The 55,408-nt window shown below is 64.4% G+C and carries 55 protein-coding genes and 1 tRNA gene (1 of these 56 cut by a window edge); 23 read left to right on the forward strand and 33 right to left on the reverse strand.

Features of this window, described 5'->3' with window-relative positions; genetic code table 11:
* Nucleotides 1-106: 106 nt before the first annotated feature.
* Both AC6I6L_RS15215 and AC6I6L_RS15220 read right to left on the reverse strand, forming a co-directional pair.
* Nucleotides 107-180, reverse strand: a tRNA-Thr gene (locus AC6I6L_RS15215).
* Between the two features lie 70 nt (nucleotides 181-250).
* A complete protein-coding gene (locus AC6I6L_RS15220) occupies nucleotides 251-1,240 on the reverse strand; it encodes a class I SAM-dependent methyltransferase (protein WP_497918615.1) in 990 nt (329 codons plus the stop codon).
* A gap of 102 nt (nucleotides 1,241-1,342) precedes the next feature.
* On the opposite strand from AC6I6L_RS15220, the gene AC6I6L_RS15225 reads away from it, so the two are divergent.
* Both AC6I6L_RS15225 and dph5 read left to right on the forward strand, forming a co-directional pair.
* Nucleotides 1,343-1,909, forward strand: a complete 567-nt coding sequence (locus tag AC6I6L_RS15225; protein WP_497918616.1) for a Rieske (2Fe-2S) protein — start codon at nucleotides 1,343-1,345, stop codon at nucleotides 1,907-1,909.
* A gap of 54 nt (nucleotides 1,910-1,963) precedes the next feature.
* Nucleotides 1,964-2,752, forward strand: coding sequence for a diphthine synthase (gene dph5, locus AC6I6L_RS15230; RefSeq protein ID WP_497918617.1), 789 nt, complete (start codon nucleotides 1,964-1,966; stop codon nucleotides 2,750-2,752).
* A gap of 147 nt (nucleotides 2,753-2,899) precedes the next feature.
* On the opposite strand, the gene ptsP is transcribed toward dph5, so the two are convergent.
* The 3 genes from ptsP to AC6I6L_RS15245 all read right to left on the reverse strand — a co-directional run bounded on the left by ptsP (nucleotide 2,900) and on the right by AC6I6L_RS15245 (nucleotide 6,202).
* Complete coding sequence (ptsP, locus tag AC6I6L_RS15235) at nucleotides 2,900-4,633, reverse strand: phosphoenolpyruvate--protein phosphotransferase (RefSeq protein ID WP_497918618.1); 1,734 nt, start codon at nucleotides 4,631-4,633, stop codon at nucleotides 2,900-2,902.
* A gap of 2 nt (nucleotides 4,634-4,635) precedes the next feature.
* A complete protein-coding gene (gene ptsH1, locus AC6I6L_RS15240; protein WP_497918619.1) occupies nucleotides 4,636-4,926 on the reverse strand; it encodes a phosphocarrier protein HPr in 291 nt (96 codons plus the stop codon).
* A 445-nt stretch (nucleotides 4,927-5,371) separates the two neighbouring features.
* Complete coding sequence (locus AC6I6L_RS15245) at nucleotides 5,372-6,202, reverse strand: nucleoside phosphorylase (RefSeq protein WP_497918620.1); 831 nt, start codon at nucleotides 6,200-6,202, stop codon at nucleotides 5,372-5,374.
* 60 nt (nucleotides 6,203-6,262) lie between these two features.
* On the opposite strand from AC6I6L_RS15245, the gene AC6I6L_RS15250 reads away from it, so the two are divergent.
* Nucleotides 6,263-6,733, forward strand: coding sequence for a DUF488 domain-containing protein (locus AC6I6L_RS15250; protein WP_497918621.1), 471 nt, complete (start codon nucleotides 6,263-6,265; stop codon nucleotides 6,731-6,733).
* A 35-nt stretch (nucleotides 6,734-6,768) separates the two neighbouring features.
* Here AC6I6L_RS15250 and cdd read toward each other — a convergent pair whose 3' ends face one another.
* The 7 genes from cdd to AC6I6L_RS15285 form a co-directional block, all read right to left on the reverse strand.
* A complete protein-coding gene (cdd, locus tag AC6I6L_RS15255) occupies nucleotides 6,769-7,167 on the reverse strand; it encodes a cytidine deaminase (RefSeq protein ID WP_497918622.1) in 399 nt (132 codons plus the stop codon).
* 64 nt (nucleotides 7,168-7,231) lie between these two features.
* A complete protein-coding gene (locus AC6I6L_RS15260; RefSeq protein ID WP_497918623.1) occupies nucleotides 7,232-8,329 on the reverse strand; it encodes an ABC transporter permease in 1,098 nt (365 codons plus the stop codon).
* Complete coding sequence (locus tag AC6I6L_RS15265) at nucleotides 8,322-9,554, reverse strand: ABC transporter permease (RefSeq protein WP_497918624.1); 1,233 nt, start codon at nucleotides 9,552-9,554, stop codon at nucleotides 8,322-8,324. The genes AC6I6L_RS15260 and AC6I6L_RS15265 overlap by 8 nt, the downstream gene beginning before the upstream one ends.
* A complete protein-coding gene (locus tag AC6I6L_RS15270) occupies nucleotides 9,551-11,179 on the reverse strand; it encodes an ABC transporter ATP-binding protein (protein ID WP_497918625.1) in 1,629 nt (542 codons plus the stop codon). Before AC6I6L_RS15270 ends, AC6I6L_RS15265 begins: the two co-directional genes overlap by 4 nt.
* A 6-nt stretch (nucleotides 11,180-11,185) precedes the next feature.
* On the reverse strand, nucleotides 11,186-12,238 hold the full coding sequence (locus tag AC6I6L_RS15275; RefSeq protein ID WP_497918626.1) for a BMP family lipoprotein: 1,053 nt from the start codon (nucleotides 12,236-12,238) through the stop codon (nucleotides 11,186-11,188).
* Between the two features lie 110 nt (nucleotides 12,239-12,348).
* Entirely contained in the window at nucleotides 12,349-13,734 is a 1,386-nt protein-coding gene (locus tag AC6I6L_RS15280; RefSeq protein ID WP_497918627.1) for a phosphohexomutase domain-containing protein, read from the reverse strand.
* A 198-nt stretch (nucleotides 13,735-13,932) separates the two neighbouring features.
* Nucleotides 13,933-14,568, reverse strand: a complete 636-nt coding sequence (locus AC6I6L_RS15285) for a MaoC family dehydratase (RefSeq protein WP_497918628.1) — start codon at nucleotides 14,566-14,568, stop codon at nucleotides 13,933-13,935.
* Nucleotides 14,569-14,921: 353 nt separating this feature from the next.
* Between AC6I6L_RS15285 and AC6I6L_RS15290 the strand changes: the two genes are divergently transcribed.
* From AC6I6L_RS15290 to AC6I6L_RS15310, 5 genes are all read left to right on the forward strand, one after another.
* Nucleotides 14,922-15,236: an AbrB/MazE/SpoVT family DNA-binding domain-containing protein gene (locus AC6I6L_RS15290; protein WP_497918629.1), complete on the forward strand. Its 315-nt coding sequence runs from the start codon at nucleotides 14,922-14,924 to the stop codon at nucleotides 15,234-15,236.
* A gap of 2 nt (nucleotides 15,237-15,238) precedes the next feature.
* Nucleotides 15,239-15,724, forward strand: coding sequence for a hypothetical protein (locus AC6I6L_RS15295; RefSeq protein WP_497918630.1), 486 nt, complete (start codon nucleotides 15,239-15,241; stop codon nucleotides 15,722-15,724).
* 42 nt (nucleotides 15,725-15,766) lie between these two features.
* Nucleotides 15,767-16,318, forward strand: coding sequence for a poly(R)-hydroxyalkanoic acid synthase subunit (locus AC6I6L_RS15300; RefSeq protein ID WP_497918631.1), 552 nt, complete (start codon nucleotides 15,767-15,769; stop codon nucleotides 16,316-16,318).
* Nucleotides 16,315-17,868: a class III poly(R)-hydroxyalkanoic acid synthase subunit PhaC gene (gene phaC, locus AC6I6L_RS15305; RefSeq protein WP_497918632.1), complete on the forward strand. Its 1,554-nt coding sequence runs from the start codon at nucleotides 16,315-16,317 to the stop codon at nucleotides 17,866-17,868. Before AC6I6L_RS15300 ends, phaC begins: the two co-directional genes overlap by 4 nt.
* Before the next feature lie 243 nt (nucleotides 17,869-18,111).
* Complete coding sequence (locus tag AC6I6L_RS15310) at nucleotides 18,112-18,855, forward strand: beta-ketoacyl-ACP reductase (protein WP_497918633.1); 744 nt, start codon at nucleotides 18,112-18,114, stop codon at nucleotides 18,853-18,855.
* Nucleotides 18,856-18,961: 106 nt separating this feature from the next.
* Here AC6I6L_RS15310 and moaC read toward each other — a convergent pair whose 3' ends face one another.
* The gene (gene moaC, locus AC6I6L_RS15315; RefSeq protein ID WP_497918634.1) at nucleotides 18,962-19,459 is read right to left on the reverse strand and encodes a cyclic pyranopterin monophosphate synthase MoaC; all 498 of its coding nucleotides are present in this window, start codon (nucleotides 19,457-19,459) and stop codon (nucleotides 18,962-18,964) included.
* Nucleotides 19,452-20,879, reverse strand: a complete 1,428-nt coding sequence (locus AC6I6L_RS15320) for an NAD(P)H-hydrate dehydratase (RefSeq protein WP_497918635.1) — start codon at nucleotides 20,877-20,879, stop codon at nucleotides 19,452-19,454. The genes moaC and AC6I6L_RS15320 overlap by 8 nt, the downstream gene beginning before the upstream one ends.
* A 131-nt stretch (nucleotides 20,880-21,010) precedes the next feature.
* Between AC6I6L_RS15320 and AC6I6L_RS15325 the strand changes: the two genes are divergently transcribed.
* Nucleotides 21,011-22,174: a thiolase family protein gene (locus AC6I6L_RS15325; protein WP_497918975.1), complete on the forward strand. Its 1,164-nt coding sequence runs from the start codon at nucleotides 21,011-21,013 to the stop codon at nucleotides 22,172-22,174.
* A gap of 97 nt (nucleotides 22,175-22,271) precedes the next feature.
* On the opposite strand, the gene AC6I6L_RS15330 is transcribed toward AC6I6L_RS15325, so the two are convergent.
* On the reverse strand, nucleotides 22,272-22,550 hold the full coding sequence (locus AC6I6L_RS15330) for an acylphosphatase (protein WP_497918636.1): 279 nt from the start codon (nucleotides 22,548-22,550) through the stop codon (nucleotides 22,272-22,274).
* An 88-nt stretch (nucleotides 22,551-22,638) separates the two neighbouring features.
* Between AC6I6L_RS15330 and AC6I6L_RS15335 the strand changes: the two genes are divergently transcribed.
* Nucleotides 22,639-22,890 (forward strand): hypothetical protein, encoded by a 252-nt coding sequence (locus AC6I6L_RS15335; protein WP_497918637.1) that lies wholly within the window; start codon nucleotides 22,639-22,641, stop codon nucleotides 22,888-22,890.
* A 13-nt stretch (nucleotides 22,891-22,903) separates the two neighbouring features.
* Here AC6I6L_RS15335 and AC6I6L_RS15340 read toward each other — a convergent pair whose 3' ends face one another.
* Nucleotides 22,904-23,785 carry a DNA-3-methyladenine glycosylase family protein gene (locus tag AC6I6L_RS15340; RefSeq protein WP_497918638.1) on the reverse strand — a complete coding sequence of 294 codons (882 nt, stop codon included), beginning with the start codon at nucleotides 23,783-23,785 and terminating at the stop codon, nucleotides 22,904-22,906.
* Nucleotides 23,786-24,004: 219 nt separating this feature from the next.
* On the opposite strand from AC6I6L_RS15340, the gene AC6I6L_RS15345 reads away from it, so the two are divergent.
* Nucleotides 24,005-24,484 carry a DUF555 domain-containing protein gene (locus AC6I6L_RS15345; RefSeq protein ID WP_497918639.1) on the forward strand — a complete coding sequence of 160 codons (480 nt, stop codon included), beginning with the start codon at nucleotides 24,005-24,007 and terminating at the stop codon, nucleotides 24,482-24,484.
* A gap of 185 nt (nucleotides 24,485-24,669) precedes the next feature.
* Here the strand turns inward: AC6I6L_RS15345 and AC6I6L_RS15350 are convergent, their stop codons facing one another.
* From AC6I6L_RS15350 to AC6I6L_RS15380, 7 genes are all read right to left on the reverse strand, one after another.
* Nucleotides 24,670-24,906, reverse strand: a complete 237-nt coding sequence (locus AC6I6L_RS15350) for a UPF0058 family protein (RefSeq protein WP_497918640.1) — start codon at nucleotides 24,904-24,906, stop codon at nucleotides 24,670-24,672.
* Between the two features lie 297 nt (nucleotides 24,907-25,203).
* Nucleotides 25,204-25,383 carry a DUF7836 family putative zinc-binding protein gene (locus AC6I6L_RS15355; RefSeq protein WP_497918641.1) on the reverse strand — a complete coding sequence of 60 codons (180 nt, stop codon included), beginning with the start codon at nucleotides 25,381-25,383 and terminating at the stop codon, nucleotides 25,204-25,206.
* Nucleotides 25,384-25,520: 137 nt separating this feature from the next.
* Nucleotides 25,521-26,492: a transcription initiation factor IIB gene (locus tag AC6I6L_RS15360; protein WP_497918642.1), complete on the reverse strand. Its 972-nt coding sequence runs from the start codon at nucleotides 26,490-26,492 to the stop codon at nucleotides 25,521-25,523.
* Between the two features lie 375 nt (nucleotides 26,493-26,867).
* A complete protein-coding gene (locus tag AC6I6L_RS15365) occupies nucleotides 26,868-27,797 on the reverse strand; it encodes a branched-chain amino acid transaminase (RefSeq protein WP_497918643.1) in 930 nt (309 codons plus the stop codon).
* Nucleotides 27,798-27,875: 78 nt separating this feature from the next.
* Entirely contained in the window at nucleotides 27,876-29,993 is a 2,118-nt protein-coding gene (locus tag AC6I6L_RS15370; protein ID WP_497918644.1) for a copper resistance CopC/CopD family protein, read from the reverse strand.
* Between the two features lie 3 nt (nucleotides 29,994-29,996).
* Complete coding sequence (locus tag AC6I6L_RS15375) at nucleotides 29,997-31,265, reverse strand: beta-propeller fold lactonase family protein (protein ID WP_497918645.1); 1,269 nt, start codon at nucleotides 31,263-31,265, stop codon at nucleotides 29,997-29,999.
* A gap of 215 nt (nucleotides 31,266-31,480) precedes the next feature.
* Complete coding sequence (locus AC6I6L_RS15380; protein ID WP_497918646.1) at nucleotides 31,481-32,008, reverse strand: winged helix-turn-helix transcriptional regulator; 528 nt, start codon at nucleotides 32,006-32,008, stop codon at nucleotides 31,481-31,483.
* Between the two features lie 313 nt (nucleotides 32,009-32,321).
* Here AC6I6L_RS15380 and AC6I6L_RS15385 point away from each other — a divergent pair, with 313 nt between their 5' ends.
* The gene (locus AC6I6L_RS15385; RefSeq protein WP_497918647.1) at nucleotides 32,322-32,672 is read left to right on the forward strand and encodes a DUF7471 family protein; all 351 of its coding nucleotides are present in this window, start codon (nucleotides 32,322-32,324) and stop codon (nucleotides 32,670-32,672) included.
* Nucleotides 32,673-32,720: 48 nt separating this feature from the next.
* Complete coding sequence (locus tag AC6I6L_RS15390; RefSeq protein WP_497918648.1) at nucleotides 32,721-33,227, forward strand: hypothetical protein; 507 nt, start codon at nucleotides 32,721-32,723, stop codon at nucleotides 33,225-33,227.
* Nucleotides 33,228-33,373: 146 nt separating this feature from the next.
* Here AC6I6L_RS15390 and ribB read toward each other — a convergent pair whose 3' ends face one another.
* The 3 genes from ribB to AC6I6L_RS15405 form a co-directional block, all read right to left on the reverse strand.
* The gene (ribB, locus tag AC6I6L_RS15395) at nucleotides 33,374-34,105 is read right to left on the reverse strand and encodes a 3,4-dihydroxy-2-butanone-4-phosphate synthase (protein WP_497918649.1); all 732 of its coding nucleotides are present in this window, start codon (nucleotides 34,103-34,105) and stop codon (nucleotides 33,374-33,376) included.
* Entirely contained in the window at nucleotides 34,102-34,809 is a 708-nt protein-coding gene (locus AC6I6L_RS15400) for a DUF120 domain-containing protein (RefSeq protein ID WP_497918650.1), read from the reverse strand. Before AC6I6L_RS15400 ends, ribB begins: the two co-directional genes overlap by 4 nt.
* A 126-nt stretch (nucleotides 34,810-34,935) precedes the next feature.
* The gene (locus tag AC6I6L_RS15405) at nucleotides 34,936-35,712 is read right to left on the reverse strand and encodes a DICT sensory domain-containing protein (protein WP_497918651.1); all 777 of its coding nucleotides are present in this window, start codon (nucleotides 35,710-35,712) and stop codon (nucleotides 34,936-34,938) included.
* A gap of 225 nt (nucleotides 35,713-35,937) precedes the next feature.
* Here AC6I6L_RS15405 and AC6I6L_RS15410 point away from each other — a divergent pair, with 225 nt between their 5' ends.
* The 8 genes from AC6I6L_RS15410 (at nucleotide 35,938) to AC6I6L_RS15445 (ending at nucleotide 44,831) form a co-directional block, all read left to right on the forward strand.
* Entirely contained in the window at nucleotides 35,938-37,098 is a 1,161-nt protein-coding gene (locus AC6I6L_RS15410) for a glycosyltransferase (protein ID WP_497918652.1), read from the forward strand.
* Entirely contained in the window at nucleotides 37,095-38,327 is a 1,233-nt protein-coding gene (locus tag AC6I6L_RS15415; protein ID WP_497918653.1) for a glycosyltransferase, read from the forward strand. Before AC6I6L_RS15410 ends, AC6I6L_RS15415 begins: the two co-directional genes overlap by 4 nt.
* A complete protein-coding gene (locus AC6I6L_RS15420; protein ID WP_497918654.1) occupies nucleotides 38,324-39,142 on the forward strand; it encodes a glycosyltransferase family 2 protein in 819 nt (272 codons plus the stop codon). Before AC6I6L_RS15415 ends, AC6I6L_RS15420 begins: the two co-directional genes overlap by 4 nt.
* A gap of 40 nt (nucleotides 39,143-39,182) precedes the next feature.
* A complete protein-coding gene (locus AC6I6L_RS15425) occupies nucleotides 39,183-40,595 on the forward strand; it encodes a sulfatase-like hydrolase/transferase (protein WP_497918655.1) in 1,413 nt (470 codons plus the stop codon).
* A gap of 37 nt (nucleotides 40,596-40,632) precedes the next feature.
* Nucleotides 40,633-41,592 (forward strand): alkaline phosphatase family protein, encoded by a 960-nt coding sequence (locus AC6I6L_RS15430; protein ID WP_497918656.1) that lies wholly within the window; start codon nucleotides 40,633-40,635, stop codon nucleotides 41,590-41,592.
* A gap of 143 nt (nucleotides 41,593-41,735) precedes the next feature.
* The gene (locus AC6I6L_RS15435; protein WP_497918657.1) at nucleotides 41,736-42,653 is read left to right on the forward strand and encodes a glycosyltransferase family 2 protein; all 918 of its coding nucleotides are present in this window, start codon (nucleotides 41,736-41,738) and stop codon (nucleotides 42,651-42,653) included.
* 107 nt (nucleotides 42,654-42,760) lie between these two features.
* Complete coding sequence (locus tag AC6I6L_RS15440) at nucleotides 42,761-43,810, forward strand: sulfatase-like hydrolase/transferase (RefSeq protein ID WP_497918976.1); 1,050 nt, start codon at nucleotides 42,761-42,763, stop codon at nucleotides 43,808-43,810.
* A 100-nt stretch (nucleotides 43,811-43,910) separates the two neighbouring features.
* Complete coding sequence (locus AC6I6L_RS15445; protein ID WP_497918658.1) at nucleotides 43,911-44,831, forward strand: alkaline phosphatase family protein; 921 nt, start codon at nucleotides 43,911-43,913, stop codon at nucleotides 44,829-44,831.
* A gap of 74 nt (nucleotides 44,832-44,905) precedes the next feature.
* Here the strand turns inward: AC6I6L_RS15445 and AC6I6L_RS15450 are convergent, their stop codons facing one another.
* Nucleotides 44,906-45,898, reverse strand: a complete 993-nt coding sequence (locus tag AC6I6L_RS15450) for an alkaline phosphatase family protein (RefSeq protein WP_497918659.1) — start codon at nucleotides 45,896-45,898, stop codon at nucleotides 44,906-44,908.
* A gap of 315 nt (nucleotides 45,899-46,213) precedes the next feature.
* Here AC6I6L_RS15450 and AC6I6L_RS15455 point away from each other — a divergent pair, with 315 nt between their 5' ends.
* Nucleotides 46,214-47,656, forward strand: a complete 1,443-nt coding sequence (locus tag AC6I6L_RS15455; protein ID WP_497918660.1) for a lipopolysaccharide biosynthesis protein — start codon at nucleotides 46,214-46,216, stop codon at nucleotides 47,654-47,656.
* 94 nt (nucleotides 47,657-47,750) lie between these two features.
* On the opposite strand, the gene twy1 is transcribed toward AC6I6L_RS15455, so the two are convergent.
* From twy1 to glpK, 6 genes are all read right to left on the reverse strand, one after another.
* The gene (gene twy1, locus AC6I6L_RS15460; protein ID WP_497918661.1) at nucleotides 47,751-48,767 is read right to left on the reverse strand and encodes a 4-demethylwyosine synthase TYW1; all 1,017 of its coding nucleotides are present in this window, start codon (nucleotides 48,765-48,767) and stop codon (nucleotides 47,751-47,753) included.
* 135 nt (nucleotides 48,768-48,902) lie between these two features.
* Complete coding sequence (locus AC6I6L_RS15465; RefSeq protein ID WP_497918662.1) at nucleotides 48,903-49,202, reverse strand: hypothetical protein; 300 nt, start codon at nucleotides 49,200-49,202, stop codon at nucleotides 48,903-48,905.
* Nucleotides 49,203-49,297: 95 nt separating this feature from the next.
* A complete protein-coding gene (locus AC6I6L_RS15470; RefSeq protein WP_497918663.1) occupies nucleotides 49,298-50,299 on the reverse strand; it encodes an FkbM family methyltransferase in 1,002 nt (333 codons plus the stop codon).
* 137 nt (nucleotides 50,300-50,436) lie between these two features.
* Nucleotides 50,437-51,120, reverse strand: coding sequence for an HAD-IIB family hydrolase (locus AC6I6L_RS15475; RefSeq protein ID WP_497918664.1), 684 nt, complete (start codon nucleotides 51,118-51,120; stop codon nucleotides 50,437-50,439).
* Nucleotides 51,121-51,255: 135 nt separating this feature from the next.
* A complete protein-coding gene (locus AC6I6L_RS15480) occupies nucleotides 51,256-52,353 on the reverse strand; it encodes a DUF7973 family transport facilitator (protein WP_497918665.1) in 1,098 nt (365 codons plus the stop codon).
* Entirely contained in the window at nucleotides 52,350-53,894 is a 1,545-nt protein-coding gene (gene glpK, locus AC6I6L_RS15485; protein ID WP_497918666.1) for a glycerol kinase GlpK, read from the reverse strand. Before glpK ends, AC6I6L_RS15480 begins: the two co-directional genes overlap by 4 nt.
* Nucleotides 53,895-54,218: 324 nt before the next feature.
* Between glpK and glpA the strand changes: the two genes are divergently transcribed.
* Nucleotides 54,219-55,408 carry the 5' portion of an anaerobic glycerol-3-phosphate dehydrogenase subunit GlpA gene (gene glpA / locus AC6I6L_RS15490; protein WP_497918667.1) on the forward strand. 514 nt of this gene lie beyond the right edge of the window, so the window shows 1,190 of its 1,704 coding nt (coding positions 1-1,190); the start codon lies at nucleotides 54,219-54,221; its stop codon lies off the right edge, out of view.

Raw genomic sequence — 55,408 nt, forward strand, 5'->3', positions numbered from 1 at the left:
GACTACCCAAAAGAGAGCTTTGAACCTCAGATTCGCCTTGCTGGGACTAACGAGGTTCCCGGAAGTTCGGATACCAGAAGGTAGAGGCTTTGAACCTGAGGATTTAAGCCGGTGGAGGGATTTGAACCCTCGACCTAATCCTTACGAAGGATTCGCTCTGCCAGTCTGAGCTACACCGGCACGGGTGCATGTAAGCGTAGGGCCGATCGAAGCCATAAGGGTTGCGAATCGGACCGGTCGTGCGAGCGAGTTACGTACGCGACCGAGTCAGGCGAACGTCCAGACAGACGTTCATCTCGTGGGGGGCGTAGGATCGGACGACGTGGCGGTTTTCGACGGTGATCTCGTAGGCTGAGCCGGCGGCCTCGCGGATCGCTGCTTCGCCGGGTCCGAACGGATCGTCCTCGTGTTGAATGTCGTAGTAGTGGAGTACGCACTCCTCGCCGGCGAGTCGGACGGCGCTGTCGAGGAACGCGTCGGCGCTGTGAGGGAGGTTCATCACGATTCGGGACGCCCACCCCTCGTACTCCGCGGCGATGTTCCGGACGTCGTCACAGATGGCCGTTACCCGATCGTCGACGCCGTTTCGGCGCGCGTTCTCACGCAGGTAGTCGATCGCAACGTCGTTGATGTCGACGCCGACACACGATGCGCCGCGTTTGGCGAACGGAATCACGAATGGGCCGACGCCGGCGAACATATCGAACGCGCGATCGTCGGCCGTCACCTGCTCGGCCACGCGGTGGCGCTCGGTCGCCAGCCGGGGCGAAAAGTAGACCGAGGCGAGATCCAGCGCGAACTCGCAGCCGTACTCCCGGTGGACAGTCTCGGTGCCCTCGCCCGCGAGAACCGCCCAGTCCCGGGTTCGAGTCTCGCCTTTCACCTTCGATCGTTTGTTCAACACCGTGTCGGCTGGTAGATCCGAGTCGACGATCGCCCGGGCGATCTCTCGCGCTCGATCCTCACTGTCCTCGTCGAGCAAGACCACGTCTCCCAGACGTTCGTAGGACGGTTCCTCGTCGAGTAGATCCGCCGGCATCGTCTGCGTCTCGCGCTCGGGGACTTTGCGGTCGAGGATGTCGAACTCGTCCGGGACGGCTTCGGGGTCGGTCACCGGGATGTAGAGGGTCTCTCCCTCGACGGCGATCTCGTAGTCGTCGTCAATCAGGTCGGCTTCAGCGAGTTGCGATCGCGTCGCTTCCCCCGCCTCGCGGGCGACCCGAACACACGGCACCTCCATACCCGCAGTCGGCACCGGGGTGCCGTAGTACTGACGCTTCGCCGGGGCCACCTGTCGCTGAACGAATCGTTTTCAGGTCACGCTCCGTACCCGACAGTACGAATGGGCAATAGAACGGAGTTAACGAGCGTCGAGACGGTTTACGAGAACGGATCGTGGCTGTGTACCGTCTGGGACCGACACGGTAATCAGGACGAAGTCGTCTTGGTCCCCTGCGAGGACAGCGTCGAGGGGCGCTCGACAAGCAGTCAGCGTAGTGCTCGCGACGACGACGGCGTGGAAGACGATTCCGCGAGCAGTCCGCCTGCGACTGACGAAGACGTGAACGGCGGTTCTACGAGCGATCGGCCTGCGAACGCCGATAGCGTCGAAGCCTGGATCAACCGCTGTACGCACGAGGCCCAGCGCCTCGATACGGGCCGCGGCGTCGCGATGCGTGACGGCCACCTCATCTGCCCGAAGCACGGCTCGCTGTTCGACGCCTGTTCGGGCTACTGCGACAACGGCGAGGCCGCCGAGACGACGCTCCCCTCGATCGAGGTCGAGATCGACGACGGCACCGTCTACCTCACCGACGACGAGGTGTCGTTCGCCCACGAGGGCGCGATCGGATCGACCGACGACGAGGACGATGACGGTCCTGCCTCGACGTCACATCTCTCGCTCTAAGGACGACCGACCCGTCTCGAAAGCGTATTCCCGTCGCTCCCTGTACCACCGCCCATGCTCACGTTCATCGGTCTCGGTCTCTACGACGAGCGATCGATCACCGTGGCGGGCCGAGACGCCCTGCGCGACGCCGATCGGGCCTACGCCGAGTTCTACACCAGCAACCTGATCGGAACGACGATCGAGGATCTCGAAGCGCACCACGACATCTCGATCGAGGTCCGAGACCGGGCAGGCGTCGAACAACACCCAGAAGATATCCTCGAAGCGGCTGAAACCGAGGACGTCGCCTTCCTCACCGCAGGCGACACGATGATCTCGACGACGCACGTCGACCTTCGCCTCCGGGCAAACGATCGAGGAATCGAGACGCGCGTGATCCACGGCGTGACGGCCCAGACGGCGACGAGCGCGCTTACTGGCCTGCAGAACTATCGGTTCGGCAAGGCGACCACGCTCCCGTTTCCCTACGCCCACGGTGCGGACGGCCTGCCCGCGAGCGTGACGATCACGATCGACGACAATCGCGAGGACGGACTCCACACGGTGGTCTACCTGGATATCAAGGTGGGCCACGAGCGCGCCGAGGAAGACGAGTACATGACCGCCGACGTCGGGGCAGAACTGCTCGCCGAGGAATACCCGGACCTCGTCGGCGTCGTCGTCGCCCGTGCGGGAAGCCCTGACCCGCTCGTCGAGGCCGGAACCATGGCCGATCTTGCTGATCGAAGCTTCGGCGGTCCGCTCCACGTACTCGTGATTCCCGGCGAGTGTCACCTCCTCGAAGCGGACGCGTTAGTCGAACTAGCGGGTGCCGATCGGGAGACGCTGGACGTCGTCTGATACGGATTAGTGTCGGTCGGTACCGCCGAACGGCCAAGACGGGGCGCCGTTCGGCGGTAATTGATGATACTAATCCGTATGAGGACGGCTGTGACCGCATTCGATCGCGACAGGACCCTGCTCATTCTTGGGCCGCTGCAGGGCAATTCATGAACTCTCCCGGAACCTCGAATCCGGATCGAGAAGGTCTGCAACCTCGGTTCTGGTCGGTACGGCGATCGCTCGCTCGGCAAGCGATTCTGCGTCACCCGTCTCGATTTCGGTGACGGTCGCTTTGACATCCGGAATCGTGACCGCGCTCATACTCAACTCGTCGAGTCCCAGTCCGACCAGCAGTTCGGTCAACTCGGGGTCGCCCGCCATCTCGCCGCACATCCCGACCCAGACGCCGTCCTCGTGGGCTGCCTCGATCGTGTGGGCGATCGCCCGAAGGACGGCCGGTTCCCGTGGATCGTGGAGCGCTGCAACCAGATCGTTCTCCCGGTCTGCGGCCATGACGTACTGCGTAAGATCGTTCGTCCCGATACTGAGGAAGTCGACGCGTTCTGCGAGTTCCCGTGCGAGGAGGGTGGCGCTCGGGGTCTCGATCATGAGGCCCAGTTCCGGGCGTTCGTACTCGGCACCCGCCGATTCGAGGTCGACCGCCACCGATTCGACCGTCTCGAGGGCCGCCTCGAGTTCCGGCACCGTGGCGATCATGGGAAACATTACCGAGAGCGTTCCCTCCTCGGCCGCGCCAGCGCGCAGGAGTGCCCGGAGCTGCGTCTCGAAGAGGTCCGCGTCGGGACCCAGCGATCGCCGGATGCCCCGCTGCCCGAGGAACGGGTTGTCAGATTTTGGCAGGTCGAGGTACGGAATCGGTTTGTCGCCGCCGACGTCGAGCGTTCGGACGACGACTCGGCCGTCGGGAAACGCCGCGAGCGCGTCGCGATACACTTCGACCTGTTCGTCCTCGTCCGGTGGGCCGTTTCGATCGAGAAAGAGGAACTCGGTTCGGAAGAGCCCGATTCCGTCCGCACCCTGTGTGACGGCCCCGTCGACTTCGGCACGCGTGCCGACGTTGGCGGCGACCTCGATCGACTTTCCGTCGGCCGTCGAGACGGGGTCCTCGCGGATCTCGGCGTCTCGGCCGCCGCTTGCGCGCTTGCGCTGGTCGGGCGTTGGATCGACGATCACGGTGCCGGCCTCGCCGTCGACGAGGACCTCCGTGTCGGATTCGATCGTCTCGAGTTCCTCGCCAACGCCGACAACCGCCGGGATTCCGAGCGATCGCGCGAAGATCGCGGCGTGGGAGGTCCGGCCACCGAGTCTCGTCGCGAAGCCGGCGACGAGATCGGGGTCTAACTGGGCCGTCTCGCTCGGCGTAAGTCGATCGGCCAGCAGGACTGTCCCTGCGGGCAGTGCGGCGAGATCGGTGCGCTTCCCGTCGGTCAGCAAGCGAAGCAGTCGATCCCGAACGTCCCGGAGGTCGTCAGCCCGCTCTGACATCCGGCCCTCCATGCCAGAAAACTGCTCGATCGGGTCGGCAAACGCTCGCTGGACGGCGTGTTCTGCGGGCACTCCCTCTTCGATCGCTGCCTCGATGCCGTCGGTGATCTGCGGGTCGTCGAGGAACTGGCGGTGGGCGTCAAAGATCGCTGCCTCCGCTTCGCCGACGCGATCGGCCGTCCGATCGCGTTCGGCGGTGAGTTCCTCGCGTGCACGATCGCGAGCCGACTCGAACCGACCGCGTTCGGTCGCCGCGTCGACCCGTGAGGGGGCCGGCGGCTCTTCCAGTGATGTCTCCGAAGCGGGGTCGTACCGAAGGGCGGTTCCGACCCCGGACAGCGGCGTTGCGCCGGTGCCGTCGATCGTCCGCGATCCGTTCTCGTCGGATGTCATGATCAGGCCTCTGACTCGGATCCAGACTCGGATTCTGATTCCGGCGTCGACAGCAGCGCCTCGAGGTCGTCGAGCGCCGCCTCGGCATCCGGACCCTCGGCAACGATGATCACGTCGTCGCCGTGTTTGACGCCGAGACTGGTGACTGCGAGCATGCTCGCAGCATCGACCGGCTCGCCGTCGGCAGGGGCGACCTGTACGTCCGCATCGAAGCCGTTTGCGGTCTCGACGAAGTTCGCGGCCGGGCGGGCGTGAAGCCCGTCTTCGGGCACGACGGTGACGGTTCGCTCCATTAGCGAATCCCCTCTACACAGGGCTGTTCCGGTCCCGCGTGGGTGATCATCTCGGACGGTTTTGAGTGGTTGACAACGGGGTGGTCCATCGTCATGCTCTTCCATACGGGCTCGACCGTGATGAGGATACAGTTCGGAGACGAACCGGCTACTCGGTTACCGACCCGCGGCGTGTTATAGTGGCCACTGACCGTTACTACACACCCGATCGCACGAGGGGAGCGAGGCGCCGGGCGCCTCGAATAGCGAGTGGTGACCAGCGGGAACCGCGAGCAGTGACCCGCGAGCAACGGAGTGAGTGAAAACCACGGCCAGCGATCGGTGTGTCACTCGTTTCAGCTGGTACTATATTCGCCAGACCGTCACCAGCCGGACGATGCTGGATTTTCACAGTCATCGCTGCATGCTGAAGCTGTGTTTCCGACTTCTGGGAGCGCGAGTTCCTTCAGTCCGCGTCCGCGATCGAGAGTCCCGCGTGCCAGCGATCGACGCCGGCCTCGCGTTTGACGACATCCATTTTCGCGAGCAGGTGGGTCGCGAGCGTGGCGGTTTCGGCGGCGCGTGATTCGCCTTCGGTCCGGAATTCGCCGGTTTTGCGGTTGGCGTAGACGGTACAGACCGCACCCGCCCGCAGTCCGTAGACGTTCGCGATCGTGAGGATGGCGCTCGCTTCCATCTCGATATTTTTGACGTTCGCGGCGGCGAGTTCGTCGACGAGGTCGTCCGCGCCCGCAGCCTCGAAGCCGTCGAATCCGGGCCGCCCCTGCCCCGCGTAGAAAGAGTCGGCGCTCATCGTCACGCCCGTATGGTAGTCGTAGCCGAGCCGTTCGGCGGCGGCGACGAGCGCGGAGACGACCTCGAAATCCGCAGCGGCGGGGTAGTCCTCGCGGACGTACTCGTCGCTGGTCCCCTCCTGTCGGACTGCACCCGTGGTGATCACGAGGTCGCCTACGTCCATCTCGGGTTGAATCGCACCACAGGAGCCGACCCGGATGAAGGTATCCGCACCGACGCGGGCGAGTTCCTCCACGGCGATCGCGGCGGATGGACTCCCGATTCCCGTGGAGGTAACCGAGATCGGCGTTCTCTCGGCGCGTCCGGTCGCCGTTCGGTACTCGCGGTGGTGGGCCACGATTTCGTGGTCGTCCCAGTGGGTGACGATCTTCTCGAGACGTTCGGGATTCCCCGGTAGGAGGACGGTGTTGGCGACGTCTTCTGGACCGACTTCGAGGTGGTACTGCACGTCTGCGTTCGGATCTTCACTGTCGCCTGTCATTCAGAAAAAGGGGTTCGCACCGGCGAGGTATATAACTGCGGGGCGGCCGTTCATCCGCGCATGAGTGAGGAGACGGCCGCGACCGATCTGGGAGACCGGGGGAACGGGACGCTCACGGACACGTACGTCGCCGCGCTTCAGCACGGGCTGGTCGATCTGCCGTTGGAGACGACGCTCGTTGGCGTCGTTCGCCGCCCGACGCCGTGGTTCCACGGCGCAGTCGACGAGAACGTGCCCGAACTGGGGCCGCCGGCTGCCCTCCTCGGGTCGTTCCGCGAGGTCGAAGATGACCTCAAGATACAGGGCCTCTGTGCGGAGGGCGCACACAACGCCGCGTGGGACCAGCTCGGGTACGGCGACGCGTACCGGGAGCACCTCGAGTCGTCTGCCGACGCACAAGCCGCTCTCGAAACCCTCGAAAACCGCCTCGCGTCGGGCGAATCGATCGCACTGGTGTGTTACGAGAACACCGAGAAAAAACGTTGTCACCGGACGATTCTCCGGGAGTATCTCGACGACGGTCGCCAGTGAGCCAGCAGTGCGATCGCCGGTGACCCGGCAACGCGTTACTCGAGCGTGTCCTGGGAGATCGTATCGGGGAGCAGTTCGCCGAGGGTGTACTCGCTGACGGATTCGTCCTCACCCTCATCACAGACGATCAGGAGGTCCTCGTCACAGAACTCCGACAGTGTCTGTCGACACATCCCGCAGGGCGTGACGCCGTCTCGCCGACTCGAACTCACGGCGAGTCGCGAGAACTCGTGGTGGCCGTTTTTCACCGCCTCGGCGATCGCGACCTCCTCGGCGTGGAGGCTGTTGCTGTAGTTCGCGTTCTCGAGATTGCAGCCGACGAACACCTCGCCATCTGCGGTTTCGAGGGCGGCACCGACGCGGTACTCGGAGTACGGGACGTGGGATTCGGACTGAATTTCGCGCGCCGCAGCGACGAGTTCGTCGACTGTCATACCGATATCTACCGCCGGTCCGGAAAAGAAAGTACCTGTTTCCACACCGATCGCAGTGGCGAAATCAGTCCTCGCCCGACTCGTAGTTCTCACCGGCGGCTTCGGGAAGGCGGGTCCGGCCGATAAACACGAGGGCGATGATCACCGTCGCGTACGGGATCGTCCGGATGAGTTCCGTTGGAACGGCGTAGCCGGCCGCCTGCAGACGGATCTGCATCGCGTCGAGTCCGGCAAAGAGGAACGAGCCACCCAGTGCGCCGATCGGATGGTAGTTCGCGAACAGGTAGGTCGCGATGGCAATGAAGCCCCGACCCTGGATGTCGGTGTCGCCGCCCCCGGCGAAGGTTCCCAGTTGGCCGAGTGCGAATCCCGCCCCGCCGAGTCCGGCAAAGATACCCGACAGAAGCACCGCTGCGTATCTGACTTTTCGGACGTCGACGCCGGCGGTGTCCAGCGCTTTCGGACTCTCCCCGCTGGCGACGACCCAGCGACCGAAGTGCGTCTGCGTGAGCAGATACCAGCCTGCAGCCGCTGCGATCAGCATGATCCAGACCTGCGGCGGCGTATCGAACAGCAGGTAGCCGAGCAGCGGAATCTCAGCGAGCAATGGGATCGTCACGTTGTCGAACGTGCCGACGCGGGCGGAGTTCGGACTGTCGAAGACGATGCGCGAGACGAACGGCGCGAGACCGAGCGCGATCAGCCAGACCGCCAGTCCCGCGATGATCTGGTCGGCCTTGAACTCGATGCAGACGATCGCGAACACCAGCGCGAAGGCGGTGCTCACGACGACGCCCGCAAGCAGTCCCCACCAGTGGTTCGAGATCAGCATCGTCGACTCGCCCGATCCGAGCCAGAACGTCACGAGAATCCCGCTAAAGGCCGAGACGATGAGTAGCCCCTCGATTCCGATGTTGATGACGCCGCTCTTTTCAGCGAAGATGCCGCCGATCGCCGCCAGCGCGATCGGAACCGCGAGTCGGAGCGTCGCCGTGTGCGTACTCGGACTCGCCATGACCGAAAGCAAGACGCCGGGCCAGGAGTCGGGGTAGACGATTCCGACCGGGATCCAGACGGCCACGACGGCGAGCAGGACGGCCCCGACGGTGCGACGGGACGGCGGACTCCAGGCGGCATCGATACGCGCGCGAAGTTCACTCATCGGAATCACCCCCCTCACCGTCGGCTCTCACCGGTCGTTCGGCGTCGATCGACACGTACCGCCGGCCGACCATCCGGAAGAACTCGGGCATGGCGACGAAGAGGATGATCAGACCGCTCAGGATACCGACCAGTTCCGGCGGAACGTCGGTTCCGGTGCTGATCGATCGGGACCCGCTCTGGAGCACGCCGAACAGGAACGCCGCGAGACCGACGCCGAGGGGATTGTTGCCGGCAAGGATCGAGACGGCGATGCCGTCGAATCCCAGCGGCGGTACGTTCTCGAGCCACCGTCCGTGAACCATCAGGACCCAGAACGCGCCGCCGACGCCACCCAGCGCACCCGAGAGCGTCATGCTGGCGACGGTCATTCGTTTCTCGTCGACCCCGCCGTAGGCGGCGGCTTCGGGCTGGACGCCGCTCGTTCGCAGTTCGTAGCCGAAACTCGTCCGGGCCAGGAGCCAGGCGATCGCAAGCATCAGGAAAACCGCAAAGCCGAGCGCCAGCAGCGAGAACCGCATCCGGCCGCTGAAGCCGATAAGCGGAATCGTCGGAATCTGTGCGTACTCCGGGACGGCCGCCGTCTGCGGGTTCGCGCTATCCGGGTCCTGGAACTGCCAGGACAGCAGCGTCGAGGTGATACCGACCGCGATAAAGTTGAGCATGATCGTCGTGATCACTTCGTTCGCGTCCGCGTAGGCCTTCAACGCTCCCGGAATCGCGCCGTAGAATCCGCCGGCGACGGCACCGGCGACGATTCCGATCGGAATGAGCAGTACCGTCCCGAGGAATCCGCCGGGAACGATCGCCGCCGCGGCGAGGACGGAGACGCCGGTCGCGAGACCGCCGACGACGAGTTGACCCTGCGTGCCGATGTTGAACAGCCCCGCCCGAAAGGCGACGGCAACCGACAGACCCGTGAATATCAGGAGCGTCGTCTGTTGAAGCGTCGTCGCGAGGCTAAAGTTCAAGGGACTCCATCCTCCCTCGAGCGGGTGGCCGATTGCGCCGAAGAACAGCTCGTAGTAGACCTGTATCGGGTTGTAACAGAACGTGGTGCCGGCGACGTCGAGCCCGGTTCGACAGCCGGCGAAGGCACCGGAGACGAACACGAGGACGCCGCCGATGAGTATCGAGACGAACAACGCGGCGACGCTGACGAGGACGCGTTCGACCACCGAGGCGCGGACGAGTCGATCCAGGAACTGCTCGAACTGAGCTCTCATTCGTCACCCCCTCGAAACGCATCCTCGGCGTCGACGGCCATCGCCCCCTCGGTCGTGGGTTCTTCACCGGCCATCAACAGGCCGAGTTCCTCCTCGGTGAGATCGTCCGGATCGGTGACGTCCATGAACTCGCCCTCGTAGATGACGGCGAGGCGGTCAGACAGCCCGCGGACCTCGTCGAGGTTCGAGGAGACCAGCAGTATCGCGACACCCTCACGACGGAGGTCGAGCAGTCGGTCGTGGATGAACTCCGTCGAGCCGATGTCGACGCCCCGCGTCGGATGGGTCGCCACGACGAGTGCCGGGTCCCGCTCGAACTCCCGCCCCACGATGAACTTCTGCTGGTTGCCACCGGAGAGCGATCGCGCCTCGGCGTCTGCATCGGGCGGTCGAACGTCGTAGGTCTCGATTATCGCGTCGGTATGTTCCCGGACGCCGCTCCAGTCGATCCGTCCCGAATCTGCGAACTCGGGCGATCGCTGACTGCCGAGCACGCCGTTCTCGACGAGGTCGAACGGCATTACCACTCCCTGTTCGTGGCGGTCTTCGGGAACGTAGGCCATGCCGGCTTCGATTCGTCGCCGGCGAGACCACTCGGTGATGTCTCTGCCGTCGAACCCGATCGAACCCTCGTCCGGCGTTCGGAGGCCGGTGATCGCTTCGATCAGTTCCGACTGGCCGTTGCCGTCGACGCCCGCGATCCCGAAAATCTCGCCCGCCCGGACCTCGAAGCCGATGTCGGAGAGGACGTCGACGCCGTGATCGTCCGCCACGGAGAGGTCGGTCGTCGAGAGGACCACGTCGCCGGTTTCGGCGGGATCGGCATCGACCTCGAGTAAGACTTCGCGACCGACCATGAGTTCGGCGAGGTCCTCGCGAGTGCTCGCGGCCGGATCGACGGTGCTGACGGACTCGCCGTCCCGAAGGACGGTGATGGCGTCCGCGGCGTGCATCGCTTCTCCGAGTTTGTGGGTGATGAAAATGATCGTCTTCCCCTGGGCGGTAAGCTCCTCGAGGACGTCGTACAGTCCCTCGACCTCCTGTGGCGTCAGAACCGCCGTCGGTTCGTCGAGGATGAGTACGTCCGCCCCCCGGTAGAGCGCCTTGAGGATCTCGACGCGCTGCTGGACGCCGACGCCGACGTCCTCGATCGTGGCGGCGGGATCGACGTCGAACCCGTACCGGTCACAGAGGTCCCGGATCTCCCGATCGATCGCCGCCCGATCGACGGAGAGGCCGAACCATTTTCGGGGTTCGTTTCCCAGCGCGATGTTCTCCGCGACGGTCATCGTATCGACCAGCATGAAGTGCTGGTGGATCATCCCGACGCCAGCGTCGATCGCGTCTCGAGGCGTCTCGAACGATCGTTCCGCGCCGTCGACGACGACCCGCCCCTCCTCGGGCTCGTAGAGTCCGTAAAGGACGTTCATCAGCGTCGTCTTTCCCGCGCCGTTCTCACCGAGCAGCGCGTGGACGGTGCCACGCTCGACGGCGAGGTCGACGTCGTCGTTTGCGATAACGCCCGGAAACCGCTTCGTGATTCCGTCGAGATGAACGGCGAGGTCGTCGCTCCGCGCGAGCGTCTCGTCAGTTCCGCTGTCGAGGGGCGCTCCCGGCTGATTCATGAGGAGTTACAGTTCGGACGGAACGTCGATCTCGCCGTCGATGATCGCCTGCCGGGAGTCATCGAGGGCGTCTTTGACGTCGTCGGGAATCTCGTCGCCGAGGGTATCGCCGTACACCGCTTCGACGCCGTCCGATTCGAGGCCGAGTTGCTCGACTTCACCGCCGACGAACTCGTCGTTGACGACGTCTTCGACCGCGCTGAAGACGGCGGTATCGACGCGCTTGACCATGCTCGCCAGGATAACGTCCGCGTAATCCGATTCGCTCTTGGACTGGTCGTCGTCGACGCCGATCGCGAACCGTCCCTCCGCCTCGGCCGCCTGGAAGACGCCGACGCCGGTCGCGCCCGCCGCGTGGAAGACGATGTCGGCACCCTGATCTTCGTACATGGAGACGGCGGTCTCCTGTCCGCCAGCGGTGTCGTTGAAGTCACCGACGTAGCTCGAGACGACCTCGGCGTCCTCGTTTGCGTACTCGACGCCAGCCCTGAACCCGGCCTCGAACGATTCGATCAGCGGCGATTCGACGCCGCCGACGAAGCCGACCACGTTCTCGTCGGGGTTCGTTTCGCCGTCGCCGGCCGCGAACTCCATGTCGGTCAGCAAGCCGGCGAGGTGGCCGACCTGGAACGATCCCTGGGGTTCACCGAAGACGAAGCTCCGGACGTTGTCCTCCTCGACGACCGCGTCGACGATGATGAAGTTCTGGTCGGTGTACTCCGGTGCGTTCCCGCTCAGCGCGTCCTCCTGGGCGAACCCGATGCAGCTGATCAGATCGTAGTCGCCGGATTCGGCAAAGTCACGCTGTGCTCCGTCGAACTCACCCTCCCCTTCGGGTTCGCTGTCGTCGATAGACACGCCGTACTCGTCCTGGGCCTGCAACACACCCTGCTGTGCCATGTCGTTGAACGAGTTGTCACCGAGTCCCCCGGTCGCGTACACCATTCCGACCTGTACGTCCGCTTCCGTTTCATCACCGAACCCGCCGACACAGCCGGCCAGTGCGGTGAGTCCAGCGACGCCTCCTGCTTTCAGAATCGTCCGTCTGTTTCGCGACATGAGGTAGACTAGCGTAGAGGCTTGTTTTATAGCCGTCGGATTCCCCGATTTGGGCACGCGAACGGGACCGGTCCGCTGATACGGATGCTCTCGGGTACTCTCTCACGCAGTCACCGGACGTTCGCTGCGATTGCCGACTCGATCACCGCACGTCCCTCGCGGACCAGATCGTCGACCTCGTCGCTTTCGGCGTAGAGTCGAACGTACGGCTCCGTGCCACTCGGTCGCACGAGAAGCCAGGACGCGTCGGCAAATTCGAGGCGCACGCCGTACTCCGTGTCGACGGTCGCGTCGGGGAACTGCTGGGGGAGTTCGGTCTCGAGCCTGGACATGACGCCGGACTTCGCGTCGTCCGGGCACTCGACGCTGACTTTCCGGTACGGTCGCTCGGCGACTGGCTCTCGAAGTGAGGCCGTATCCCCAGCGTCGGCGACGAGGCCTGCGACGACCGCCGCGCTGACGACCCCGTCGATCCACCCACCGAACGCCGTGTGGATGTGTTTCCAGGGCTCCGCGGCGAAAACGACCTCGGCGTCGGCGCTCCCCCGCGATCGCTCGCGGGCGATTCCCTCGTGAAGCGCGCCGAGGTGGACGCGCTCGACGCGCCCGCCCGCCTCGCGAACCCGCTCGTCGATCCGGGCGGATGCGTTCGGGGTGGTGACGACGACCGGATCAGCCGCGTCGCTGTCGGCCGCGTAGTGGGATGCGACGACCGCTAGAATCGTATCCTCGTGAATGACGTCGCCGTCGGGACCGAGGACGACGAGTCGATCGGCGTCGCCGTCGTGAGCCAGGCCGCAGTCGAACTCGCCGCGTTCGACGAAGTTCGCGAACTCGGAGAGCGTTTCGGGAGTCGGCTTGCTCGGACGGGCCGGAAAGTGGCCGTCGACCGAGGCGTTGACTCCGACGACGTTCGCCCCGAGACGGTCGAGCACCTGGGGCGTCGCGAGTGCACCCACGCCGTTGCCACAGTCGACGGCGATCGAGTAGCCGGCGAGCGGTCGCTCGTCCCCGCCCCTCGAGTCGTCGAACGCGTCCCGAACGTAATTGACGACGGCACTGCGGTATCGATCGAGTATTTCGAGGCGCTGTGTATCCCCCCACTCGTCCCAGGGGGCGAGGCCGGACGCGGCGGCGCTGACGTGATCGTCGACGGCGCGCTCGGCCTCGCTGTCGTACTCGACCCCGTCCGCGAAGAGTTTGATTCCGTTGTCGGTCGGCGGGTTGTGACTCGCGGTGAGCATCACGCCGCGGCGACCCTGCGAGGCAAATGCGAGTGCAGGCGTCGGAACGACACCGACCCGACGCACGTCGGCACCTGCGCTCTCGAGGCCGGCTTCGACGGCGGCCGCGAGCGCCGGCCCGGTTTCCCGGCCGTCGCGACCGACGACGACGGTCTCGCCAGGTTCACCGACCGCCTCTCCGACCGAGAGCGCGAGCGACGGTGTTACATCCTCGACTGGCCCGCGGATTCCTGCGGTCCCGAACAGCGTCATGGTGGCCCGTTCCGCGAGGAACTACTTATATTCACGAGAACGACGGCGAGGAACCGATCGCGAGACGAACGCGGCGCTCTCGAAACGCGGCGACGAGTTCGCCCGCCGACAGTACCGATCGAGACCGATCGAAAAAGCGGAATTCGAAGGGAAGTGAGCGAGGACCGAGATCGACCGAACCGGACGGTCTCGGGAGTATTACTCTGGCAATGGATCGATCAGGACGACCGCTTCGCCGCTGATCACCGTCGCGTCGTCGTCTTCGTCTCGAATGACGGTTTCGAGGCGGTACTGATCTCTCCCTAGATCTTCGACAATTTCGACGCGCGCGGAGACGAGATCACCGATCCCCACCGGCCCGCTGAACTCGAGGTCCTGTGAGAGGTAGATCGTGAGTCCGGGAAGGCGGGCAAGCGCTGCGCTGATCAGTCCGGAGACGAGCGTCCCGTGGACGATTCGCTCGCCAAAGCGTGTTTCGGCGGCGAACTCCTCGTCTAAGTGGAGTCGGTTCGTGTCGCCGCTGACGTGTGCGAACGCGCGAACGTCTTCTTCCGAGAGTACCTTCTCGAAGGTGACGGTGTCACCGACGCTGATCTGGTCCGGGTCGTCGACGGTCCGATCGAACTCCCAGTCGAGACTGGAGTAGTCGATCGACGGAATCGAGGCCGGGCGCTGTTCGTCGTCGGTGCCGTTTTGGGTCGCCGTTGGCGGAAGCATCGCGGAGACTGCGGCGCGGTTTGCGGCGGTCGCGCTCTCGAAAAACGACTGTGTCATCGTCGTCCAGGCGTTCGTCATGGCGGCAAAATTGTTCCCCCCAGTGTTCTGGTGTGACATCTATGGGCGCATATGTGTGTGGGGGTTATGACTTCTTTGGCCGGCGCAACTGAAACGTGTTGGTCTGAAATCGAGTATTACTGCGGATTTCGGCCGATTTCGCAAGGTCGCTATTTTTTCGGCCAGCATTAGAACGATGACCCGTAGATTCCGCCGGGAGACGTGCGGCCGGCTCCCCACCTCGCGTTATCGATCCGGCGCGGCGTCTTCGTCGAACGACCCGGTGAACCCAACCGATCCGACCGCCCCATCTGAGGGAGTCAGACACAACATCCTCCATTGCGATCCAACCAATGGCATCAGATGGTATCTAAGGGCAAGCTTTATTACTCGCTGGTTCCTTCGTTGAGTTGATGACGGACGACTCCGACCGATCGACCTGGTTTCCTCCTGCGATGTTTACCGAGCAGATGCAGGAGGCAGGCGAGCAGGTTGCCGAATCCCAGCAGGAGATGATGAAGCAGTTGCTGCAAGCGAGTTCCGCGAACCCGTTCGAGAACGGGTCGGCGCTCGGCCCGATGAACATGGGAACGGCGACGTTCAAGGCTCGCGTCCAGAGCGGCGGTCGGATCAGCATTCCCGGGCCGGAACGGGAGGCCCTCGACATCGAGGAGGGCGATATCGTCCAGACGATCGTCGTTCCCGTCAAACGCAACCGAGACGAGTAACCATGACCCAGAACCCATTCACCCAAGTCTTTGACGCACAGCGCACCGCAGTCGAACAGTCCCAGAACCTTACCCACGACGCCCTCGAGGCACAGAAGAGCTCGATCAGCGCCTTCAGCGACGCTGTCGAAACGTCGGGTGCCCTGTTCGAGTCCAACGCGGAACTCACGAAGGGCGCAGTCCACGGCTACCTCGACGCCGTCGAGGCCTCGCTCCCCGAGGACGCCGCCAACTTCGACGAAGCCCGTGAACTCGTCGACGAAGGCTTCGACGCCGCGACAGACGCTCAGTCCCAGTCGCTCGAGGCCGTCCTCGAAGCGATGGAGGAATCCGAGGCCGCCTACGACGAGTTCGCCGGGAACTACTCCGAGATGGTCGACTCCTCGTTCGACGCCTTCCTCGAAGCCCACGAGCAGGTCGAACAGAACGTGACGGCCGTCGCCGAAAACGTCGAAGAGGCCGCCGACGAGTTCGACGTCTCCGCGTAACAAAGCCGTAGTCTTTTGGCTACCCTACCCCAATTTTATCCAATGTCAGACTCACAGCAGCCACCAGTACAAAACTGGAACGCCTTCGTCGAACAGTGGAACGAACAGTTTCTCGACTCGCTCGAGGACAATATGGAAGCCCAGGCCCAGTTCGTCGAGAGCTGGTCCGAGACCATCGGTCAGGTTAGCGAGGACAACGAAATCTCCGACGGCGTCGAGGGCTACGCCCGCGCCTACGAGACATGGATGAACGCCTCGAAACAGATGGTCGAGCGGATGAACGACCAGATGGAAGGCGAGGACGTCGACATCGAGGAGTTCCGCGATATCTGGCTCAACACCTCCAACGAGGCGTTCAAGGAGATCATGTCGACGACGGCCTTCGCCAAGATGACCGGCGAGAGCGTCGGTGATATCCTCGAACTCCAGCAACAGGCCGACGAAGCGGCCGAGGAGACCCTGCACACGCTCGGCTTCGCAACCGAAGGCGACGCCGTCGAGATCGGTGACCGCCTCGTCGAACTCGAGCGCCGCCAGCACGCCGTCGAGGAAAAACTCGACCGCGTTCTCGCACACCTCGAAGACGAGCAATGAACAACCCATTCACATCGGTCCTGGACATGCAGCGCCAGGCCTGGGAAGGCGCAGCGGACCTCGCCGAGAAGACCCAGGTCGCCCCCGATCGAACCGAGACGATCGAAAACATCGAGGTGGGCCAGACGCCCAGCGAGGTCGTCTACGAGGAGAACAAGCTTCGCCTGTTGCACTACGAGCCACAGACCGAGGAGCAACACGACGTGCCGATCCTCATCGTCTACGCGCTGATCAACAAGCCCTACATCCTCGACCTCCAGCCCGATCGATCGGTCGTCCAGACGCTGCTCGAAGCCGGCTTCGACGTCTACATGATCGACTGGGGCGAGCCCTCGAAACTCGATCGATCGCTCACCCTCGACGACTACGTCAACCGCTACATCGACAACTGCGTCGACGAGGTTCGCGAGCGCGCCGGCGTCGACGCGATCAACATTCTCGGCTACTGCATGGGCGGCACCAAGTCGGTCATGTACGCCGCACTCCACCCCGAGAAAGTCGAGAACCTCGCGCTGATGGCCTCGGGACTGTGTTTCACCGGCGAGGGCGGCGTGCTCGAACTCTGGGGTGCAGACGAGTACTACGACCCGGAGCGGGTCACCGACACCTTCGGCAACGTCCCCGCCGAATTCCTCGACGTCGGCTTCGCGCTGATGGATCCCGTCGCGAACAACGTGACGAAGTACGTCCGGTTCTACGACAACATGGAAGACGAGGAGTTCGTCGAGAACTTCGCCCGGATGGAACGCTGGCTCGACGAGGGGATCGACGTCGCCGGCGGTGCCTACGAGCAGTTCATCGAGGACATCTATCAGGGTAACAAGCTGATCCAGAACGAACTCCGTCTGAACGGGAAACACGTCGACATCACCAACATCGACATGCCAGTCCTTCAGATCGTCGCGGAGTACGACCATCTCATCCCGCCGGAGGCGTCCAAACCGTTCAACGACGCAATCCCCTCCGAGGACACCGAGATCATGGAGTTCGCGACGGGCCACATCGGCATGTCCGTCTCCTCGCGGAGCCACGCCGAACTCTGGCCCGACGTGTGCGAGTGGTTCGAGGCCCGATCGAACGGCGAGCAGGCAACGGAAGAAGCACCGGAGACTCCCGAACCGGAGGAGACGGACGCTGCCCTCACCGAGGATATCGAGGGTGACGAAACCGGGACCGCAGACCTCACTGACGGTGGTGCAACTGTCGAGACGGATACCGACACTGACGAGCTTCCGGGCGACGACCGCTCCGACGAGGAAATTGCAGAGCGCGTCGAAGAAGACGTTCAGGAAGCGCCCGCAGAACCGGGCGAGATGACCGTCGACGAGGGACTGGCCGAGGAAGTAACGGACGAGGACATAATCGAGGAATCTGCGGACGATCTCACCGACCTCTCGGGCGTCGGACAGGCCTACGCGGAGGATCTCTCGGAAGCCGGGATCGATACGTTCGACCAGCTCGCAGCCGCCGACGCCGCCGAACTGACGGTCGAGACGGGAATCTCTCCCAGCCGAATCGAAGACTGGATCGAACAGGCGGCCGACCGATAGCGCAGCAACTGCGACCGGCCCACTCCGATCGGATGATTCGTCCAATCGGGTTCCGCGTTCCCGTTCGGTTTGGCGTGTTCTGATCGCGTTTCGCTACCCGACTCGCTGGGCTGTCAATCGCACAGACCGACCGGGGGCGTCACATCGAACCGCCACACACCGGTCACCGAACAGGTTCGAGCCGACGTATGTTCGGGTATCTCACAGGTCGTTATTTAATACCAGACGTTCAAGCAGTCACTGATGTCTATGGAGGGACGCACCTGTGTCATTACAGGATCGGCACGCGGCATCGGACGGGGAATCGCAGAATACCTCGGCGAAGAGGGCGCGAACGTCGTCATCAACTACCGATCGTCGGAGGGGGCGGCCCAGGAAGCGGTCGACGCGATCGAATCGGCGGGCGGGCAGGCCGTCGCGGCCCAGGCCGACGTCTCCGTCCGCGAGGACGTCGAACATATGCGCGAGGTTTGCCAGGAGGCGTTCGGCCCTGCCGACGTGCTCGTGAACAACGCGGGTATCACCGCCGACGAGCAGTTCACTGAGATGACCCGCGAGGAGTGGGACCGCGTGATGGACGTCAATCTCGGCGGGATGTTCAACTGCACGCAGGTCTTCTACGACGATATCTGGAACGCATACGAGGGCCGACTGATCAACATCTCGAGCGTCGTCGGCAAACAGGGGAATTTCGGCCAGGCGAACTACGCCACCGCGAAAAGCGGCATGTTCGGCTTCACCCGGACGATCGCGCTCGAACTCGCGAAAGGTGGATCGACGGCCAACTGCGTCGCCCCCGGTTTCACCGCCACCGACATGCTCGAATCCGTCCCCGACAAGGTACTCGATCGGATCATCTCCGGCATCCCTCTCGAACGACTGGCGGAAGTCGAAGACATCGCGGCCGTCGTCCGGTTCCTCGCGAGCGAGGACTCCTCGTACGTTACCGGAGAAGTCATCGACGTCAACGGCGGTATGGACCTCTAACCCGCCGCGTCGCGTCTCCCCTGGTTTCCGTCGCGACGATCTAATTCCATCGCCGGTCGTAATCGGTTAACTCTGTTTACGGTTTGCGTCGACAGCGCTCGGGTCGCTACGCGTCCCGCTCGCGTTTTTTCTTATCGAGCACCCGAACGCTCTCGATGCCCGTCTGGGGGTACTGGCCGTTTTCGTCCTTTTCGATCGCTTTCACCATGTCCCAGACGACGTTCAGTCCCGTCGTAACGCCTTCGAGCGCCTCCATCTCACAGCCCGTCTTCCCGGTCGTTTCGACGGCGATTTCGAGTTCGATCCGATCGTCCTCGAGGGTGAACTCGGTGTCGACGTTCGTGATCGGAATCTGGTGGCACATCGGAATCGTCTCCCAGGTGTGTTTGACGGCCTGGATCGCGCCCACGCGAGCGGTGGCGAGCACGTCGCCCTTGCCGACCTCGTTCTCGCTGATCGCCTCGATCGTCGACGGCTGAAGGTGGATCTCGCCCGCGGCGATCGCGCGCCGATCGCTGTCGGGTTTGTCGCCGACGTCGACCATCTGGACGTCGCCGTCTTCGGTGGTGTGCGTGAGACCGTCGGTACTCTCCTCTTCAGACATCCGTATCACCCCACAGAGCCGGTGGAATCTCCGCAAGGAGGTCCGACGCGAGGAAGCCGTGTTCCTCGCGCGCGGCGAGGCGTTCGCCCGCGAGACCGTTGACCCGTGCCCCCGCGGCGGCGGCGTCCACCGGATCGGCGTGTTCGAGCAACGCGGCGACGATCCCCGCGAGCGTGTCGCCGGTGCCGCCGACTTTCATGCCGACCGTTCCCGAGCGACTGAGCCGCGTTCGATCGCCGTCGGTGATCACGTCGGTTGCCCCCTTCGCGAGGACGACGTGGCCGAGGTCGGCCGCGAAGTCCTCGATCTCGCGAGTGACGGCGGCCAGATCGTCGGTTTCCGGCCCGCCCATTCGAGCGAGTTCGGACCGGTTTGGCGTACAGACCAGCGTCGCGTCGGTCTCGACGTCCGGGACGGCCGCGAGCGCGTCGGCGTCGACGACCGCCCGGCCGTCGAAAGTCGCGAGAAACCGGCGGACGGCCTCGAGCGTCTCGTCGGCGGTGCCAAGACCCGGTCCCAGAACGACCACGTTGTCGTACTGCTGGGCCGTCTCGAGCAACTCCTCGGCTCGATCGGGCGTAAGCACGTCCTCGTCGTAGGGCTGGACGATGAGGTCCTCGCTGTAGCCCTGAATCGCGCCGGAAACGGCGTCCGGGGCCGCGACGAAGGAGAGTTCTGCCCCGGCTCGCAACGCGGCCTGGGCGGCCAGCGCCGGCGCGCCCGTGTACGGACCGCCGCCGATGACGTACGGGCGACCGTCGCGATCGTCCGGCCTGGCGAACCGAACGTCGCCGGGACCGACGAACCGCTCCGCCGCGGCCGGGATGCCGATGTCCGCGACCGTCACCTCGGCGTCGAGGTCGGTCAGGCCCGGTTTCTCGTCGTGGAACGTGACGACGTGGTCGGTCTCGACGCCGTTTTCGGCGTGGTCGCCGCCGTCGGCGTCGAACCCCGAGGGCACGTCGACCGCGACGACCGTCGCGTCGGCGTCGGTGATCGCCCGCGCCGCCGTAGCGGCGGGTTCTCGCAGGTCGCCGTGGATTCCAGTTCCCAGCATGGCGTCGACGACGACGTCACAGTCGGGCAGCTCGAATCCGCTCGAGTCGGTGACCTCGCGCGCGTCGTAGCCCGCTCGTTCGAGAGCCTCCCAGTTCTCGCGCGCGATTTGCGTGCCGATCGCGTCCGATCGGCCGAGCAGAAGGGTCGTCACGTCGTACTCGTCGAGAAAGCGGGCGGCGACGAAGGCGTCCCCGCCGTTGTTCCCCCGGCCGGCGACGATCACGACGCGATCGTCCGGCTCCGCGATGGCGCGGACCCGCCTGGCGACGGCGTTCCCACTCGATTCCATGAGCTGTTTGCGCGGGACGCCGAGCGCGGCGGCGTTCTCGTCGACGGCAGCCATCCGTCTGCCTGTAATCATAGGGTGGAGTTCGGTCGGCCGGCCGTTGAAGATTGCGGATGCTCGATCGCAAGGCCGCCGCCGAGGCCGTTCGGATAGTACCGGTGGCCGTCGGCACAGCGTATTTCGTGCTGGGTGTCGACGATCGGAACATGCGAGAGGCAGTCATCGTCGACGCCGTGCGGACGCCGTTCGGGACGCGAAACGGGGCCCTCACCGGGGTCCACCCACAGGACCTCGCCGCGGAGCCACTGATCGCGCTCGAAGAGCGGCTGGGATTCGACCCCCAGGAAACGATCGAGGACGTCATCTACGGCTGCGTAAATCCGATCGACGAACAGGGCGGCAACGTCGGGCGAATCGCGTCGCTGATCGCCGGCTGGGGCGACGACGTGCCGGGCGTCCAAATAAACCGAATGTGTGGCTCCGGCCAGCAAGCGATCAACTTCGCCGCGGGTGCGATCGCGACGGGGGCACACGATGCGATCGTCGCCGGCGGCGTCGAACACATGACCCGCGTTCCGATGGGCAGCGACTTCAGCGGTGTCGCGGACTCGTACTTCGAGCAGTACGACGAACTGATCCAGCAAGGGGAGAGTGCCGAGCGGATCGCTGATGAATGGGGATTCAGCCGGCGGGAACTGGACGAACTGGCCGTCGACTCTCAGCGCCGGTGGAAATCGGCGTGGGACGACGGTCGGTACGACGACCAGATCGCGCCGGTCCGCGTCGAAGATGATGGCGAGAGCCGAATCGTCGACACCGACGAGCATCCGCGCCCGGAGTCGACCGTCGAGAGTCTGGAGAAACTGCCGCTGGCGTTCAGAGACGACGGGGAGGGGGTCATCCACGCGGGCAACTCCTCGGGAATCGTCGACGGCGCGAGCGCAGTTCTCCTCACGAGTCGGGAGGCGGCCGAGGCACACGGCTGGGAGCCGATGGCCCGCATCGTCCAGACCGAGGTCGTCGGTGTCGACCCCGTCATGATGCTCACCGGTCCGATTCCGGCGACCGAGGGCGTCCTCGAGAAAACCGACTTCTCTATCGACGATATCGATCTCTTCGAGGTGAACGAGGCGTTCGCATCCGTCGCCGCCGCGTGGCTCGAGGAGACCGACGCACCTCGCGAAGACCTGTGGGCGCGAACGAACGTCAACGGCGGCGCGATCGCCCACGGTCACCCCCTCGGCGCGACGGGCGCGGCGTTGCTGACGAAGCTGGTTCACGAACTCGATCGCCGCGGCGAAGACATCGGGCTCTCGACGATGTGTATCGGGTTCGGACAGGGGATTGCAACGATCGTCGAACGGGTCTAATGCGACGATCAGACGAGTTCGGTGGGTCGGTCAGACGAGTGTAGCGCGGCGGTCGATCGTTCACCGACGAACGCGATCGGTTCGACGAGACGCGCGATCAGTACCGAACCTCGAACCCGTCTTCTCCCTGAGGGGCCTCGTACTCGACTGCAACGCTCTCGACGTCGGCCGCCGGACTCCCCTCGTGACAGAACTCGACCATCGACTCGACTGCTTCTTCAGGTCCCTCGAAGACTCCTTCGACTCGACCGTCGGCAAGGTTTTTCACCCAGCCGTCGACACTGTGTTCGCGAGCCGTGTCGCGAGTCGTCGCCCGATAGAAGACGCCCTGTACCGTGCCCGAGACGAACACGTGTGCGCGGGTTCGATCCGTCATGTGCGGACCAACGGCTCCGATCGGCAAAAACCATGCTCGTCGAGACCGAATTCCTGCCCGCCCGGAAAGCGGGCGAGGAGGTCATCTGATGGGGATCATCGATCGCTTCGAGGAGGAGTATCTCGACATATCGAGTGAGCGGGCGTCGCTTCAGGACCTGATTGCGTTACTTTTCGGTTCGATCTTGTTCGTTGTCGTCGCGACCGGGGTGACGTGGTATTTGCTCGGTAGCGCCGTCGCGATCGACGTCGCGATCGTTCTCACGTTGATTTTCGCGATCACGATCGTCTCGCAGGCCTACTGGGCCGTCGCTGGCCGCGAGGACTACGAGGAACCGTAGACGTAGATACCGGTCACGTACCAGTTCGCAGGTGGTGAAAGACGTACGTCTGGGCGTAGCCCGCGTACTCGCCGCCGAGGCGGTCACGAATCGCCCGCGACGTTTCCGCGTAACTCCCCCGATCGCAGTCGGGGTAGTACTCCTCGATCGCGGAGCGAATCCACGTGTCGAGGGGGACGGCCTCGTCGAATCCGAGCGAGAACAGCAGGATGCAGTCTGCGACTTTGTCACCGACGCCGACGAACTGACACAGGTACTCCCGTGCGGCCTCGTACTCGCGGTCTCTCGCCGCTTCGGGGTGGGCCTCGCCGTCGGCCACCATTTCGGCCGTCCGGACGACGTAGGGGGCGCGGTAGCCGAGTCCGAGATCCCGAAGTTCGGCTTCGGTCGCGGCGGCGAGCTGGTCCGGCTTCGGGAACGCGTGGTATGTCTCGCCGTCGAACTCGATCGCGTCGCCGTACTCGCGGGCGAGCGTCGAGACCATCCCGTGAATCCGGCTGACGCGCATCTGTGCCGAGCAGATAAACGAGATGAGGGTGCCGAACGAGGGGTCTTCGACCAGGCGCATTCCGCGGTGTGCGTCGTAGGCCTCCTGGACGAGCGCGTCGTCGGGAGCAGTCGCGACGATCGCCTCGAGATCGTCGTCCAGTCGCAGGAGCCGGCGAACGATCGGGTCGGCGTCGGTCGTCGACTCCCACGCGAGGTGGCCGTCCTGGGGTCGTACGCGAATCACGTCGCCGTCGACGACGGTGTGATACCACGCCTCGTTCGGCGGCTCGCCGTCGTACATTTCGCCGTCCGATCGGCGCCAGAGGTAGCTCTGGCCGCTCTCGAGCGTCCGGTAGAGGTCCAACCCACCGGAGAGTTCAGCGACTGGAATCGAACCCGTCTGCATTCGCCGGAAAGTTCGCGAGGGCGGGCTTGGTCCTTTCGATGCGAGAACCGGGTCGATCGGCGTCGAGCGGATCGGCCGTCGGCACTCCGACCGCCGGCGTTCGACTCTTCACGAATTCGATAGCAGGTAATCAGTAGGCACACCCTAGCGCACCGACGGACGGGGATTTCCGGGCCAGTGAGGCGAACCTTCATACAGGATGCCACACAATATCTACGTATGGATTGCAGGGTCGTCGTCGAGGCTGCCGTGCCGGTGTTCGACGTTGAGACGGAGGACGAGGCGATTCGCATCGCCATCTCGAAGACGGGCGAGATGCTGAACCCTGACCTGAACTACGTCGAGATCAACATGGGCGAGCGCACCGCTCCGTCGGGTGAAGAACTGCCGCCCGCGTTCATCGCGGCGGACGAGGCACTCGTCGCGCTCGAACTCGAAATGACCGTGTTTAACGTCGAGCGCGAGGAACACGCCTCGCGCATCGCACGCAAAGAGATCGGTCAGCGACTCGAAAACATCCCGCTGGAAGTGATCGTCGTCGACGTCATAGACGAAGACGACGACGAGGACGAAGACACCACGACCGACGCCGGAGACGACGCGAGCGGTGAGGAAACCGGCGACTCGGATTCGGATTCGGATTCGGACGGTGACGATGACGACGAGATTCTCCCAGAGTTCGAGGATCTCGTCGAATAATCAGCCGTCGTCGATCGTCGCCCTCATCACGGACGTTCCCCGATAACGAGTTCTAGACACCTCTATCGGCCGGTGAAACGATTGCTGGAAACTGAGAACCGATCGAGATCCGAGACGACGATCGGTTCGCCGGCAGAGAGAGTGCTCTCGGTGTGAAATGTCTGGACGGAGGAGACGAATCTGGCTCAGTCTGCAGTTGGAGCGACGACTTCCTGTTCTTCGTCACGCATATTCGCCGTAATCCCCCCGGCGAGTGCAAAGACAGCAGCTTTGTGATCTGTTTTCGACTTGTGAATCGAGGTCGGTCGAATACCGAGCGACTCGTAGTCGTCGAGGTCGATCTGACAGTTGTCCCACGCCGCACACTGGTTCGATACCTCCGCGAGAAGGCCGTGGAGGTGAATGAGCTCCTGCTTCTTCATAACCATGCAACCCTATCCACTGCAGGGTTATATTATTATCTTGAGTCGCGTTAACACGCAGCCCAAATCCGACGTTAGCACTGTCAGCTCCGGAGAGCGTGACGACGGTGCGCTCGCCGGAGAACGTTGCAGTTTCGTCTCCGGAGTAGGCTCATCTTACCGACGGTACGAAGTGGTTTATGGGGTGTCGCTGACAGGTCGCTGCAGCACTACCGGCCAGTAAGCGGTCACTACAAATCGATCGACCACCAGACAGAGCGATGATCGAACCGCGCATATCGAACTGTGGAAGCGCTGTCACCCGAGCTGTTTGAGCGTCTGGAGGTCGCGATCGGTTCGCATAAATTCGGACGTTCGTCGCGATGCGTGACAGTTCGGACAGTGAAACATCTCGGCGGGGGTCGGCAAATCGTCCGGAGCGGTACGCCAATCTTTCGCACACTCGGGACACAACAGCTGAATCGTCGTGTGGTCCATGGTATCTGTGAGCACACGGATCGTCAAAAGTGTTGTTACGTCGGTGATCGAGCGTCGGTGATCGACTCATCGGAGCGCGGAGGATAACACGCGGCGACGACGGTCAGCGATCGTCGAGACACCCCAATGTACGCACATCAGGCTGGCGCGGCGGTGTCGGATGCTTCGAGCAGTTCCTTGTACCGGTTTCGGATGGTAACCTCGGAGATGCTCGCGACGTCGCTGACGTCGTTCTGGGTGACCTTTTCGTTGGTCAGCAAGGCTGCGGCGTAAACTGCCGCGGCTGCGAGGCCGACCGGCGATTTGCCGCTGTGGACGCCTTCCTGACGCGCCGATTCGAGCAGGTCCCGAGCCATGCGCTCGGTCTCGTCCGAGAGATCGAGATCGCTCACGAACCGGGGGACGTACTGTTCCGGGTCAGCCGGCTTGACCTCGAGACCGAGTTCGCGGATGATGTACCGGTAGGTTCGGGTCAGCTCCATTTTGTCGACGCGGCTGACGGCCGCGATTTCGTCGAGGCTGCGGGGGGTTCCCGCCTGTCGCGCGGCGGCGTACAGCGACGCCGTCGCGACGCCTTCGATCGATCGACCCGGAAGCAGGTCCTCTTCGAGCGCGCGACGGTAGATGACGCTCGCCGTCTCGCGGACGTTCTCCGGGAGACCGAGCGCGCTGGCCATGCGATCGATCTCACCGAGTGCCTGTTTCAGGTTGCGCTCTTTCGAGTCGCGGGTTCGGAAGCGCTCGTTCCAGGTGCGAAGCCGTTGCATCTTCTGGCGCTGGCGACTCGAGAGCGCGCGGCCGTAGGCGTCTTTATCTTGCCAGCCGATGTTCGTCGACAGCCCCTGATCGTGCATCATGTTCGTCGTTGGCGCACCGACGCGGGACTTCTCGTCCTTTTCGGCTGCGTCGAACGCGCGCCACTCCGGACCGCGATCGATCTCGTCTTCCTCGACGACGAGGCCGCAGTCCTCACAGACCGTCTCGGCGTGTTCGGCGTCAGAGACGACGCGGCCGCCACACTCCGGACAGCGCTCTTTCTCGTCCGATCGTACTGTCGTGGTTTCCTCTTCCTCCTCGTCCGTGTAGGTCCTGATGGTGGTGTCTGTCATGGTGTATCGGGTGGGTTACTCGGGGCTGCCGGGTGGAGTGAGCCAGAAGAACCCCGGTCGCCCTCAGCTAACTATGAGTAAGCCCGGAAGGCTTATAAATATTTCGCCTACTTTATAAGCTATTCGAGGTTGCTGTTAAATATGTTTTGGTTATATTGCTATTAATCGTGTAGGATTGGCCGGCCCAAGATTCGTGCTGCCGTTTAACAGTTTCGCACCGATCGGGCAAACGAAACCGCCAGTTCGAACCCGGCAACGAATCGATCACGACGCCGATAGAGAACCGACAGTGAAAGGGAACAACGGCGAGAGAATCACCAGTCAGCGTGCGCGGAGAACCGCAAGAGAGAACCGACGACGAACCGGAATCGGCGTCTAGACGTACTCGAACCACTCGTCGTACTCGTCGGTGCGGCGCTCGACGACGTCGAAGAACGCCTGTTGAATGTCCGCCGTGATGGGGCCGCGAGAGCCGTCGCCAATCACGACGTTGTCGACTTTCCGGATCGGCGTGACCTCCGCGGCGGAGCCGGTAAAGAACAGTTCGTCTGCCGTGTTGAGTTCGCCCCGCGAGAGCGAGACGTTGTCGTGGACGGTATAGCCGCGATCTTCCGCGAGTGTGATCACGGTGTCGCGGGTGATACCGTCGAGAATTGACTCCGAGAGTCCGGGCGTGTAGAGTTCGCCGTCGCGGACCAGAAAGAGATTTTCGCCGGGGCCTTCCGCGACGTTACCCTCCTTGTTCAGCACGATCGCTTCCGCGTACCCGTTTCGACGAGCCTCCTCGCCGGCGAGCATGCTGTTGACGTAGAGACCGGTCGTCTTGGCGTTCGTCGGAATCTGGCTCGAGGCGTGTTTGCGCCACGAGGAGATCATCACGTCGATACCCGTTTCGAGTGCCTCCTCACCGAGGTACGCGCCCCACGGCCAGACGGCGATCGCCGTCTTCGTCGGACAGTCCGCCGGACTGACGCCGAGCGTGTTGTAGCCGTAGAAGGCGATCGGGCGGATGTAACACGACGAAAGGTTCTGACGCTGGATGAGCGTCTTCGTCGCCTCGGTCAGTTCTTCCTTCGAGAAGTCGATGTCCATCTCGTAGGGTTTTGCGGACTGAAAGAGGCGATCGAGGTGTTCCTCCCAGCGGAAGATTGCGGGGCCGTCTTCGGTCTCGTAACACCGCGCGCCCTCGAAGACGCCGGAGCCGTAGTGGAGTCCGTGGGTGAGCACGTGAATCTGCGCGTCGTCCCAGTCGACGAACTCCCCGTCCATCCAGATCGTATCGACGTCCATCTCGTCGAATCCCATGGGTGACACTGTTACAAGCCACTGTACTAAGTGTTCGCGATTTGCGAGTGGAACGCTTCGCTGTCGGCGGGGCGGCAGTCAGACGGAGCGATCGCGAAACCGGATCGACTCGATCGTGACCGCGACGGTTCCGACGACGCCGACCACGACCGCGCCAAACCGGAGCAGCGTCGCGAACACGGTATCATCCGTGTCGGCGCGATCCTGTTCGTCGCCGCCGTGATCGTGCCCGTCGTCGCCGTGGTCGTGCTCGTCGTCGCCGCTTTCCTGGCCTTCCGCACCGGTTTCCTGGTCCTGTTCGCCGCCAGCGCGTTCCACGTCGGCCGGCAGAACGTGTACGGCGAACCACTCGCTTACGAACCCGCCGTCGGGATGGCCGGTAATGCGGACGTCCCAGTCGCCATCATCCGGCAGGGTCTGGACGGTCGCGTAGGTCCCGTTTTCGATTTCCTCGAGGGCGACATCGAACGTGCCGCCGTCGCCGTCCGCGGTCAGCCTGACCTGTCCGTCGGATTCGATCGGCTCACCGCCGTCGAGGAACGCAACCTCGAAGACGACCGGCTCACCCCTCTGTACGAACAGGACGTCGGTCTCACCGCCGTCGCCGTAGCGCTCTGCGGGAATCGCGGTCAGTTTGATACCGGGATCGCCCTCGCGTTCGATCGTCGCCCGCTCGATCCCGTCGTCGCCACCGACGACGGCGGCCGTCGGGGCGGACGTGAGCAGCCCCGAGAGGAGCACGACGAGAACGAGAACGACGACTTCCAGACGGACGGTTCGGGTAAACGCGACGAGCGCATCCGAACCGGCTTCGAACTGACCGCCGTCCTCTCTGACTGTCCCGTCGCTTCCCGGAGCCGACCCGGAGTGCGATCGGTTCGTGATGCGGTCGCGATCGCCCTCTGTGGCGGATTCGAGGCGTCGGAGGAGAACGAACCGGGAGAGACCGCCCAGTCCGAGCGCCAGCAGGACCAGCAGGGTTTTCGTCGAAAGCGCGACGCCGTAGAGCGTCGCGCCGAGGGCCTCGAAATCCGGGACGTGCCACGCTGCGAGGACCAGCCCCGTTGCGGCCGCGAGGGTCACGCCGCCGACGGCGAGCAGCGAGTAGCGCCGGACGGTTCCGGCCGCGACCTCCGCGCGATCGATGGGCGCTGCCTCCCGGAGGAGCGCCGGGCCGACGAGCGCCAGGACGACCAGCCCGCCGACCCACAGACCAGCGCCGGCGACGTGCGCGAAGTCGACGGCCGCTCCCTGCAGGCGGTCGATCGCGGTCGCGGAGTGGCTGGTCCAGCTGATCGCGCCGCCGACGACGATCGCGCCGGCGACCGTTCCGGTAAGCCACAGACGACGAGAAAGCACGCCTCGGACCGCGAGGCCGAGAACCGCGACGAGACCGGCCGCGAACGCGACCTGGACGAGCCACGCCCGGCCGAGCGGTAGTCCGAGGAACGTCCCGAGGGTCTCGAGCGACAGCGGGCCGACCGACCGCGCCTGAACGACTCCCAGCGCGAGCACCGAGACGAGCAGCAGTCCGCCGGCGGCGGCGAGCAGTTTGGTGAGACGTCGATCGATCGCTCTCTCCGTCAATCCGAACCGGTGGGCCACCGGATAGAGCGCGACACCGGCCGCGATCGGGCCGCCGACGAGCGCGGCGAGGGCGACCAGCAACAGGCCCTTCGCGGCGGTTTCGATCGGCGGGACGGTCTCGTCGGGTCCCTCGTCGTCCTCGTAGGCCGCGAGGACGGCGTCGCGATCGAGCGGTCCGTCGCCAACCACGAAAAAGAACGACCCGGTGACAGTGTGGCCGTCGTCGGCCAGCACCTCCCACCGGACGGAGTACATTCCCTCGGGGGCCTCGCTGGCGGTCGCGTCCTCGAGTGGGACCCTGACGACTTGCGTGTCGTCGGGATCGATCTGAGGATCGCCGCTGACGTCTTCGCCGTCGGGGTCAGTGACCGAGATTGCCGCGGTCTGGATGCCGTCGCCGGAGAAGTACAGCGTCACGTCCTCGGGGACCGTCTCGACCTGCTCGCCGTTTCCGGGATCGGCGTCGCTCAGGTAGGCGTGAGCCGCCACCGGCGTCGCGAGGGTAGCGACCAGGAGACCGATCGCGATCGCGACGAACACCGCCCTCGCCGCCCTCGAAAGGACGGGGCGGTTCGGACGGCGGCGATCGGCTGACCCGGAATCGGCCATCGGTTATCGGAGGTTGCCGGTGTAGCCGACGCCGGAGTCACCGACGTACTGGACGGTGTCGACGCCGGATTCGACTTCGACGTGGTCGACGAGTTCCTGGGCGTCCATGTCGACGATCGCGACGGTCTCGTCCTCCCCGGCCGGCGTGATGAAGTAGCCGCCGCCGGCGACAGCGGTCCGGTGGAGGAACGGGGCACCCTCCGGGCGAACGATATCTCCGACGTCGACGGTGCCGACCACCTCGAGTTCGTCGACGTCGATAATCGACGCCTCGTCGGTCATCGTGTGTGCGGTGTAGGCGTACAGGGTGTCGTCGCCCTCGTGATAGCGGAGGGCGTCGGGACCGTCCCCGACGTCGACGGTGCCGAGTTCGTCGCTGTCCTCGCTCGTCGCGTCGAGAAACCGGATGCGATCGCCGTCGAGGACGCCGAGGATTTCCTCGTCCGGCGAGAGGTACATGCCGCCCGAGAACTCGAGTTCGTCGACGACGGCGTCGGTTTCGGTGTCGACGACGACGGTGACGTCGCCGTACTCGAAGTACGCCAGCCCGGTCTGCGGGGCGTAGGCCATGTAGTGAGTTCCCTGATCTTCGTCGTCGAATTCGATGAAATCGCTTCGCTCGTACGCATCGAGGTCGATGACCGGTACGCCCGGATCGTTGACGTTCGTCGCGTATCCCGTCGTCTCGAGATCCTCGTGGTAAAGTAACTTTCCGTGCCCCTCGACCTCGAGTCCCGACTCGACGGTCTGGGTGACGGAGCGGGAGTCGACGTCGATGACGTAGAACGTCCCCTCGTCGTCGGCGTGGGCCCACATCTCCTCGTCGTTCGGATAGTACATGTGCGTCCCGTCGGGGCCGATGTCGACCTCGTCGACGATCTCCCGCGAACCGGTGTCGATCACCAGCACCTGATCGAGCGACTGCTCGATGACGAACAGGTGGCCGTAGTCTGCGGTAACTCGCGGATCGCCCCACTCGTTGTCCTCGATCCCGTCGGTGATTTCGTCGACGACTTCGCCTGCTTCCGGATCGATGATCGCGATCCGGTTCGGCGCGAACGCGTAGACGAGTCCCTCGCTTCCGCCCCCGTCGGAACCGTCCTCGTCGCTGCTGCCGTTTTCGTCGCTACTACCGTTTCCGTCGTCGTTGCCGTTCTCGTCGCCGTTGCCCCTGTCGTCTCCGCCGTCGCCGCCGAGACAACCCGCCAGCCCGATTGCGAGGCTGCCACCCAGTACCTGCACGAATCGTCGTCGGTCCGTCGATCGCTTCATAGCAACCCATCTCTCCCCGCCACTATTTTTGATTCTGGTCCGAACGTCGAAATTATGGTTCGATCCTCGAAAACGATCGACGAATCGGTGACCAGTTGACCGTGACCACAAACACCAGTTGAACCGCTTCGGGCACCGACTCCGGACTATCCCGCCACTTTTCCGTGGCCGAACCCGGCTGGGGAGCGGACCGGGAAATCCGACGGGCCAATCGCTTACTGCGAATCGGTCGTCCCCTCGAGCAGGCCGTCGACCAGTCGGGTGAATCGATCGACCAGCCGATCGGGAACCGTCGGCGTAACCACCGACAGCAGCGGCGCGGTCCGGTCCGGGGTAGCAAGCGAGAGCGTCACGCGATTGCGATCGTCGTAGGATTTCCGGACGATGTCGTGGTCGACGAGGCGATCGAGGTGGTACTCGAGCGTGCTCCGTGCGATGCCGAGATCGTCGACGATGGTCGCCGGCTCGATGGGTTCGTTCTCGACGAGGTAGACGACGATTTCGCGGGCGGTTTCGCGACGGAACAGCGCCAGCGCGGCACGCTCCCATTCGTCGTACCGTGGTGGGTAATAGTGGGTTCGGCCGTAGAATTCGTTGCGGACGAGTTCGCCATCCGCGAGCAGCCGGCGAACGTGATACTGGACCTGTCCCGGTGCGAACTCCGAAGACCTGACGAGGTCGTTGAAATGGATTCCGGCGTTCGCGTGGATGCGATCGCGAATCTGTCGTCGGGTCTGGTTCATGTGAATGCGTCCCGCGAGTGTGAGTAGGGACTACTGCTACCTACATATGATCCCGACATAACGCGGGTCGATCGTTCCCGGCGACTGAGAATCGTCGATCGGTGCGATAGTAGCGACTGAACGTCACTGCACACCTGCTCGCAGGACGGCGTTGTGATCACTGTGTAAATCGTTTCAGTGGCTACTGGGGAAATTCTTGTAATTGCGAACCGGTGACCGCTCGTCACGGGTCCGCGGACGTCGCGGAGAAATTACGAGAGTTCCTCCGACCGAAGCACCTACGGTGCTCTTTCACCGAGGTACCGTACCGGATATGAATGCTCCGAGCCCGTTCGGCGTCCTCTGGCTGGACCCACAACTGGCACCCGTCGTCCTCGCGAGCATCGTCCTCGCCGTTCTCGGAACCACGGTGCTTTTTTGTTGTGGTCTCGTCGCCTACCGTCGTCGCCGATCGACCCGCTATCTGCTGATCACGATCGTTCTCGGGTTGCTCGTCGTTCGATCGGTCGTCGGTCTCGGGACCGTCTTCGGGCTGGTGCCGATGACCGTCCACCACCTCGTCGAACACAGTTTCGACTTTACGATCGCCGTGCTCATCTTGTACGCGGTGTACCGGGCCGGAGCCGGGACCGATCGCGTCTCGATCGGAACCGACGACGATTGACGGCGGTATTCGGGACGGTTTTTTGTTTTCCGTAGACGGATGAATAGTATGAACCGTCGTCCAGTCCTTATCACAGCGGCGACTGCTCTCTCGACTGGGGTAGGAGGCTGTTCGTCTTCGTTCTCCGACGACCCCGTCCTGCCCTCGGACACGGCGATCGAGACGTGGTACGGTCACGACGAGATACTGTCGGACGGGCTTACGCTCGGTCCGGATAGCGGTACGAGAAGAGAACATCACGCGGTACTTACCGATCGGGCGGACGTCGAGGAGCAAATCGTGGACGAATACGCCGACCACGAGTTCGTCTCGGAAACCGATTTTTCGGAGTCGTACCTGGTGATCGTCCAGTACAGGATGCAATCGGATCCGGAACTCGTCCTCGACGAGATCGAACGTGCCGACTACGGACTCGCCGTGACGTTCTCGATCGACTATCCCGCCGACTACGGTGACGACTCGGGCGTTCACACGTTTGCCATCAGAATTACGGACAGCGAGGCGGACGTTCCCGACGAGGTCCAAGTCGAAATCGACGGCGAGGAGGACGCGTGATCGAGACGGGACGGAAGCAGGAAGACGGGACGGAAGCAGGGGAAGACGGGACGGAAGCAGGGGAAGACGGGACGGAAGCAGGGGAAGACGGGACGGAAGCAGGGGATCTCGATCTGGGTCGATCGAACCCGATTGCGACCGAGAACTCAGCCGAGCCGCGACGTAATCTCGCTGCCCTCCAGGTAGGTAAAGCCGTGCCGATCGGCGTAGGCGCGGGCGTCGGCGGGCGTCCGCGCCTGCCCGGATTCATCGTCGAGCATCTCGCAGACGACGACCGCCGGCGGGAGGTCGGCAGCGGCGGCGAGTGCGACGCCGAGTTCGGTGTGGCCCTCGCGGTGGGCGAGCAGGTCGGGGGCGGCCTTCAGCAGGTGGACGTGACCCGGAACCCGGAACTCGTTGGCGAAGTCGATTTCGGTGGGCGCAGCGGCGGCCGCGCCGAGTGCCCGAATGGTGGTCGATCGATCGTCGTCGGTGATCCCGGTGTAGGTGTCGCGGTGGTTGACCGTCAGCGAGAACGAGGAGCGCTCGTCGTAGCCGAGTTCGTGGTCGCCGCTTGCGGGGTGGTCGACGGCCTCGGTGTAAAACGGCAGGTCGAATGCCTCGGCGGTCTCGTGGCCGAGTGCGACACAGACCAGTCCGCCGGCGTCGTTTCGGAGCCGTGAGACGGCCTCGGGTGTGACGGCGTCGGCGTGATAGATGAGGTCCGTCTCCCCTTCTCGGTCCGCTGCGTCGTGGACCAATACTGGCTCTCCGGCGCGAAGTGCAGCGAGTGCAGCGTCGAATGCCGCCGTATCGCCCTCCGGCGTCGTCGCGACACCATCCTCGACGGGTGCGCCGGACTCCGCGTTCGATCGGGTGCTGGGTGAGGGACCGGTCATCGTCGATCACCGACTGACACCGTAATATGATCGCCGTCTTCGAGGTCCAGGGTTTCGCGAAGCTTCTCGGGTGCGATCACCTCGAGTTGGTCCTCGTCGTGGTGCGTGCGCTCGGGGGCGATGGTGTGTGCGCCCTCATACCGGTTGCCGCCGGCCGTTTCGATCGTCGCAGGGTGACAGACCGCGGGCCCGTACGTTCGCTCGTCGGTCTCCCAGCCGTCGATCGGAACGGGTTCGAGCGAGGAAATCGCGCTGCGACGGCGGACGCTCTCCTCTCGCAGATCGACGTTGAGCGTCCCCGGGAACGGCTCGTACCCGAGTCGGTCCTCGAACTGGCGGCTGTACCCCGACAGCGAAATGTAGTGGCGACCTTCGCCCATGCCGCTGGTGACGGTGCCGTCGAGTTCGACTGCCGACTCGGTCTCGAAGAGCCGCCGGTAATCCTCGTACTCGGCGTGAAGCGTCCGCTCGCCGTCGTCGGTGATCGAAACCCACTGCCCGTCGCTGACCGTATCGCGTTCGAGCAGGCCGGCACTGTCGAGGCGCTGGAGCCGGCGGGAAGCGGTCTGGTTGGAGGCGTCGAGTTGATCTGCGAGGCGAGAACAGGAGATCTTCATGTCCCCTTCGAGTCCGCCCTCGAGTGCGAGCAGCTTGAGTACGGCGAGTTCGTCGTGGCCGACGGCGGACTCAGTCGTCAGTGACATACGCACGGATTAGGGATAGTAGCCTAAAAGCATACCGAATGTGGCATGGATAACAGAACTGAGATAGGGTTGCTCGCAGTTTTCCCTACCCCAGCGTTGGTCGATCGGAGCAAAAAGCCACCGGTCTCACAACTCGGTCGCGATGTACGCATCGATCGCCGCGACCCGATCTGAATCCTCGGTCCAGAAGCCATCCCAGATGCCTGGCTCCGTCTCGAGGCAGACGAGTGCAGCGGCGCAGGCGTCCGGTGATTCGTCGGGAGTGTAGACGACGAACCAGCCGTCTTCGTATTCGCGGCTAGTCCCCGTATGCACGCCCACGTCGAGATCCAGTGTGGGGTCGTCGCCGATCCCGTAGACGTGGATGTCAACGTTCGTCGCCCCGAGTTCGCCGTAGACTCTCCGGGTTCCGACCTCGTCGTCGAGGCGCGAAAGTTTCTGGAACGACGATCGAAGCGTTCCGCTGTCACCGCGCCAGGCCAGTTGCTCGATGTATCGGGAGACGAGTATCAAGAGGAGTTTCTCCTTGTGGGCGAGCGGATAGCCACGAAGCCGGAGGCGACTTCCGGCGAGTCCCGCAAGCACGTCGGGTAGTTCGATTTCGCCGAGCCCCCGCGCCCCCGTCACGAAGAGATCGGAGTTGATCGCGAGGATCGCGTCGTAGAGAGTATCCATCGTCGAGTGGGCGATCGGCGTGCCGTCGTCGAGCAGGATGGCCGAGGATCCGTCCGCCTCGAACGCGGTTTCGAAAGCCGGATCGACGTTCGATTCGACGGTAATCGGCTGGTCGGCGAACGTCTCGGCGAGCATCTCCGTGAGTAGTCCCGTTCCGTCGTCGACGCCAGTAACTGCGATCGCGTACTCCGGCCGGCCCGCCTCGTCGATGAACGAGCGAAGTGTCACTATCGACGGTAGTCAAGTCCCGATATTATGTGTTCCGGCCGTCAGGTCTCGTACCGGTCGAGAGTCGGCGTGAGTACCCGGCAGGGCGGCCAGGAGCGATTGTCGTCGGTAACGGGGGCGCATTTCGGCACTCGCTTCGGATACCGTGCGAAATCGTGAATAGTCCCTTGCACAATGCAAGGCGATTGGCTTTGTCGCGATCTGTTGAGAGCTACTCGTACTCCGATGAAGCGACTCCTCGAAGTGCTGTTCGGTTTAGCGGCGTTGACGGGTCTTCCGTATCTGGTCTACCTCGGCGTATTCTACCTCCGGGAACCATCGGGCACCCCCGCGGAGACGTGGCCGCGTGAACCGTCGGTGAGTATCGTCTTGCCGACGTACAACGAAGCGGCGATCGTCGAGTCGAAACTCGCTGAACTCGTCGAATTGGCGTACCCGATGGATCGGGTCGAGATCGTCGTCGTCGATTCGAGCGACGACGGAACGGCCGACCTGGTCGAGGCGTTCTTTGCCGATCGTTCGGAACCGGCGTTAACCCTCATTCGAACGGGCGAGCGCGAGGGGCTTGCGGTCGCGCTGAACGAGGCCTACGCCGCCGCAAGCAACGAGATCGTCGTGAAGACCGACTGTGACTCGCGGCTCGCGCCCGACGCTGTCAGGAAGGCGGCGGCGAACCTCGCGGATCCGGACGTCGCGGCCGTGACCGGGCGCAACACCGACGTGATCGGCGGCAGCGAGGTCGAACGAGGATACCGTGACCTCCAGACGATGATTCAGGTCCTCGAGTCCCACATCGACTCGACGCTGATCTTTCACGGGCCGTTCTCGGCGTTCGAGCGCGACTCGATCGTCCCGATCGACGAGGATTCGATCGCCGACGACACCGAACTCGCACTGAAGATCCGACGCAACGGCGATCGGGTCGTCTTCGATCCGGAGATCCACTACAGAGAAGCGGCTCACTCCGCGTTCGGGAAGCGCCGTAAACAGAAAGATCGGCGTGCGATGGGGCTGTTGCGGCTGCTGTGGCGACAGCGGGATGCACTCGGCCGCCACGGGGCCTACGGACGCGTCGTACTACCGTTCAACTGGTGGTTCATGATCGTCTCGCCGTGGCTCGTCGCCGGCTCGATCGCGCTGGCCACGATCGGCTCGCTGGCCGTCCTCGGCCCGGCTGGCCTCCTCGTTCCGGCCGCGGTTCTCGGCTTTACGGTGCTTGGCTCTCGTGATGCACTCGGTTCGCTCCAGCCGTTGTACTCGCTGTTCGATACCCAGATATCCCTGTTTCGTGCGAGTATCGCCCTCGTTCGTGGACGCACGAACGACGAGCACGTACACGACGGCACCTGGTCGCCCGATCGGGAACTCCGGGAGGTGTTACAGTGACCGACGTCGCCATCCTGCACGATCGCTTCCCCGGCATCGGCGGGGGCGAGGAGTTCGCGATCGAAGCCGCGCGAGTGCTCGACGCACCGATCTACACGACCTACGTCGCCGGCGGGACTGACCTGCCTGCGGACGTCGACGTGATCCCGTTCCAGCAGGCCAAGTACACTTCGCTGCCGTGGCGTCCCTTCCTCGAGTGGTCCAACGAAGGGATGAATCCCCTCGAGACGCTCAACGTGGCCCTCGACATGACCGACGCCCACGAGGAGGTCACCGAGTACGACGTCGTCCTCGAGAGCGCACCGCTTTCGAAGTACTACGTTCCGACGGTCGACCAGCGGATCGTCCACTATCCCCACAGCCCGCCGCGGTGGCTGTACGACCTCTACCGGGATCGGCTCTCGTCGTTCGAGTACCCCTTCGTCCGGAGCGGGATCAAGGCGTACGCGAAGGGGTGGCGAGCGCTGGACAAGGAGGCAAACGACTACGTCGATCAGTTCGTTGCAAACAGCGAGTTGGTCAGAGACCGGATTCGACGGTTCTACGACCGTGACGCCACGGTCGTCTACCCGCCGGTAACCGGCAACTGGCGGACCGACGGCGACGACGGCTACTTTCTCACGTGGTCCCGGCTCGCCCCCGAGAAACGGATCGACCTGATCGCGACGGCCTTCGCGGGACTCGACGAACGCCTCGTGATCGCGGGCGAGGGGGAACAGCGAGAGCGACTGGAGGCCATCGCAGCGACCGCCGACAACATCGAACTGCGGGGCTACGTCGAGGATATCGAATCGCTCGTCGCACGGGCTACCGCAGTCGTGTACGCGCCGAAACGGGAGGACTTCGGGCTGGTCGGGGCCGAGACCATGATGGCCGGCAAACCCCTGCTCGGCGTGAACGAGGGGTTCACGCGGTATCAAATCAAAGGCCAGCGGACCGGGCTCCTCTTCGAGCCGACCGTCGAGTCGATCCGGGACGCGGTTCGACGATTCGATCCGTCCGACTTCGATCCGGTGGAGATCCGCCAGGAGGCGAGGCGGTACGAGTACGATCGCTTCGCGCGCGGACTTCGGGACGTGATCGAGGACACGGCGTCCGGGGAGTCGATCCCCCGACCCGCCGAAGCCGACCGGCGAACCGAGACGGCGGACTCCGGGCGGGATGAGCCGAACGAACGCGCTGGCGAGGGGGCGGACTCGACCACCTTCGAGGGGGTGACCGACGGGTGACGGAGTCCGCAGTAGCGACCGTTTCGCGGCCGATCGACCACCGTGATCCCGACGTCTCCGTGGTCGTTCCGACGGTGCCGGCCAACAGCCACGACGCCGTCGTCGATCACCTCCGCGAGCAAACGATCGACGCCTACGAGGTGATCGTCGTCGACGATCCGACGCGGGATATCTGCGAGGCGCGCAACGCGGGCATCCGCGCGGCGCGGGGTGGGATCGTCGCACTGACCGACGACGACTGCCGGCCGGCACGGGACTGGCTTGCCGGCGTCGAGTGCGCCTTCGATCGCGATCCGGCCCTCGTCTGCCTCGAAGGTGCCGTCCACGGCGGACGGACCTACGACGGCGAGCGCCGCTACGTCGGCTGCAACCTCGCGTTCGATCGCGAGGCGGCACTCGAGGTCGGCGGCTTCCGGTCTGCGTTCGCCGGCTGGCGCGACGACACCGAGTTCGGCTGGCGGATGGAACGCGACGCTCCAGGCCACTGCGCGTACCGCGACGCGGTTCGCATGCACCACCCCGATCAGCCGCGGGCAACGATCGACGAGGAACTCGAGTCGCGTCTGCGCCGGGAGTACCCCGCGCGGTACGAGGAGGTACTCGTCCCCGACACCCTTCCCGGGCGAGTCAACGACTGGCTCTGGCGCACGGGCGTCTGGAATCTCGTCGATACGCTTCGGTACGACCTCCCGGAGGCCGTTCGAGCCGCCCGGACCGACCAACCCAACCCGTCTGAACCACCCAATCCATCCGACCGACCCAACCCGTCTGAACCACCCAATCCATCCGACCAACCCAACACATCCGACAGATGATACCGAATCCTGCCGTCTCCCACAACTCCACACACGATCCATGACGAACGTCGCACTCGTCGTCCTCGACACGCTCCGGGACGACGCCTTCGAGGAACACTTCGATTGGCTTCCCGGCACGCGCTTCGAGCGCGCCTGGACTACGAGCCACTGGACGGTTCCGGCCCACGCGTCGCTCTTTACCGGGCGGTACGGTAGCGAAGTCGGCGTCTACGCCGGCGCACAGACGTTCGACTGTCCGGAATCCCTGCTCGCCGAGCAGTTGCGATCGGCCGGCTACACCACGCGGGCGTTCAGTGCGAACCCCAACCTTTCGCCCGTATTCGACGCCGATCGCGGCTTCGACGAGTTCGAGTTGAGCTGGCGCATTCGACACCACGGCGACGACCTGTTCGACTGGGACGGCTTCATCGCTGAGACCCGCGAGCAGGGACCGGAGCGGTACGCCCGCGCGCTCAAGCAAGTTCTGCTGGGGGACAACCGGACGCTCCCGTCGCTGAAACACGGCGCGGTCTTGAAGCTGCGGGATACGCCGCTCGCGAGCCGCGTCGAACACGTCGACGAGGGCGCGAGTACCGCCCTCGACCTCGTTCGCGACGCGAGCTTCGACGACGACGAGTTCCTCTTTTTGAATCTGATGGAGGCCCACTCGCCGTACGATCCGCCGGCGGCGTGGAAGACCGTCGACGTCGACATCGACGGACTGGCCGCCTCCCTCGGGGAGCCAACGGACGACCCCGCGGCGATCGAACGGGCGTACGACGACTGCGTCCGCTACCTCTCGTTCGTCTACGAGCGGATCTTCGCCCACCTGCGGGAGTCGTTCGACCTGATCGTCACGGTCAGCGACCACGGCGAACTGCTCGGCGAGCACGGCGGCTGGGAGCACCTCTCGGGAATCTATCCGGAACTCGCCCGCGTCCCCCTGTCGATCTACGACGCGCGCGACGGGCCCGTCGAAGACGCCGCCGTCGACGATCGATCGGTGTCGCTCATGGACGTCCACGAGACGGTACTCGCCGCGGCCGGCCTCGAGTCCGAGACCGGAGCGAGAGGGCGCGACCTCACGAATCTTCCGAACGCCGACCGGGAGGGCGATTCGAAGGGGACGGACGGCGAATCCAGCGGCGAACCGGCAGCGAAGGGCTTTCGCGAGGGAGAGGTCCTGGTCGAGTATCACGGTCTCCCCGAACGACACCTCGACGCCCTCCGCCGCAAGGGGTTCGAGGACCTCGACTACCGCGCCGAGTGGCTCGACGGCGTCGCCGTCGCCGACTACTTCGGCTACGAGACGTTCGACGGGTTCGCGGAGTGGGGCGAGTCGCCCTACGAGGACCCGCAAGCCCGGATCGAGGCCCTCGTCGAGACGATCGATCGGCGGACGGACGTCTCCGAGGACCGCGAACTCGACGAATCGGTGATGCGACAGCTCGAGGATCTGGGATACGCATGAGCACGACACTACGATCGTCTCGTGAGGTGAGCCGCTGATGGGGGTCGCCCGGTTCGTACGACGGCTGCCCGAGCGGGGTGCCAGGCGATCGCTCGAGATCGTCTTCGAGTGGGTCGGCCGACAGGTGTGGATGGGCGAGTTCGCCGACGAGAGCGTCTTCGAGCGCGAGTGGGACGTGCTCGTCCTGCTCGACGCCTGCCGGGTCGACCTGATGGCCGCGGTCGCCTCGGAGTACGAGTGGCTTCCCCCGGCCGCTGCGATCGAGGCGGACGCAATCGACTCGGTCGCGGGCTCGTCGAAAGAGTGGATGCGCCGTACGTTCACGCCCGAGCACGCCGAGACGCTCGCGAAGACGGCCTACGTAACCGGCAACCCGTTCTCGGCAGAAGTCCTCAGTGAGGATCACCAGCTCGGGTTGCTCGACGAGGTCTGGCGGTACGCCTGGGACGACGACCTCGGCTCGGTTCGGCCGGACCCGCTCACCGATCGGGCGATCAGTGTCCATCACGAGGGCGAGTTCGATCGCGTTATCGTTCACTACATGCAGCCCCACGTGCCGTTTCTCGACCGCCCGGACCTGCACGCGGGGTACCGGCCGGACAACTGGGGATCGCCGGATTCGGTCGTCGATTCCGACGAGACCGGGTTGAACGTGTGGGGTCGCATTCGACAGGGGGAACTCGATCGCGACGAGGTGTGGGCGGCCTACGCCGACAACCTCCGGACGGGTCTGGACTCGGTCGAGACGCTCCGGCGCAACGTCGACGGGACGCTGATCCTGAGTTCGGACCACGGCAACGCGATCGGCGAACTCGGCATCTGGGGGCATCCTGACAAACCCGTTTCGAGCATCAGGCGGGTGCCGTGGATCGAACTCGAAGCCCGCGACGAGGGCACGAGAGAGCCGACGCTCGACCCCGACGTGGCGGACGGAGACGACCGCCCGATCGACGTCGACGTCCAGGAGCGCCTGGCGTCGCTCGGATACACGGAGTAACACATGTTGAGACTGACGCTGACACGACCGGAACCGATCGACGGGCCGAACCCGATCGACGTGCCGAGTCGGATCGACGAACCACCCCCGGTCATCGTACCGACCCGGGTCGACGGCACGAACGGGGCGGAGGTGAACTCGCCGTGAGCGCGCCCGCCGTCGCTCTCGGAGTCAAAGTGTTCAACCGAACCGAGAAACTCGAGCGGCTTCTCGAGTCCGTCCCCGGAGACACCTACGAGACGGTCTACGTCGCCGACGACGGGCGAACGGACGATCGGACGCACCTCTACGAGCGGGACTGGCCGTTCGACCTCGAATGCATCGATCTACCGTACGACGCGGGGCTCGGCCGCGGTCGCAACGCGATCGTCGACGCGCTCTCCGAGGAGTTCCTGACGATCGTCGACAGCGACCACGAGGTGCCGAAGAACGCGGACATCCTCGCGAGACAGCTCGAAGCGCGCCCGGAGTTCGGCGGGATCAGCGGGCTGTTACTGGAACACGGGCGGATCCAGGGACTGTGTCACGACCTGTTCGAGGAGGGCGACGTGCTCGTCCGCGATACGGGTCCGAAGACGGCCCGGACGGTCGCCGACTATCCGCTTGTCGAGTTCGATTTCGTTCCGAACGTCACGACGTTCCGTCGGGCGTGTCTCGAGGAACTGGCCTGGGACGAACGGTACGTGATCGGTCGCGAACACCTCGACTTCTTCGTCGGCCACTGGAAGGGGACCGACTGGCGGTTCGGAACCTGCCCTGCCGTGGTTTTTCCCCACCATCCCGGCGGCGGTAGCGAGTACGACACCAACCGCCACGACCCCGCCAAGCACCTGGCGAGCGAGTCGTACTTTCGCGAGAAGTGGGGATACGACCAGGTCGTCGCCCGCGAGTTCTGGCTCGGAAACCAGTCCGTCGACAAACCCCTCGCCGTCTTCGACGGGGATATCCCCGTCCCCACGTGGCTGGGCGCGAAAGTGGTAGCCCTTCGCGACGCGCGGCTTCGACTTCGGGCCGCGACTGCGAGCGCGATCGACCTGTTGCCAGAGGTGACCCGGCGATGACGACGGAGCGGAATACGGACACGGAGGCAGCGGCGGATTCGATCGAAACGCCCCGACAGACGCTCCTCGTTACTGTCGACTCGCTGCGCGCCGACCACTTCGACGAGATGGATCGGACGAGAGACTATCTCGACCGAACCCACCCGCGGGCGTTCGCGACCTCGACGGCGACGCTCGGGAGTTTCCCCGCGATCGTCGGCGGGGAGTACGCGACCGGCGACGGCCTCAACGAGGGAACGAGCGTCGCCAGCGCGTTCGATCGCCACAGCGTCGCAGTAACGACCAACCATCTCCTCTCGTCCGCGTACGGCTACGACGAGGGATTCGACTCGTTCGCCTCGCCGAAGGGTGACGGAGCGACGCTGAAAGACAAGGGTGCGATCGTGCTCGATCGCGGCACCCTCGCGTACCGGCTCGCCAGTTGGGGCTGGAACCGGTATCAGGCGCTTCGCAGCCGCGTTGTCGACCTCGAGAAGTCGTTTCGGCCGGCCGAGGACGTGATCGAGGCGTTTCTCGCGGACTGTACGGAGCGCGACGAGTGGTTCGGCTGGCTCCACTTCATGGAACCTCACCACCCCTACGATCCGGACGGCGCGAGCGTGAGCCGGGCCGAGGCCCAGCGGGTGACTCGTCGCGTACTCGCGGGCCGGGGCTCGGCGGACGACGCGGAACTCGTCCGTGATCTCTACCGCCGGGAGGTCGCCGAACTCGATCGGAAATTGGCGCGACTCTGGAGTGCGATCCCCGACGGGACGCGGGTCGTCTTCTGTGCGGACCACGGCGAGTTGCTCGGCGAGGACGGCCTGTGGGGTCACCCCGGCGAGATGCGGTCTGAACTGCTCCGCGTGCCCTTCGGGACGCGAAACGCGCCCGACGTCGGCGAGGTCGTCTCGCTGATCGACGTCCCGACCATCCTTACCGGGAGCGAACACGGCGTCGGGACGCTCGATCGGACGGTCGCGTTCGCCGCCTACGGCGAACAAAAGGCGGCGATGAACGCCGACCACCTCGCGACGAGCGAGGGAACCGCCCGACTCGTCGACGGCGAACCGGCGAGCGACCCCGCCCTCGAACGACAACTCGAACGGTTCGATCCCGCGTACGTGGTCACAGAGGACGCGCTACGAGAAGACCTGGAGGATCTGGGATACGCATGACCGACGATCGACGCCGGAAGAGCGACGGGCGAGAACTCGCAACCGCCGGCCGCCGACCGATCGCTGGCCGACACCGCTCGAACGCCGGAGGGGGCGGCGAATGACGGTCGTCGTGTTGGCACTGGACGCCCTCGACGCCGGACTGGTCGAGCACTTCGACCTCGACGCCGTCCGACTCGACTCGAGTAGCGCCCTCGAAACGTTCGCGCGAACGCAGGACGTTCCGTACACGCCCGAGGTGTGGGCGACGGTGGCGACCGGTCTACCTCCCGACGAACACGGTGTCACCGGCGGCGGAACGAGCGAGTGGGACAACCCCGTCCTCGAAGGGCTCTCGCGCGTCTCGGGTCGGCTGGACGAGTCGACTCGCGGGACGCTCGGCCGGGTCGTCCGATCGCGGACGGGAGAGCGCGAGCGGATCGGCCGTACCGACGCCGAATCGATGTTCGACGCCGACGGTGCCGTCGTCCACAACTGGCCGGGAGTCGCAGACGGCCGGCCGCTCCAGCGAGCCTGGGACCTGATGAACGCCGTCGCGCAGGGAACGCCCCGTAGCGAGTTCGAACGCGACCTGTTCGGCCAGGCCGTCCAGCAGTTCGCCTGGGCTCGCGAGATGGTTCGCCATCCGGTCTCGATCGCCGGCGTCCACGTGCACGCGCTGGACGCGGCCGGTCACGCCTACGCCGACGACGAGGACGCGCTCGGACACGCCTACGCTCGCGTCGGGGAGTTCGTCCAGACCGTCGTCGACGCGCTCGGAGAGGGCGACGACCTCCTGTTGCTCAGCGACCACGGGATGCGCGCGGCGTTTTATCCGCCCGACGCCGACGAGAACCCGGCGACTCACTCCTGGCGAGCGTACGCGAGTTCGACCGCAGAAACCTGTCCGGAATCGGTGTACGACGTCCGGGAGTGGGTCGAAGAGCGCGCACGGACCACGCGAATCGGGGGCGACGACGTCAGCGAGGAGGGCGTCGACATCCCGAGAGACCACCTTCGAGAACTGGGGTATCTCGACTGATCGACGGTGCACTCGAGAGTCGGAGAATCACGGCGGGTACGACGCGCGAGGCGACCTGCTGACTTCCGCGGACCTCACTCGAGATACCCGAGATCCCGAAGCTGTTGCTCGGTCGTGTCCATCACCGCCGATCGACGATCGGCTCGTTCCCCGCCCGCGTCGGTGCGTGCGTCGACCCAGTCGCGAACGTCGAAGACGCTCTCGGGCGGCTCGTCGTCGATCGTCGTCGACGCGACCGCGCGGAAACTGTGGAAACCGGGCTCGGAATCGCCGTCGATCCACCCGACTTGCATCCCGTGATCCGACAGCACCAGCAACTCGTCGACGTGTTCGCGGACGGACCCGAGCAGGCGATCGACTCGATCGTAAACGTCCCGGAGACGATCGGGGTGAGTCGCGAAGGCGTGACCCGCCGCGTCGAGGACGTGCATGTGAACGCCGGCGACGGCGACATCCGTCTGCCCCATCCCCTGGAGCCAGCCGACCTCGAGGCCGGCGTTCCCGTACACGCGTCGCCAGAGTTCGGCGTCGCTGATCTCGCCGTTCGAGGCGAGGTTGAGCCAGTGCCAGGTCTCGCTCAGGTGCTCGGCAGGGGTGACCCCCGGCCACCAGCGTCCGACGCGATCGGCGGGTTCGAAGAGATGAGAGTGGTCGGTCTGCCGGAGGGTCATTCCGACGTCGCCGACGAAGCCAGCGCCGCCCGTCCCCCCGTCCACGTTCGGACTGCCGCCATCGCCTGCGCCGCCGCCCGCGCCGGAGTCGCCGCGCAGCCACGTTCCGATCGTGATGCGCGTTTCCTTCGGAAGGAGATACGGCGCGACTTTGCTCGCGTATTCGATCGCCGGGTTCCGCCACTGCTGTTGCTCCCCGGTCGAGGCGAGGCCGTGTTCCTCGGGGCCGACGCCCGTCGCCACCGACGTCCACACTTCGAGCGTGTTCGGGTTCTGCCCGGAGTGTGCGAACGTCTCGAGTTCGCGGTGGCGATCGAGGAGTATGTTCTCGCAGTTCCACTCGCGGGCGAGGGCGTAGTCGGCGGCGTCGAGGGCGATGACTCCCAGCGTCCTCATACACCGACGAACCACGAACCGCTATTTAACCTCCGGGCTGCGACCCACCGCCTCGCGGACTCGGCGACGGATCGATCGGCGGCCGGCGTCTCAGCGGCCGTAGCAGGCGGTACACTGATACCGCCGGACGATGCAGTGGGTTCTAACGCGACCTCGTCCGCTGATATCGATGCTGAGGATCCCCTGTTTCCCCGACTTGCGGCACTCTGAGGTGACCGTTCGAGCGGCGATCGGAACGGTCGATCGCACACCGCTGGCAGGACGACCCGCAACTGACGACCAGAGGCCGTGTTCGCCGCTCCCGGCCCGAGACACATGACGGACGCGACGTCGGTCAGCCTCGGCGGAGAGACGGTGAAGGCGACGGTTGCGAAGTTCACGATGGCCGCGATCGGATTCGCCGGGACCGTCGTCTTCGCTCGAGTGCTCGGCCCGACCGGATTCGGCGGGTTCTACCTGCTCTTCTCGCTGGTGAAACTCGCCGATCGGGCGGTCAACGGGTGGGGGACGGCGATCATGAAGCGGTTCTCCGAGACCGATGCCCCGGAGCGGGAACTCATCGGGGGTCAGTTCGCGTTCACGCTCGCGTGGCTCGTCGTGACGGGAGCGGCCGCCGTCCTCGCATCGGGGTGGCTCGTCTCCTACACCGGACTCCCCGAAGCGCCGGTCCTGTTCGTCGTCCTGATGGCGTCGGTCACGCTCTACGAGCCGATCGACCGGGTCGTCCAGGCGCGCGGACTCATCGGTGCCTCGATGTGGGTAGACACGTTCCGATCGCTGCTCACGTTTCCGCTCCAGCTCGCGCTCGTCCTCCTCGGGTTGGGTGCCGCCGGCATGGCCTACGGCCTCGCCGCGGCGACGTTCCTGTCGGTACCGGTGCTCTGGCACTTCGTCCGGGTGCGGCCGACGACGCCGTCTCGCCCGACGCTGTCGAGTCTCTGGTCGTACGCGAAGTACAGCATCCCGAACTCGGTTCTGGGACAGGCGTACGATCGGTTCGACATCCTCTTGCTCGGGTTCTTGCTGGCGCCCGCAGCGGCCGGCCAGTACGAGGTCGCGCTGAAGCTCACGCTCCCGGCGACGTTCGTGATGCTGGCCGCCCAGAGCGGATTGATGGCCCGGGTTAGCCGCCTCCACAGCCAGGGCGAGGGTGTGAGCACCGATGTCTCGAACACGGTCGCGTTCTCGAGCATCGTCGCGATTCCGATGCTGTTCGGTGCGGTTGCGATGCCCGAAGTGCTCGTCGTGACCGCGTTCGGTCCCGAGTACGCCGACGCCGCGTCGCTGCTCGTCGGCCTCGCGATGTTTCAGGTTGCGAGCACGCAAAGCGGGCCGCTGACGAGCGCGATCGCCGGGATCGACCGGCCCGAAATCAACACGCGGATCTCGGCGCTGACGCTCGCGATCAATATCGTCCTCGGGGTCGCACTGACGCTCTCGTTCGGCGCGATCGGGGTCGTCGTCGCGACGGTGATCGCGGAGACGCTCCGGTACATCCTCTCGGCCCGGGTGATCAGGCGGGAACTGCAGGACGTCGTGTTGTTCCCACGGGCGATCGTCGAACAGGTCGGGGCCGCGGCGTTGATGTTCGTCGTGGTCTTCTCGCTGGTGCGAACCGTGACGATCGATCGGTGGTACGTGTTGATCGGCGTCGTCTCGATCGGCGCAGCGGTCTACTCGCTCGTGCTGGTCGCGATCAGCAGAAAGCTCAGGGTGACGATCGAAGGCGTCGTCCGGGGGTCCCGACTCGAGTGGTAGACAGCGCGCGAGTCGGCCTGTGCGGACGGGCTACAGTTCGCGTAGCTGCACTCGTCGATCGGTTCTCGGATACTCCGCACAGCTCGACCACCGATCAGTCGCCGGTCACCGGATCGCGCGCCCAGAACTCGCTTCCCTTCTTGAGCTTCGGCACCCAGGTGTCGCTGGTCTTCGAAAGGAGGGCGACGCGGGAGGCCGGAACGTCTTTGATTTCGGTAAACTCGGGCATATACTCCCGGACCTGCTCGGTGAACTCGACGACCTCCTCGTGATCGGGCATCGACGATCGGTCGAGACGACCCCGTGAGTGGCCGACGTGCATGTACGCCTTCAGTTCGATAAAGTCGGGATCGGCCTGCTGGTAGAAGCCGGCGTACCAGTCGGGGTGGTGCATATTCTCGCCCTTGACGAGGGTCGTCCGAAGGACGGTTCGCGTCTCGTCCTTTTGGGCGAGGACGTCCATCGTCTCGAGCAGTCGCTCCCAGGCGTCGTCTTCCATCGCCTTGACGACCTGATCGAAGGTGTGTCGCTCCGGGGCATCGACGCTGACGTACAGCTGCGTGGGGTCACACTCCCGAAGCACCTCGGGTCGGGTGCCGTTCGAGACGAGGAACGTGGTGATGTCCCGATCGTGGAAGGCCTCGATCAGTTCCGGCAGGTAGGGGTACAGCGACGGTTCGCCGTCCAGCGAGATGGCGACGTGACGGGGTTCCATCGACTGTTCGAAGACCTCGCGCGGGACGTCCTCGTTGCCCCCGAATCCGGAGAGGAGTTTTGTCTGGAGTTCGAGGGAGGCGTCGACGACGGCCTCGGGGTCGTCCCACTCGACATCGTCCATCTCGTAGGCGTGGCCCCTGTGATCGCGCCAGCAGAAGACACAGCGCTCGTTGCACTTGACGACGGGCGTCATCTGGATGCAGCGGTGGGATTCGATTCCGTAGTAGATGTTCTTGTAACACTTCCCTTCGCCGCGGAGGGCGTTGGCCGTCCAGCCGCAGGTCTGTGCCGCGGTGTGGTTTTCGCTGTGGTAGTCCGGACTCGAAACCTGTGCCGCCCCGCCGTCCCCGTCGGCGGCGTCGGTTGCAGTCCCCGGATCGGCGGAGTCGCTCATGTTGCAGGTCGTTGGACGGGCGTCTTCAAAAGACGTGTGGTGTGGATTGTGCCGACGCGATCGCGCGGGGTCGTTGCGGCGATCGTTTACCGGTGCCCTGACGATCGACCGCGGAAAAAACCCCCGCTCGATCGCTCACTTCTTGTGTGGCAACTGACCCGGTTCGGCCGGTTCCTCGTCTTCGGTCGTGACCTCCCGCTCGAAGCCGTACAGCACGAGTCCGGTGTTGGCGGTAAGGATGACGCCCGTCATCGGCGCGGTCGGAACGAAGAGATACAGACTCAGTCCCATGACGATCGGAATCGCCGTAATCGCGGCCCACAGCCGCGGTCGCCCCATCCCGACGCGCGTCGCATCCCGGAGGACGTAGGCGAACACGCCGATCGTGGCCACGAGGCCGAAAAGCGCGATCAGGGGTGACTCAACCGGTCCCATACTGATCACTTGGTCGGACGGAGGAAAAGCGTTCTGAGAGTGGCGCCCTCGGCGGGCGTCGGTCGGTAACGGGGTCGCCGCCGGGTCGTTCGTGGTCATCGAGTGCGTCTGAGAATGACGTGGATCGATTGCTCCTCGTCGATCTCGCGTAACTCGTCGAACGAGTTCCACGGGAGCCGGACTTCGTACCACATCGGCCCGACGAGGTCCGTCACGGCGACGATCTCGAGCTTGGCGTCCTCGAGGGTCCGAAGCAGTTGCTCGAACGCCTCGTCGTCCAGTCTGGACCGGTGAAGTTCGAAAAAGACGACCAACGGCTGCTCGGACTGGAGTACGTCGGGCATTCCCTGAAACACCTGTGCTTCGTATCCCTCGACGTCCATCCGGACGACGTTGATCGATTCCGGTGTAACGTCGCGCTCGTCGAGGATCGTCGACGTCGTCTTCTGTGGAACGTCTATCTGTTCTTCGAGGTGGTGTTTCCGCACGAACGACTCCTCGTCGACGTGCGATTTGTTACTCAACGGCAAGATATTGAACGTAACCGTGCCGTCGCTGTCTCCTACCGCCACCCGCTCGACGTCGATCAGGTCGGCATACCCGTTGTGTTCGATCGATCGCAACAGGAGGTCGACGTTTCTCGGATCGGGTTCGAAGGCCAGTACCCGACCCCGATCGCCGAGAACGTGTGCCTCAAGGAGTGCGTAGTAACCGATGTTCGCGCCGATTTCCAGGACAGTAACGGTCGAATCGATCCGCTCTGTGAGTCGTTCGAGTTCCGTCTCGAAGATGCTGGCCGACAGTTCTTCACGGCCACCGTACATGAGCAACTCCTGTGAAAGACCGGCCATCGACGGGTCGAGAAACATCTCACTGCCGTTGATTTCGCGTATCACGACTCCATCCTCACCCTTCCAGTCGAGATACCGCAGGTACGCGTTCCAGTCGAGGAGTCCGCCCGTGGCACTGCCGAGTAACGGACCGACCTCTCCCCGGCGGACCCAGCGCTCGATCTTGCGACGATTGGTCTCGATCCAGGGCTGGACGTCCGATGGATCGCTGACTGCCCGTGTCACTTTCGCGATAACGTCCGCCATGCGTGCGGTATCGACGCCGGCGCTTTTGAAGATATTTCAATCGAGATAGAGACTACTACTTTTCTAGAAGTGTCCCGCGGCGGAAGTCGTCCGAACGGGCCACGGGAGCGGACTGCGCGTCGACTCCGGCCGGAGCCTTATTCGGTTGCACGAACTCGGTCGAGGACCGCCATCGTTCCATCAGCGTGGACGCGATCGAGAACCTCGTCGGCTGCCGCCTTCGCGGCCTCGTCGGCGTTCGCGACGGCAAAACTCCGTCCGACGACCTCGAACGTCGAGACGTCGTTGATCGAGTCACCGACGGCTACGCAGTCGTCGAGGTCGACGCCGACGTGTTCAGCGATCGTCGCGACGCCGTCGCCTTTGTTCGGACTGACGTCTTTGACGTGATAGGCGTAGCCGGTGTCGACCACTTCGAGCCCGTGGTCGGCGGCGATTTCGCGAAGCGGCCCGATCGGTTGCTCCAGATTCACGGCGATCTCGGTCTCTCGCCACCGGTTGACGGTGTCCTCATCGCCCCAGCCTGGCGAATAGCCACTGGCGCGGTACGCTTCGAGGACGGCCTGAGCGGCGTCGCGATCGGCCGTAAAGTAGACGTCGTCACCGGTGTAGACGACGCCGCCGTTTTCGGCGACGACGAGTTCCGGCACGCCGATGAAGTGACAGAGCGCGATCGGATAGGGGAACGCCTTGCCGGTCGCGATTACGACTGGAGCGTCCCACTCCCGGATCGGGTCGAAGACGCGCGGGTCGATGCCCCACCCGTCGGGGCGGGTCAGTGTGCCGTCGATGTCGAGTACGAGCGGCGGGTCGTCGGCCATACCCGGTAGTGGGGACAGCGGCGTCAAAAACGATCGGTTCGTTCGCGCGCGTCGCGGAGCGGCTCCCCGCCGCCGCTGGCGAAATGTGCGGGACGCGATCGAAAAAGCGGTCGGCAACCGACGGGTGCCCGACGATCAGAACCAGGGGACCCAGACGGTCGTTCCGAAGACGCCGACGGCGTACATGAGCGCGACCAGGAAGATGCCGAACGCGATCGCTGCCGCAGGTGGGTCGACGTGGGTGTCTCCGTGGGAATAGAAGACGCGCTGGAACAGCTCTCCGAACAGCGCGGCGATGATCCCGAAGAGCAGCCCGACGATCAACGCGACTTCCAGGCTCGTTCCGGCGAGGACGGCCCCGCTTTCGTAGGCGACGGGGGCGGCATCTGCGAGCCCTGCAGCGACTCCCTCCCGATCGGGACTGGCGTAGACGGCCAGCGCCGCGGTGCTCGCCGGCAACGTCATGTGGTGGGTGACGGGAATCTGCTCGACGCCGCAGTTGAGAAACAGCAGCGTCGCGGCGCTGATCCCGAACGCGAGGAACGCGCTGCCGGTGACCAGCGCCGTGTACGCGCCAAGGATGCCCGCCGCGAGACCCATCATCGCCACGTGGCCCCACTTGTACTGGTGGGGGAGCCACGGCTCGACCGCGAAGCGCCCGGTCTGGGCGGTGCCGGCGGCCGCAGTCTGTGCGTCGCCGCCGTCGGCTGCGGGTCGGCGCTCGCCGCGCTCGAAGGGCGACATGTCCAAGATGTTCTCGCCCCGGACTGTCCCGATGATGCTGTAGCCGAAGACGATCCGGTGGGCAAACGCCGAGAGGACGACCCCCATCGCGATCGCGTCGTAGGGCATGCCGAGGCCGGCGGAGATCTCCGTCAGCCAGTAGCCCAACACGCCGAAGGCACCACCGACGGCGAGTACGTCGGGTTTCGTCCCGAGCGCGTAGGCGATATCCTTCGCGTTGTGGTAATCGAATCCCGACTGGATGTAGCCCCGTCTCGCGGCGTAGGCGGCCGCGGCCGCACCGCCAGCAAAGGAAATCGCTGGCGAGAACGGCGGTCCGAACGCGACCTGCCCGGTGACCTCCCCGAAGCCGGCCAGCGCGGCCGCTTCGCCGGCGATCACCATAAAGCCGGTAAAAATAAACGCCGGCAACGCACCGAGAGCGGCACCGAAGGCACCGCCTCCAAATGCACCAATGATGTTCGCAATATCTGTCAGTGCATCGATCATTCACTCGCTCCTTCTTGTGCCCAGCCACGCGATCGGTCGAGCGCGTCGCTCCAGCGGCTGTACATCTCGTCTGCGTCGTCGTCGTCCATCTTGGGTTCGAACTCCCGATCGATCTGCCAGTTGTTGCGCAGGCTGTCGACGTCGTCCCAGTAACCGACGGCGAGTCCGGCCGCGTAGGCCGAACCGAGCGCCGTCGTCTCGTCGACGACCGGACGGACGATTTCCGAGCCGATGATGTCCGACTGCAGCTGACAGAGGTAGTTGTTCTTGACCGCACCGCCGTCGACTTTCAGCGACGTCATCTCGATACCGGAGTCGGCCTCCATCGCTTCCGCGACGTCGCGAGTCTGGTAGGCGATCGATTCGAGAGTCGCTCGGACGACGTGTTCCTTTCGGGTGCCACGGGTCATCCCGACGATGGTCCCGCGTGCGCGCTGGTCCCAGTGTGGCGCGCCAAGTCCCGTAAAGGCGGGGACGACGTAGACGCCGTCCGTCGAATCGACGCTGCGGGCGAGTTCCGCGGTTTCGGAAGGGTCGTCGATCAGCGTCATGTCTTCGAGCCACTCGATCGCCGCGCCGGTGATGAAGATCGATCCCTCCAGAGCGTACTGGACGTCCTCGCCCGACTTCTGGAAGCCGATCGTCGTCAACAACCCGTGGTCGCTCTCGACGGCCTCGTTGCCGGTGTTCATCAGGAAGAACGAGCCAGTCCCGTAGGTGTTCTTCGCGTCACCGGCGTCGAAACAGGTCTGACCGAACAGCGCCGCTTGCTGGTCACCGAGTGCGCCCGCGACGGGTACTTCCGCCTCGAGGAACCCCTCCGAGTCCGTCGTTCCGTACGTCTCGTCGTCGCTCGACGGACGGACCTCCGGCAACATCGCTTCGGGGACGGAGAACTCCGCTAAGAGGTCGTCGTCCCACTCGAGGTCGTGGATGTTGTACAGCATCGTCCGCGAGGCGTTCGTGACCTCGGTGATGTGGTTGCCCGTGAGGTTGTAGATCAGCCAGGTGTCGATCGTCCCGAACAGGACCTCGCCCTTTTCGGCGCGGTCTCGGATGTCCTCCGGGCGCGATCGTTCCAGCTTGATCGGGTCCGCGTTGTCGAGAAGCCATTCGGCTTTCGTTGCCGAGAAGTAGGCGTCCGCCTCGAGACCGGTCTTTTCCCGGATCGTTCCGACCATGCCGTTTTCTTCGAGTTCTTCGACTCGGTCGGTGGTTCGTCGATCCTGCCAGACGATCGCGTTGTGGACGGGTCTGCCGGAATCGGCATCCCAGAGCAGTGTGGTTTCTCGCTGGTTCGTTACCCCGAGCGCCTCGAGCTGGTCGGGGCTGATTCCCGCCTGCCCGAGTGCCGTCGTGATGACGCTTTGTGTGTTCTCCCAGATCTCCATCGGGTCGTGTTCGACCCAGCCGGGTTCCGGATAGATCTGTTCGTGCTTTTCGTACGCGTTGGCGACGACTTTCCCTTGATGATCGAAAACAATGAATCGCGTCCCGGTCGTTCCCTGGTCTACTGCGCCGACGTATGTATTGTCAGTCACTTCTGGTCACCCCTGGTGAGTTACTACGCAACGTTTACTACTGGTCGCGTGTTATTGATAAAGTACGAGAGTCATTATAAATGTTGCTAAAGATATAATAATGATTCTATAATCTGAATTATAAGTCAGCGGATTTCTACGGGGTTATTCGACTTTTTAGAACATACTCGGACTCCTGTTTTGATTCCATCGCAGGAGAAACGAGTCGAATTTCGAGCGTAAGGTTCGGTCAAACGGACTGATCGGGCCACCAGCCATTAATTATGGGCGTTGAACCAGCGCCGATAAAATAAAGACGACGGCGTCCTAGATGGGAGTGAAGGGATGGCACACGACACCGAGGTCCTCGTCCTCGGCGGGGGGTCCACGGGCTGTGGTATCGCCAGGGATCTGGCGATGCGCGGTCTGGACGTGACACTCGTCGAACGAGGCAATCTGACCGGCGGCACCACCGGCCGAATGCACGGTCTCTTACACAGCGGGGGACGGTACGCCGTCTCCGACCAGGCCAGTGCGACGGAGTGTATCGAAGAAAACGAGGTCTTGCGAGAGATCGCGGGCCACTGCGTCGAGATGACCGGCGGCCTGTTCGTCCAGCGTCCCGAGGACTCGGACGACTACTTCCGGGAGAAACTCGAGGGCTGCCGTGAGTGTAACATTCCCGCCCGCGTGCTTTCGGGACGGGAAGCCCGCGAGGTCGAACCGTACCTCGCCAGCGACGTCAAACGCGCGATCGAAGTCCCCGACGGCGCGATCGATCCGTTCCGGCTCTGCGTCGCGAACGCGATCGACGCCGAGAACCACGGCGCGCGCATCGAGACCCACGCCGAAGTGATCGACCTGCTTCGGGAGGGCGACGACATCTACGGCGTGAAAGTCCGCCACGACTCCGGACCGGGCAAGCGGACCCACCAGACGCCGGGGTCGACCGAGGAGATCACCGCCGAGTACGTCGTCAACGCGACGGGCGCGTGGGCGGGCCAGATCGGCGCGATGGCGAATCTCGACGTCGAGGTCCGGCCCTCGAAGGGCGTCATGACGATCATGAACGTCCGCCAGGTCGACACCGTCATCAACCGCTGTGGGCCAAAAGGTGACGCGGACATCATCGTCCCCCACGAGACGACGGCCATCCTCGGCACGACCGACGAGGAAGTCGAGGACCCCGACGACTACCCCGAAGAGGGCTGGGAAGTCGACCAGATGATCGACACCCTCACCGAATTGGTTCCGATTCTCGAGGAGGCACGAACGATCCGATCGTTCTGGGGCGTTCGCCCGCTGTACGAACCGCCGGGAACGGGAACCACCGATCCGACGGATATCACGCGAGACTTCTTCCTGCTCGATCACGAGGACCGCGACGGCGTCGCCGGGATGACCAGCATCGTCGGCGGGAAGTTTACCACCTACCGGATGATGGGTGAGAAAATATCCGACCATGTCTGTACCAAACTCGGCGTCACCGCGTCGTGTGCCACCGCCGACGAGGCGCTTCCGGGCAGCGAAGACAT

The sequence above is a fragment of the Halosolutus sp. DAT137 genome, from assembly GCF_059736405.1.

What these genes read in the sequence shown, in the direction of transcription:
- AC6I6L_RS15445 (WP_497918658.1), top strand. Translation starts at nt 43,911, where the DNA reads ATGACGGTCGTCGTGTTGGCACTGGACGCCCTCGACGCCGGACTGGTC.
- AC6I6L_RS15455 (WP_497918660.1), top strand. Translation starts at nt 46,214, where the DNA reads ATGACGGACGCGACGTCGGTCAGCCTCGGCGGAGAGACGGTGAAGGCG.
- AC6I6L_RS15225 (WP_497918616.1), top strand. Translation starts at nt 1,343, where the DNA reads ATGGGCAATAGAACGGAGTTAACGAGCGTCGAGACGGTTTACGAGAAC.
- twy1 (WP_497918661.1), bottom strand. Translation starts at nt 48,767, where the DNA reads ATGAGCGACTCCGCCGATCCGGGGACTGCAACCGACGCCGCCGACGGG.
- AC6I6L_RS15270 (WP_497918625.1), bottom strand. Translation starts at nt 11,179, where the DNA reads ATGAATCAGCCGGGAGCGCCCCTCGACAGCGGAACTGACGAGACGCTC.
- AC6I6L_RS15320 (WP_497918635.1), bottom strand. Translation starts at nt 20,879, where the DNA reads ATGATTACAGGCAGACGGATGGCTGCCGTCGACGAGAACGCCGCCGCG.
- AC6I6L_RS15425 (WP_497918655.1), top strand. Translation starts at nt 39,183, where the DNA reads ATGACGAACGTCGCACTCGTCGTCCTCGACACGCTCCGGGACGACGCC.
- AC6I6L_RS15245 (WP_497918620.1), bottom strand. Translation starts at nt 6,202, where the DNA reads ATGACAGGCGACAGTGAAGATCCGAACGCAGACGTGCAGTACCACCTC.
- cdd (WP_497918622.1), bottom strand. Translation starts at nt 7,167, where the DNA reads ATGACAGTCGACGAACTCGTCGCTGCGGCGCGCGAAATTCAGTCCGAA.
- AC6I6L_RS15470 (WP_497918663.1), bottom strand. Translation starts at nt 50,299, where the DNA reads ATGGCGGACGTTATCGCGAAAGTGACACGGGCAGTCAGCGATCCATCG.
- AC6I6L_RS15250 (WP_497918621.1), top strand. Translation starts at nt 6,263, where the DNA reads ATGAGTGAGGAGACGGCCGCGACCGATCTGGGAGACCGGGGGAACGGG.
- AC6I6L_RS15325 (WP_497918975.1), top strand. Translation starts at nt 21,011, where the DNA reads ATGCGAGAGGCAGTCATCGTCGACGCCGTGCGGACGCCGTTCGGGACG.
- dph5 (WP_497918617.1), top strand. Translation starts at nt 1,964, where the DNA reads ATGCTCACGTTCATCGGTCTCGGTCTCTACGACGAGCGATCGATCACC.
- AC6I6L_RS15365 (WP_497918643.1), bottom strand. Translation starts at nt 27,797, where the DNA reads ATGGGATTCGACGAGATGGACGTCGATACGATCTGGATGGACGGGGAG.
- AC6I6L_RS15265 (WP_497918624.1), bottom strand. Translation starts at nt 9,554, where the DNA reads ATGAGAGCTCAGTTCGAGCAGTTCCTGGATCGACTCGTCCGCGCCTCG.
- AC6I6L_RS15385 (WP_497918647.1), top strand. Translation starts at nt 32,322, where the DNA reads ATGAATGCTCCGAGCCCGTTCGGCGTCCTCTGGCTGGACCCACAACTG.
- AC6I6L_RS15440 (WP_497918976.1), top strand. Translation starts at nt 42,761, where the DNA reads ATGGATCGGACGAGAGACTATCTCGACCGAACCCACCCGCGGGCGTTC.
- AC6I6L_RS15280 (WP_497918627.1), bottom strand. Translation starts at nt 13,734, where the DNA reads ATGACGCTGTTCGGGACCGCAGGAATCCGCGGGCCAGTCGAGGATGTA.
- AC6I6L_RS15430 (WP_497918656.1), top strand. Translation starts at nt 40,633, where the DNA reads ATGGGGGTCGCCCGGTTCGTACGACGGCTGCCCGAGCGGGGTGCCAGG.
- AC6I6L_RS15350 (WP_497918640.1), bottom strand. Translation starts at nt 24,906, where the DNA reads ATGAAGAAGCAGGAGCTCATTCACCTCCACGGCCTTCTCGCGGAGGTA.
- ptsP (WP_497918618.1), bottom strand. Translation starts at nt 4,633, where the DNA reads ATGACATCCGACGAGAACGGATCGCGGACGATCGACGGCACCGGCGCA.
- AC6I6L_RS15300 (WP_497918631.1), top strand. Translation starts at nt 15,767, where the DNA reads ATGTCAGACTCACAGCAGCCACCAGTACAAAACTGGAACGCCTTCGTC.
- AC6I6L_RS15310 (WP_497918633.1), top strand. Translation starts at nt 18,112, where the DNA reads ATGTCTATGGAGGGACGCACCTGTGTCATTACAGGATCGGCACGCGGC.
- AC6I6L_RS15480 (WP_497918665.1), bottom strand. Translation starts at nt 52,353, where the DNA reads ATGATCGATGCACTGACAGATATTGCGAACATCATTGGTGCATTTGGA.
- AC6I6L_RS15465 (WP_497918662.1), bottom strand. Translation starts at nt 49,202, where the DNA reads ATGGGACCGGTTGAGTCACCCCTGATCGCGCTTTTCGGCCTCGTGGCC.
- AC6I6L_RS15400 (WP_497918650.1), bottom strand. Translation starts at nt 34,809, where the DNA reads ATGTCACTGACGACTGAGTCCGCCGTCGGCCACGACGAACTCGCCGTA.
- AC6I6L_RS15450 (WP_497918659.1), bottom strand. Translation starts at nt 45,898, where the DNA reads ATGAGGACGCTGGGAGTCATCGCCCTCGACGCCGCCGACTACGCCCTC.
- AC6I6L_RS15335 (WP_497918637.1), top strand. Translation starts at nt 22,639, where the DNA reads ATGGGGATCATCGATCGCTTCGAGGAGGAGTATCTCGACATATCGAGT.
- AC6I6L_RS15220 (WP_497918615.1), bottom strand. Translation starts at nt 1,240, where the DNA reads ATGGAGGTGCCGTGTGTTCGGGTCGCCCGCGAGGCGGGGGAAGCGACG.
- moaC (WP_497918634.1), bottom strand. Translation starts at nt 19,459, where the DNA reads ATGTCTGAAGAGGAGAGTACCGACGGTCTCACGCACACCACCGAAGAC.
- AC6I6L_RS15275 (WP_497918626.1), bottom strand. Translation starts at nt 12,238, where the DNA reads ATGTCGCGAAACAGACGGACGATTCTGAAAGCAGGAGGCGTCGCTGGA.
- phaC (WP_497918632.1), top strand. Translation starts at nt 16,315, where the DNA reads ATGAACAACCCATTCACATCGGTCCTGGACATGCAGCGCCAGGCCTGG.
- AC6I6L_RS15475 (WP_497918664.1), bottom strand. Translation starts at nt 51,120, where the DNA reads ATGGCCGACGACCCGCCGCTCGTACTCGACATCGACGGCACACTGACC.
- AC6I6L_RS15375 (WP_497918645.1), bottom strand. Translation starts at nt 31,265, where the DNA reads ATGAAGCGATCGACGGACCGACGACGATTCGTGCAGGTACTGGGTGGC.
- ptsH1 (WP_497918619.1), bottom strand. Translation starts at nt 4,926, where the DNA reads ATGGAGCGAACCGTCACCGTCGTGCCCGAAGACGGGCTTCACGCCCGC.
- AC6I6L_RS15390 (WP_497918648.1), top strand. Translation starts at nt 32,721, where the DNA reads ATGAACCGTCGTCCAGTCCTTATCACAGCGGCGACTGCTCTCTCGACT.
- AC6I6L_RS15410 (WP_497918652.1), top strand. Translation starts at nt 35,938, where the DNA reads ATGAAGCGACTCCTCGAAGTGCTGTTCGGTTTAGCGGCGTTGACGGGT.
- AC6I6L_RS15295 (WP_497918630.1), top strand. Translation starts at nt 15,239, where the DNA reads ATGACCCAGAACCCATTCACCCAAGTCTTTGACGCACAGCGCACCGCA.
- AC6I6L_RS15330 (WP_497918636.1), bottom strand. Translation starts at nt 22,550, where the DNA reads ATGACGGATCGAACCCGCGCACACGTGTTCGTCTCGGGCACGGTACAG.
- AC6I6L_RS15260 (WP_497918623.1), bottom strand. Translation starts at nt 8,329, where the DNA reads ATGAGTGAACTTCGCGCGCGTATCGATGCCGCCTGGAGTCCGCCGTCC.
- ribB (WP_497918649.1), bottom strand. Translation starts at nt 34,105, where the DNA reads ATGACCGGTCCCTCACCCAGCACCCGATCGAACGCGGAGTCCGGCGCA.
- AC6I6L_RS15380 (WP_497918646.1), bottom strand. Translation starts at nt 32,008, where the DNA reads ATGAACCAGACCCGACGACAGATTCGCGATCGCATCCACGCGAACGCC.
- AC6I6L_RS15340 (WP_497918638.1), bottom strand. Translation starts at nt 23,785, where the DNA reads ATGCAGACGGGTTCGATTCCAGTCGCTGAACTCTCCGGTGGGTTGGAC.
- AC6I6L_RS15345 (WP_497918639.1), top strand. Translation starts at nt 24,005, where the DNA reads ATGGATTGCAGGGTCGTCGTCGAGGCTGCCGTGCCGGTGTTCGACGTT.
- AC6I6L_RS15290 (WP_497918629.1), top strand. Translation starts at nt 14,922, where the DNA reads ATGACGGACGACTCCGACCGATCGACCTGGTTTCCTCCTGCGATGTTT.
- AC6I6L_RS15355 (WP_497918641.1), bottom strand. Translation starts at nt 25,383, where the DNA reads ATGGACCACACGACGATTCAGCTGTTGTGTCCCGAGTGTGCGAAAGAT.
- AC6I6L_RS15360 (WP_497918642.1), bottom strand. Translation starts at nt 26,492, where the DNA reads ATGACAGACACCACCATCAGGACCTACACGGACGAGGAGGAAGAGGAA.
- AC6I6L_RS15285 (WP_497918628.1), bottom strand. Translation starts at nt 14,568, where the DNA reads ATGTCACACCAGAACACTGGGGGGAACAATTTTGCCGCCATGACGAAC.
- AC6I6L_RS15370 (WP_497918644.1), bottom strand. Translation starts at nt 29,993, where the DNA reads ATGGCCGATTCCGGGTCAGCCGATCGCCGCCGTCCGAACCGCCCCGTC.